We start from the raw sequence: 56,937 nt of genomic DNA on the forward strand, positions 1-56,937 counted from the left end.
ACCGCCACAGCAACTGACCGTGAAACCTGCTGCTCAACCTGCCTGATGAACTTGACATTTAAGATAATCGCTTCTGCTAACCGCCAAGCCGTGCGCTGCTCTGCTAACCCTGCCCCTACGACTGATCACCGTTGCGATGGGATTCACGCGCTAGAGGTAGCTGCACGGTTACAACCGTTCCGGCTGCCGATGACTCGATGTTGAACGTGCCGTCATGGGCTTCTATGATGCGCTTGACGATCGCCAAACCGAGCCCAGTGCCAGACGGTTTGGTGGAACAAAAGGGTTCCGCAAGCCTTGGCAGAAGCTCTGGTGGAATGGGAGCGCCACCATTGTGAATATGAATGTAGACCTGCGCTGGGTGGCTTTCATGCGTTAGCTCGCAGGTCACTGTGTCACCGCTCGCGATCGCCTCACAGGCATTGCGGAACAGATTAATAAACACCTGTTTCAGCTTGTTCACATCTCCCAAAATCTCAACTTCAAGCGAGGCATTCTTGAGTTCAATCGAGCGATCGGTGGCTTCTGGCAATTCGCGCATTTGTCCAAGCAGTGCACGCAAAAACTCACCTAGATTAACTTTGGTAAGCTGCAAAACCTGGGGTTTGGCATAGAGCAAAATTTCATTCAACAACTGCTGTAGACGATCCGCTTCGTCTAAAGAGAGGGCCAGACGATCGCGCGCCGATGCCTCTAAAAGCTGTTTCTGGGCATACTTTAAGCCCATGATCATCGTTGTCAGTGGGTTGCGCACCTCATGCACAATCATGGCAGCAAATTCGCCGATCGCAGCCAATCGTTCACGTTCGACCAGTCTTGCCTGCGCCACTCGTAGCTCCTCGGTGCGGTTTGCCACTTCGAGCTCCAAGAGTTCGTTGAATTTTTGCTGCTGTTGATAAAGACGGTAATTATCAATAGCAGTGGCGGCACGTTCAGCAAACAGTTCGACCGTACGAATTTCAGCTTCTGTAAACTGACGCGCCTGCCGGAAAAAGGAGCAAATAGTGCCACTGACTTCCCCGTGAACGGTGCGCAACGGCACACCCATATAGCCAAGATAGGCATCAGGTGGCTTGTACAGTCTCATTTCTTGTCGAATATCTTCAATAATGAGCGATCGTCCAGTTTCGGTAATTTCACTAATCAACGTGCCATGCACGGAAAAGCCATTGTCTCCTGCACCCAGCCCCAAGCTGCTCGCCACCACTTGCCCTGTTTCACCCTGGCAGACTGTGACAATTGACCAATCAGACTGGATTAAGCGGCTCACACCACAGGCAATTTCGTAGAGATACTGACCGAGATCGCCCGATCGATAGCTCAACGTTGCTAAAAACTCCAGAACGCGACGATCATGTTCATAGGGGTGAAGATCCTGCGCATCCATAGTTTAGTCTTCGGGAGCAGCGGTTCGATAACAGAGCAACAACAGCGATCCTCTAAAGCCCTGAAACCAAGTTGTTTTAAGAGTCTACGGGGATAGCATTAGAACCGCCATGATTGGAATCAAGTTCGGAGAATTCTTTACGAAGTGTGACTTTTCGTTTCCTTCGGTTAATCTTTTCATCCCTATGAAGCTGTTTCAGTGACCGAGAGAGGGCTTCTGGTGTCAAGCCCAGATCATCCGCAATCGCTTTGAGAGAACGATCGAAATTGACAGTGATACCATCCGACTGCACATTTAATTGCAAATAATGCAGCACGCGCTTTTGAGCGGAACGAATACTTCGCAATTCCAACAAGATCTTGCTTTCGTGTAAACGCTGAGCCAATTGCTCCATAAAGATTACAGCCAACGCTGTCGATGCCTTCAACGCGGTTAGAAAAGGCTGTTTGGGCAAGACCAAAACGCGAGAGGGTGCGATCGCGATCGCGGTACAGACATACTGTTCGTAGAACAAGGCGACCTCTGCAAAGCTTTCACCGACTCTCACGCTATAGTGATTGATTTGTTGCCCATCTTCGGTGTAGTTAAGCAGCTGGATGGATCCCGATGCCAGAATAAAAATGGCTTCCGCTGGCTCGTGTTGAGCAACCAACGTCTGTCCAACCGCCAGATCTACGAACGAAATCATCGCTTGTAGTTCGGCTGGAAGCTGATTGAGTTGTGAAAGCTTCATAGACAGGCCATTCGACTCCTGCTCGAATAGCTGCCTGGAAGTAAGGCGTTGAGCGTGTCGGCAAAACGTTGCTTAGAAACACTACCAATCACTCGTTCCATCACTTGCCCATCTTTAAACAAGAGCAGCGTTGGCACCGCCCGAATGTCGTAACGCATCGCCAACTGTTCTGACGCTGCAATATTCAACCGGCCGATCTTAATTTGCCCTGCAAACTCGATCGCTAGAGTCTCAATGATGGGATTCATCTGATGGAAAGAACCACACCAACTTGCCCAACAATCAACCAATACAGGAACTTGAGCTTCCAATACTTCAGACTGAAAGTTAGCATCGGTTAGCAGAATGCACTGAGTGGTCACTAACATAACTTTTACCTTTTCATAGACGTGTGGGTTAGGGCATTTAATCATTCAGTGAGCGCTTCCAAAGCGAGCTTCAGCTGGCATCAATGGGAAATGCGCTTACCTTCCCATTGTGAGAAGCCTAGTCAGGAACAGGCTGGGAAATAGTTAAGAATCAACTGAGAAACGTGTGAATCAAACGGGCGCATTTCTAGAGCTGACGATCGTAAAACGCCAGATACCTATGCACAGCAGCCAGACGTATGGCTATGGGCTGAGTTCTCATGCAGACCTCGTTCATTTTTAACCTTCTTCTCATGCAGGTTCCATAGGAGCGCTATAAGCTTCATTCCAACAGATACGATTGGCGTCTCAAAGCAACAAAGAGTATCGATCCATTGCATAGATTAAGGAGATTCCCCATGAAAAGCTTTGCTTACGGTGTTGGTGTGTTGTCTAGCCTGCTGATTCTAGCGACGACAGTACCTGTTGGAGCGACAACACCGACTGCCACGGTTGCCCAGTCCAACTCATCGTCGATCGAGCAAATGTTTCGAGAGCAGAAGGTTTTGACTGATGAGATAAAGACGTTAATGACGCAAATGAAAGCGATGATGGCAGAAATGAAAGCACTCACGTCGCTGCCAGAGGGACAGGCTCCAACAATGGCTGATTTATATAAACAGCAACAGGTGATACTGGCGCAAGTTCAGACGCTGAGTCAGTCGCGCTTTGATACTCTCCAGCCTAGAAAAAATACAGCGACAGTGCAAGAGGTTCACCAGCAGCAGGTGGCGATGATGGCTGAGATGAAGAGCATGATGGCTGAAATGAAGGCCATGATCGAAGCTTATCGTGGTCGGGCTAGCATTTATAAGCGCTGAAATCGTTTGCAGCAGAGAGTTTTAATGGTCAGTTGCTGCTAGGCAAAAAACGAAACTACTCTGCTGCAGGCATTGTTGAATCTGGGGCATATTTGAGCATCTCTGTCTCTGCTGTAGCGGAGAGCATCGGCAGATGAACGCTCACCGTGGTACCTGAGGAAGAAGATGTAATCTCCAATTCCCCATTGTGAGCGATCACAATTCCCTTAGAAATTGCCAACCCTAATCCAGTGCCAGAGGGCTTTGTAGAGCAGAATGGCGTCGCTAGATGTGGCAATAATTCTAGCGGAATCGGATGACCACCGTTATGGATCTGGATACAAACGCGATCGGGTGTCATCCCATCTGTGATTACACAACTGATGCTCTCGTGAGGAGCGATCGCTTCAAAAGCATTCCGCAACAGATCTTAAAAAACTTGTCTTAGCTTATCGCTATCTGCCATCACTTCAATGTCTGGGGAACCTTTGACATAGTTAATACGGCGTTCAGCGGCTTCGGGTAAGTCCTGAATCTGCATGATCAGATCATTGATAAATCCACTAATATCGAGTCTGATTAATTTTAATACTTGAGGCTTCGCATAGCAGAGAATCTCAGACAAGAGGTGATTGAGGCGATATGATTCGCTCAAGGCCAAGTCTAGACGCTGTTGGTCGGCGTCAGAATGCAACACTTTTTGAGCGTATCTTAAGCCCATCTGGATGGTTGTAAGTGGGTTGCGTACTTCATGGACAATCATGGCTGTAAATTCGCCAATGGCTGCCAACCGTTCGCGCTCAATCAGCTTTTCTTCGGACAGTTTTAGATCAATGGAGCAGGCAGCAACTTCTTGAGACAGTCTTTCGTTGAATTGTAACTGCTGTTGATAAAGCCAGAAATTCTCGATCGCGGTAGCCGCTCTTTCAGCAAATAATTCGACGATTTTGACTTCCGATTCGGTGAAGGGACGAGGCTCCCGCAGGAAAGAACAAATGGTACCAATGACCGCTCCGCTAGTGGTTCTTAAAGGGACTCCCAACCGGAGCGGTAACTCAGTGCCGTTGAGCATTCTAACGTTGGGTGACTGTGTGCATCGGGCATCGGGTCTACGGCACTCATAGGGGGATAGAACTGACCACGCATCATCAGTGATTTCAATTTGACTTGGATCAACGGCTCTCATAGCTCATCTTCATGACTGGCTTGTACAACTGCCGCCAAAAGCGTCTCTAAGCTTCGATCGTCGCTGTATTTCAAGCCATTGATGAAAAACGTTGGCGTTTTGATGACATTGCTTTGAAGCCCACTGGCAATATCTGCTTGTACCTTTGCCACATGACAGTCGGTTGACAATTTTTTCTCGCCACGCTTGGTTTCCTCGGTTTGTGTGGTTTGAGCCGCTTTCTAGAATGCTCTTCACTTTAATGCTCTTCACTTTATAGAGGATTGCTCTGTTCGTTACTATGCCAAACGATGATTCCTTTACCCGACTATAGTTGAGTCATTTTCCTACCCATTTGGGTGGGTTTAATCTGTTCGTTGCCAACCTGGTCACTGGTAGAGTCTTGGCATGGCAAAGACTCTATTCAATTTTGCGCTCTCTCTCAAGGCTTTCGAATAGACTTAATTCAAATCATCCCAATCAGCAGCAAGCCTTATGCCCCATGAAGCTGTTGTCAAAACAATTAACCTCATCATTGCCCCCGTGGTTATGCTCACTGCCTGCGGCATTATGCTGAATGGGCTCATGGTGCGTTATAGCTGGTTAAGCGATCGGGTGCGTTCAGTACATCAAGAACGGCTTAACCTGTTGGACTTGGATTGGAATCAGCATAAGTCAAAGGGCGAGCGGCTTGATCACCTCAATCATTTGCTCCCTGATTTATTACGTCATCACCATCAGGTGCATGATGTTTTGGTTTTAATTTATCTCTCCATTCTAGTTTTCATGCTAGATATGTTGGTCATCGCACTCGCCGTCTCTTACGATGTGAGATGGCTCCATCAGCTTGTCGTCATTGTTTTCTTGGTTGGCATTAGTATTTTGCTGGCAGGCATGGTGCTAATTGCTCACGAGCTTCGGACTTCCCATCATTCCATTCAGTTAGAAGTGGATCAAAATTGTCAGTTATGCAAAAAGCCGCGTCGAATGAGAAAATAGCTTTTGCAACGGAAGAACAGGCACCAAATCGTATCCATCAAAGGGAAATCACAGCTTGATAATATCTTGCTGAAGGGCATTGACAACGGCATGGGTACGATCAGTAAAACCGGGCGATCGCTTTGAGTGTAAGGTGGCACAACCAAGCCGCAAACCAGAGGCTTCAGGCAACCAGCCAACAGGCACATTAGCCAACGCGAAGGCAAAGCAAGCGGCCTCTGTAAAGCCGCTAAAGCAGCCCAAACAGCCTGAGGCGATTGCGGTCGCGATTGATCCAGAACGTAATGTGAACTGGCAACAGGTGTTTGCGTCAGCCTCCAGTCCTGTTACCAGCGCTAAGATGTCGCGATCGCCCCAGTCAAGCGCCCCAGCCACTAAAGCTTCCCCCACGCAGGCCCGCACTAATCTATCAACTGAGGCTGCCAAGGATCTCCACCAATTGGCAGAGTAGAGATGCTGGCAAGGGAAAAAATGCCTCACTGAGGAAACGCGTTGCTTAAAAAAAATCTGTGTAACCTCTTGCGTTGCCTCAAGAGCTATGCAATAGTCTTGATTAGAAATTCAACTGTATTCCTATTGACTCGCTGTAGTTTCTGAATTCCTGGAGACGCGTTCCCAGGGTTTAGATGTTTACTGCGAATTTTTGGCCGCTTAATTCACAAGCATTGTCTAATCTTATGAGCAACAACCGTCCTCAATCTACTTTGACAGCTAAGCTACAAGTAGCTACTACTAGAGTTTCTAGCCTGGTTGACCGTATTACCCAACCGCTGCACCAAGCATCCACGCAAGGTCGCGTGCTGTTAGTCGCTGCTGGGTTAAGCATGAGTGTTGTTGTACCGGCTTACGCGATCGGCACGGCGTTGCAAGAGCGTCCAGCTAATCCCAAGCACGGTGCAGGTGTTTCCAATCAAGCACAGCTCGTAAGCCAAAAGCAAACCGTCGAATTAACGCTGGTTTCCTACGCTGTCACCAAGGAAGCCTTCTCTAAAATCATCCCCCTCTTCCAGGAAACGTGGAAGCGCGAGAAAGGGCAGGAGGTGAAATTTAATGAGAGCTACGGCGGGTCTGGTACTCAAACCCGTGCTGTCATTGATGGTTTGGAAGCAGATGTGACCGTACTGGCCTTAGGGCTGGATACGGGCAGGTTGCAGAAGGCAGGCTTGGTCAACGCTGGGTGGGAGAAAGAGCTGCCAAATGAGTCTGTCGTAACTCGCTCTGTCGTTGCTCTTGTCACCCGTGCTGGCAATCCCAAAGGCATTAAAGGCTGGGAGGATTTGTTGAAACCCGGTGTGAGTGTCATCAACGCAAACCCCAAAACTTCTGGTGTGGCTCGCTGGAACTTCTTAGGGCTGTGGTCATCGGTGATTCAAACCGGTGGCGACGAAAGCAAGGCAAAAAATTATGTCACTCAGGTCTACAAAAATACGCCTGTCCTGGCGAAAGATGCACGGGAAGCTTCAGACTTCTTCTATAAGAAAGGTCAGGGCGATGTGCTGCTGAACTATGAGAATGAAGTGGTGCTGGCAGCGCAGAAAGGCGAAACAGGCTTTTTCACCGTCATTCCTCAGGTGAATATTTCGATCGACAGCCCGGTTGCAGTGGTGGATAAATATGTAGACAAGCACGGCACCCGCGAAATTTCTGAGGCTTTTGCTAAGTTTCTGTTTACGCCAGAAGCCCAGCGAGAGTTTGCCAAAGTTGGCTTTCGCCCTGTGGATAATACGGTAAAGCGCGAATTTGCTCGTAAGTTCTCACCTGTAAAAAGTCTGTATACAGTGAAGAACTACGGCGGCTGGGATACTGTCCAGGCAAAGTTCTTTGGTGATGGAGCGGTGTTTGATCAGATTTATGTTGCCAACCGCTAATTCCCACTGCTAGAAGCTCTGCGACTGTCTTCAAGCCTGGTAGTTGGTTGCCAACTGATAGCGGAGTGAATACAAAACTATGCACTCCGCTATCCCCTCTACAGACCTGCAATCCAACGGTAATAGGCTACTAGGTGTTTGCGATCGCCTCCCATTAAGTGACTCTCCTCTCTTCCTAGCACGTTTACCTCCTGTAACCTTGACTTCTCAACGTCCCGATTCCATGTCTCAAAAACCCTCAGAAGCATCTTCAGTCAGCGAAGCTACGTTGACTGAAGATGCTTTGCGGCGTTCTCGCGTTGCGTCTGAGGACTCGTTCCTCGACTCAGATGACTCACTGTCCCCCCTCTTTCCTCAAACTAAGCGGAAAGGGGGGCTGTCAAAGTGGGTTTGGTTCGGTGTGGCGGTATCCGTGGGGCTACATGGGCTGTTATTACTGCTTCCCACAGGCGATGAGCCCATGCCTGTACCGCCTAAAGATCCGGAAAAACAGGTACGCATCACCCAACTTCCCAAGTTGATCAAGGCTGCACCAAGCGTTAAAAAAGTGACAAAGCTGTTGGTCAAGCCCGTGGTGCGATCGACCACAGTCCCGCCAATACCACAGCCCAAGACGCCACTCAGGCGGGCAGCGGCTGGCAGTCCGGATGCAGGTGGATCAAGCGCCTGGGATGACTTTCCCATCTATCCAGGTGCCCAGCCTGGTTGCTTTAATTTGTCGTCCTGTCAGCAAACGGCTGATGGCGTCAAGTCGGTTGCCGACTATTATGCAAAGGCCTTGCCTGCAAAGAAATATACAGTCAAGCCGACGGTGCAACTGACCGATCGCGAGGTGTTTCAAATCTCGCGCAACCGTCAGATGCAGTTTTTGAGCATCATTCAAACAGAAAAAGGCAGTGTATATGTGCTGTCGGATGCGCCGCGATCGCTAGAAGATTTGAAAAAAGCGGTGGAAGTGCCGCCCGAAGTCTCCGAGATTCTGAGCAATCTAGAAGCGCAAAATGCTGACCCATCCAACTTTGAGCAGCCAAAGTTTTTCTACACTGAAGCAACTGGCAAGGGCATCAGCGCTGGCGCACTGGTAACTAAACCAGGCATTCGCAACATTAGTTTGATTGCGGGTTACTCGTTTGACACGATGATGGATGAGTTTTTTCGCAACAACCTCCAGCAAAATGACTTTGAAGTTTCCGATCCCTTACCCGATTTCGGTGGTGGGAAGGTCTATGAAGTGACACGGGCGAGAGACAAGCTGAAACTCTATCTCAATCTGGTGCCTACAAAAGATAAGGCCGGTGCGCTCATCGTGACCTGGAAAGACCCACCGAAGTAAGGCAAGTTCTGAACCTTAGTTTTCTATTGCCTTAACGCACGACCTTTCCCATTCTTTCTTCCTTCTCTGATCCATGTCTAATCTGCTGAGTCTGCTTGCCAAAGGAGGGCCCGTAATGATCCCAATGTTGGGATTATCGGTAGCCACGATCGCCACAGGCGTTGAACGAGCCATTTTCTGGGCTTAACTTATTGCGGAAAGAAGATCAGATCGCCCATGACGTGCTAACAGCTGCTCAGTACGATTTGGACGAAGCTGCAGCGATCTCGTCTCGCTGGCGGTTGAACAATAACGGCGGCAAAAACTGAATTTCAGGTGCAGTATTCGACGAATCACTCAGTCAATATGATTCGCGAACACTACCTCCTGATCAAAACTGGATGATTTAACCTGGGCTCAACGCTAACTGGCCATGCCCGCAAGCGCCGTACTGGGTGCAACCGATCGTCCCCAAGCAGTCTGGGGCACTGATGTTGCATGCGGCGACTTTGCCGTTTTAGGTAACTTTAACGAATAGACCATAAAGGCTACAGCCAGATAAGCAAAGAAAAAGTATTCCACTACGGTCGCAGTAAGAGTCAAGAAGTCTTGCAGAGTCTCCATGTTGCGTTACCTCAAGCTTTACTCTTACTGTTCCATCAATCGATCACGTTGTCTGTTGCAGGCAACACCTGAGCCGCGATCGTTGCCAATGACTGTCAAACCAAAGGTCTGGCTGCACTGTCAAACGGGTGGTGCATGAATCCAGATTAAGTGGCTTGGTTATAGACGCTTGTCATCGTTTACTACAGCAAGGCGTTCGACCAGAATCAGCCGTCAGCCGTGATTTGCGCAATCAGCTCGGCCAGTGTTACTTCTGCTTGATCGTTGTCAACCTGGCAGGTGCCAGCGTTGGCATGCCCACCACCGCCATACTTCAGCATCAACTCACCAATATTCGTTGCGGATGAGCGATTGAAAATTGACTTGCCTGTAGCAAAAACGGTATTTTGCTGCTGTCGTCCCCACATTAGATGAATAGAGATATTGCACTGTGGAAAGAGTGCATACACCATAAAGCGATTGCCAGCATAGATGACCGCTTCATTTTTCAGATCAAGGACAATCAGGTTCTGATGGACGGTTGCACAGGCTTGAATTTGCGCCTTGAACCGTGACTCCTGCTCAAAGTACAGGTCAACGCGTTCTTGTACGTCAGGTAGCGCAAGAATGGTGTTGATCGACTGAGTTTTGCAGCAGTCAATTAACTGCATCATCAAGTTATAGTTTGAGACTCGGAACTCTTTGAAGCGTCCCAACCCTGTCCGGGCATCCATCAAGAAATTGAGCAACGTCCAACCTGTAGGGTTGAGCACTTCTACCGCAGAAAATTGAGCTGAGTCGGCTTTGTCAACGGCAGTCATCATCTCAAGAGAGAGGTTAGGAAAACGCTCCTGACCGCCAAAGTATTCATAAACGACCCTAGCGGCTGAGGGTGCCTCTGGATTAATAATGTAATTCTCTTTTAGCCCTTGATTTCTAATCGTTTCACTAGAGTGATGATCGAAGACTAAATAGGCGCTTTCGATGTAAGGAAGATTGGTTGTAATGTCATTTGCCGTAATCTCAACCTTACCATCCTGCATATCTTTGGGATGGACAAATTTGATGTCATCAATCATGTCCAGTTCTTTTAGTAGAACGGCGCAGACGAGCCCATCAAAATCACTTCTAGTCACCAATCGATACTTTGTCCTGGCTGCTATCATGTGTATCCCCCGTTTTCAGCGCTAGTCTGCCTTTAAGGTTCCCAGAACGGATCGGGTTTACACATGCCGAAAAAGCGGTTAGGCGGCTGTTGGTTGAGCCACCTTGTAGGAACATCGCAATGTCGTGTCCTGACGCTAGAAATCTCCTTATTTAATCTGTGTTCCTAAGGTTCTCTGATTTGCTGACGCAATTGCTCAAGGTCTCTTTCGGTTTCGGCATCTGGAGCTGTTTGGCTGGGAGGCAATTGGGCAGATTGTGAGTCGCCAGTAATCTGGTTTTTCATGGCAGCCAGTTCAGCTTCAACGTCATCGGCCTCGCCGAGGGCAGCAATGCGCTTCTCAAGATCGTCTGTCCCCAATTCCGCGACGGCTTCAGATTGCGCTTCTAGCTGCAAGACTTTTTCTTCCATGCGCTCGAAGGCTGCGATCGCGCCACCTGTTCCTACCCGTCCCATCATGTCGTTGATCTGCTGGGAGGCTTTTGCCGATCGTGCCCTCGCAATATATAGATCTTTCTTGGTTTTGGCTTCGGAGATTTTGCTCTCCAGCTTCATCATGTTCTGCTTCAGCTGTGTCACGATCGTGGACTGTTGTGCAATCTGCGATCGCATAGCTTCTGCCGTGTCCTGGTAAGATTTGCGCCGTGTCAATGCCTCTCGTGCCAGGGTTTCGTCTCCTTTCTGGAGCGCCAGTTGGGCACGACGATACCATTCGTCGGCAGTGGTTTGTGCTTGAGAGCATTGACGCTCGGTACGCTTTTGAGTGGCAATGGCCTGGGCGACCGCTTGCCGCAGTTGGATCAGATCCTCCTGCATATCCAGCACAGCTTGTTCCAGGATTTTCTCCGGGTCTTCGGCGCTGCTCACCAAGCTATTCAGATTGGCGCGAATCACCCGCATGATTCGGTCGAAAAGTCCCATGCTGATCTCCGGATGCGACAGGTTTAAGTTTTGAACTGTGAATTTCGAGCACCTAGGCTGTATGACCTCACTCAGAACTCAGAACCGTAAACTCACAACTTCTCTCAATCCTACCGTACCTTTTCTGTTCGTACCCCTCACCGTTTGTAGACTTCAGCAGAAGAAAGCCCTTGATTGTGTAGTCCCTGAATGTTTGCTTTTACTTCAGTTTCGCTACGGGCGGCACCTAACTGCACGATCGTTCTGCCATCAGGCAATGTGCGAACAAACGCATCTGGTACTACTTTTCTGGCATTCTCTAGAGTCTGGTCATTTTCAAACGGAACTCCCACTTTGTATAGGTAGGAATCAGCGCCTCCAGAACTCCGTCCACTAACGTTTGGCGCGGGTGCCATCGGTACAGGTCGTGCAGGTATTTTGACCGGAGCCGGACGAATGAGTGCTGCTTGGGGTGGAGCGATCGTACGCGCAGCATAGGGACGACTGGAACCTGATGTTGCCGCTGGCATTGGGGTTTGTGTGGATGCGGCAGGTGACTGGCTACTGGATTGAGAACCTTCTGCTTTCGCTGTCGTGGTGGCTGACTGATTGTTAAGTGTCGCAGCCGTTTTCGAACCTGGAACCGACGAAGTTTTGGGTGGAATGCCAGGACCTACATTCAAAGTGCCTAAGTTGCTTAAATTCAGCTCTGGCAGCTCACGCTTAGCAAGATCGGGTTGTGGCGGTGGTAATGCTTGTCCTGGAGTTTGCCCTGGAGGCGCATCATTAGAGTGGCCATTTTGCTTCACCGCCAGCCAACCTAAGCTCGACGGGTTCATAATGACATACCCAAACATTGCGCTAGAGAGTAGCAGCAGCAGCATAGAACCGAGCCCCAGCGGCGTAAGCAGGCTCTGCATGAAATTCCGCTCTGCCCGCACTTCGGCTTTTTCGTCGGCAAGGCTGCGTAGTAGCTCCTCGGAGGATTCTAGATAATCGTCCAAGTTTGGATTGGCTGCATGGGCAAGGGCATGAGCGTCGTCTCCTGCTAGGGGAGGTTGCTGCCTGCTGTCGTCCTGGGTCAGCGATTTCGCCGGCGTTCTGAGGGCGATCGCGGCTTCAAATGGTTGCGCGTTGGCGGTAAAGGCAGGAATGGGCTTATAGGCATCGGGCGCGCTCGCTGGTTCAGCAATACCCGTCAGACGTTCGTCCAATGCAGGTGTTAACTGTGCGGCAACAGCAGCATTATCTTGACCACTGGTCGTTCGCTCACTGGTTGCTCGAACATTGGTGGCAGCGACAGCAATCAGATCAAGCTGATGAGACGCCTGCTTCCGATTGGCTGGAGGTGCAGCTCGCCCAGCGGTCGTCCGCTGCCGCCTGTAGCGTGCCAATTCATCCTCTAGCTGAACATCTAAATTTGCCAGAGCAAGGCTGAGCACTGGATGCAGTGCGATCGCTGAAGTTGGTTGGTTAGATGGTTCTACTTTAGAATTTTGACGCATTACGCAGTTCCTACCAGGACGCTTAATAAGGTTAGTGTTTGAAGCGAATCATCACCCGATCGATGGGCTGATTTGTATCAATAGTCTACAAGATTGACCTTTTGTCATAGTCTAGAGGGACTGTAACATTTTAGACTGAGCTGACCCAATAGGTTTTCAACTGACCCTGACGATATGGTAGACCCACTTGATAGAGATGCTGCCGTCTAGTATTACTGATCGCCAGCCATTTGAGTAAAGACGTTGAGCTAACGTTATACACTTTTTTACGCGCTCTCGCACCCCTTTCATGGTTTCGTTGCCGCTATGTCCTTTAAGTCTATCGATCACGTTTTAGGTCAATTGGGCGATCGCTATCGTGCGTACGATCAGCAGCGCTCTCAACGACTTGTGCGAGCTTGGGTTGAAGCGGTTGGACCGGTGGTAGCAGTACAAACACGACCGCTTGCCATTCATAACGATGTGTTGCGAGTAGCCACTTCAAGTTCTGCCTGGGCACAGAATTTAGTCTTCGAACGCCAACGCATCTTGGTGAAGCTCAACGCAAGCCTCTCGCTGTCTCTTGTCGATATTCGGTTCTCTAGCGCTCAATGGCAGGAACAGCCTCGATCGGCACTCAATGCGTCACTACAGGCACAACTTTGGCAGCAACATCCTAGTCGCATGACAGAGGTCGTGCGGGCGGTTGGCACACAGCGGCCGGAGACGCTGACCGACCCGTTGCAAGCCTTTCAGCATTGGGGCAACCTCATGCGATCACGCACCCAAAACATGCCCTTTTGCCCTCGCTGCCAATGCCCAACACCACTGGGTGAGTTGAAACGTTGGTCGCTATGCTCTCTTTGCGCTGCGAAACAATGGTAGGAGTAGCGACTCATTGGCGTCGCAATCATTGCAGGCTTCACTTTGCTGCAGACTGTGACAACAAGACTCAGTCAGTAGGCTGATTAAAAGTTACCTTTTTATCTCAGAATCTGCGCGATATCACCCTTGCATTGGCTACAGGCGCTTGGAGTCGGCGGTAAGTTCCTCAGATATACGGTTTTTGCTGAACTGTGTTGAGGGCTATTTTGTTTGTGACAGCAGTATTCTCTGTTCAAAAATAGAATTTGTTTGACTTGATCCCTCCAACTTTTATGCCAAAACAAGACCTTTCATAACGATTTTGCAGCGATCCCACTATCAAAAATGTTGCTCTTGATTTCGTGAAAGTGAAGACAATCTAAAAGGCTTTTTGCCACAAGAACGGCTTAGACAGCGGCAGCGGCATGCTCCTGACGTTTTGCTGACTGAATCTGAGGAAACGGCTGACTTCAGAATGAAGTTAATAACACCGATCACGCTTTCAAAGATTCTTTAATAATATGGAAACCTCGCATTCTCAGACGTCTGCTTGTCGGCGCTGTCGGTATTATGAGCCAGAAGGACGACGAGGAGGGCATTGCAACCAGCTGAATGTGAATGTTCAGGGTGCCTGGTCTGCTTGTACACTGGCGATCCCGCTGTTCTCCCCAGCATGGGAGAATTTTGAAGACATTATGTTGTGGCAGCAAAAAACACTTGCTGCCATAGAGGAATCTGCATTTGTAGAGCCGTTAGAACCCGCTTTGTGCTTTGATGGAACGTCGGAAGGTTCACACATCTCATACACCGAGGGCGATCGTTTGTCTTCGAAACAGAGCTTCAGCAATACTGCTTCTACTCGCATGGTACAGCCACGTTCAACCGAGTCAAAGCAGACAATGGGCATCAAAGCACTGTGGATGTAATGTCTTCGATCGTTAATTCATGCCTCTAAGCATCACTAACGATCGCTTTTCTGACTAGAATCACCGTGCAGTCACAATTACGGGTGATCTTCTCAGGGATATTTCCTTGAATGGCTTGCTGGAGCAGTCCTTCTCGACTGGCACCGACCACAATCACATCGCACTGATCTTTCTGAGCCATATCAATGACGGCATCAGAAACCGAATTCGCGCAGACGGGCAACGTGATGACGCTGGTTTGGAGGCGTTGCTTCAGAAAATTGGCATCTTCTTCTAACAGGATCTGGCTTTGGGTCTCGTCAGAGGGGTGAAAGACTTGACACAACCGAATCTCAGGGTTCTGGCTGAGAGTGACCAGGGCAGGCAAGAGTTTGAGCGCATGCTGCGAATTGGGACCGCCTGCGATCGGCAGTAGCCAACGGTTCCAGTTAACGGCAGGTTGGGTGTGATCGTTGGCTGCTGCTGGATCGGATGCCGCTAGCAGTGGTGTACCAGCGGTTTCACCGAGCTTCACCAGCACAACATCGCAGCTTGCCTGCCGAATAATGGTATCGACGACATCACCAAAAATGCGGCCCGGTGTGGAGGTGCTGCCTTTCCAGCCCATGAGCAGCAGGTCAATGTGGCGCTCAGTAATGGTTTCTAAGATGGCCTGATCAATACTTTGTGACGCTCGAATCTGCGTGTGTACCGGGATGTGTTTAGCATTGCCTTGCCTCACAGCTTGTTTTAACAGACGACGGCTCAAGGTTGTGCTAACGTCTGTTTCCGCTGGCGACGTATGCCGGGGTACTGGGATCACCTGCAAGCATTCGACTTCGTAATGGCGCTCTTGGGCAATCGCAAACGCTAGCTGGAGCATCCTGTTAGCTGTTTGGGGGTTACTGAGTGGTAAGAGTAGTCGACCGCGACCGATGGCAGGGGCTTGCGTCTGATAGACAACGTAGGACGGTGCGGCTCTTTGTCCTGGACGATCGACCCCGCCACGTAACTGATCAGACTCGACCTGCAAAATGTCGCTACGGGTGATAATGCCAACAAGCTTGCGATGGTCTGTCACCGGCAGACGAGACAGCTTGTAACGAGACAGCAGATAGAGGACATGACTCAGCGTATCGGGTGGACTGACAGTGATTGGCTGGGGTGTCATGATGTCTTTCAGTACAGCCGTGCCTGGCAGCTGTCGCTGGGCCACTTTGTCCAGATCGGTGAGCGTCACGATACCTACCAGGCGACTGTCGTCTACGACTGGAAAGCCACGATGATGCGATCGCGAAAAGGCCTGTATCACCTCATCTAATGTCATTTGGCTGCTCAGCGTTTCGACTTTCTGCTGCATCACATCCGCGGCGGTGAGTCTTGCCCAAAGACCGTCCTGTACGACGGCCGGTTCAATATTAATCCCCTTCAGCTCCAGCAGGTGCGTGTAGATGGAGCCTGGAAACAGACGCTCTGCAACAAGGTAGGCCGTCACTGCGCTAATCATCAGCGGCAGTACCAGATTAAAGTTGGTGGTGATTTCAAAAACAATGACGATCGCCGTAATCGGCACTCTGGCAGACGCTCCCAGGAAGGCTCCCATTCCTGCTAAGGCATAAAGCACAGGTTCACCGCCTAGCAGCGCTCGATCAGCCAAGCCTACTAGATTCCCTAACGATGCCCCTAAAATCATACTAGGGACAAATAATCCCCCTGGCACTTCTACGCTGCAGGCAACCAGCGTTAAGCCAAACTGCACCAGGAACGCAAAGATTGCCATACGCCAGTCTGCCTGACCACTGGTGAGAAAAACCTCCAGGGTATAGCTATCGCGAAAGGGCACCGGGAGAAAGGCGATCACTGTACCAGAAACAAGCCCTGCTAAGCCGATTCGCCACATGGGGCTCATCCGCAGCGTCCGACGGCTCCAACGAATGCTGTAAAGAATGCCGTGATTAAACACCGTGGACAGTACGCCTGTCAGCACACCCAAAACCAAAAAAAAAGGAATTTCTGCTGGCGAAAAATTGGTGTGATAGCTCAACGGGTTCACACCCAAATGCAGGTTAGGTCCTGCTAAAATGCGGGATGTCACACCACCAATGAAGGAGGCCAGGATGGCTGTACCCAGCGTCAGATTAGAGAAGTCTTGAAGTAGCTCCTCAAGCACGAACATGACGCCTGCGATCGGTGCATCGAAACTGGCAGCTAACCCTGCTGCCGCGCCTGCCGCAATCAACTGACGTCGATGCTCTGGTGAAGACGGTAGCCAGCGACTTAGCTGTGCTGCTAGGGCGGCTCCAATCTGAATGGTCGGCCCTTCCCGCCCCAGCGCGAACCCAGAACCGAGGGCAAGGGTCGTGCTGACCAGCTTGACCACTGCCACACGTAAATTGAGCGGAATGGGCACGTAGGCCAACGCTGCTTTGACTTGAGGTACACCGCTCCCTAAAGCCTCTGGTGCAACACGCTCAACCAGCAACCCCACTAAAAGCCCACCACCCAGGCCGAGAGTAGGTATCAACAGCCAGATGGGCAAAATGAGCGCTTCTTTGAGCCGCCAACTGCCCAACCAATGGATACTTTCCTTCAGTAGTACCGCTGCCAGTGCAGCGACAAGACCAATCAGAATCGCCTCAAGGATGGCTAACCGTTTGGGGGTAAGCAACTGGGCGATCGCTTTGAAGGTAGCTGAAAACCGCATTAGACAGTGCTCATAATGATCGCTGAGATTGCCTCTGCTCCACGCTTGGCAGCCGCATCGCTAGGTGAGCCCATTGTTGTGCCACTGTAACTAACGGCGTCGTTAGTAAGCGCCGTTATCTTTTGGGAAGAGAATTACACCAATGGTTCGAGAGACAATCCACAAGTCCATGAGAAAGCCGCGAAAATTGACGTAATAGATATCAATTTGGACTCGCCTGGGATACGGAATGTCATTCCGCCCAGAGACTTGCCACAACCCAGTAATACCGGGACGAATGCTGAAAACCCGATCGGCATAATTGCCGTAGCGTTCTAGCTCTTCAGTGACGACTGGACGCGGCCCCACAACGCTCATATCGCCTTTCAGCACATTTAAGAATTGAGGAAACTCGTCTAAGCTGGTGATTCGCAGGAAGCGACCAATACGCGTGATGCGTGGATCACGTCGCAGCTTAAAATTGCTTTTAAATTCCTGACGCAGACCGGGTGAGGTCTCCATCATTTCCATCAGTACCTCATCCGCATTTCGCACCATCGTTCTGAATTTTATGCAGCCAAAGGGTTTGTAATTCCTACCGACGCGCTCTTGAACGTAAAAAATGGGACCACGAGAACTAAGCGCAATCAAAACAATCAGCAGCAGGTAAACCGGGGCAAAAACAATCAGAACCGTCAGGGAAAATGCAACATCAAACAGCCGTTTGGCAAACGCTCCGTTTAAAGCATGCTCAAAAAGCGGTGCGAAACCACGCTTTAAGAATGCACGAATTGTCTTGCCAGAGATTAATTGGCTTTCGGCAGTCATTTTACTCCTTCACACATCCACACCACACAGTCATTATCATAAAGCCACTAACCGGATCTACATAGTTTTTGGTGCCAATTCAGGTGAAAAACCAAGATGATCACGCCAGTATACGGTTGTCTTCAGGGTGAAATGTGCTGCTGAAATTCCCCATAACAGCGCTCCAGGAAGGCTTGATAGCGATCTTGAAAGATGCTGGGACTGAAGGATAGTGCGTGCGATCGCACGATGTCTGGATTTAGTGCTGACTGATACTGTTCAAACGCCTTCACAGCATCGACGATCGCGGCTTCAGTCTGTTCATAAAACAGTAATCCCGTGCCCATCTCACCATATTGTTTGACATCGCGCACCGTCTCTAAAGTTCCCCCCAAGCCATAGGCAATGACGGGTGTACCACAGGCCTGCGCCTCTACTGGAGCAATGCCAAAATCTTCAAAGGCAGCATAAACAAACGCTTTTGCCTGCGCCATGTATTGCTCAACAACGGTATCGGGTTGCCAGCCCAAGATCTGCACATTCGGTTGCGCCAGTTGCTGGATTTGTTTGAGTTCGGGGCCGCCACCAATGACTACCAGCGGTTTTCCTAACTGGTTGAAGGCTTTGACAATCAACGCGATTTTTTTGTAGCTAACCAGACGCGAAACGGTGACATAAAAGTCCTGCTTTTGCGCCTGAAAGTGGAATCGATCGGTCGCTACAGGGGGATAAATGACTTCTGCCGGACGACGATAGCAACGCCAGATCCGCCGTGCCGTATGGTGTGAATTTGCAATGAAATAATCGACTCGATTGGCTGATAGCACGTCCCATTGCCGCAGACGGTGCAGCAGGTAGCGCGTGAGCCAGCCCGGTACGCCTTGACCGGCCGTACTGTTTTGCAAGTAGTCGAAGGTCATATCCCACGCATAGCGCATGGGTGCGTGACAGTAACACACGTGCAGTTGGTTCGGTCCTGTGAGCACGCCCTTGGCGACGGCATGGGAGGACGAGAGGATCACGTCATAACCGCGGAGGTCAAGCTGTTCGATCGCCAGCGGGAGGAACGGCAAATATTTTTGTACACCACTGCGAGCTAACGGGAAGTGCTGTAAAAATGTGGTGCCGATCGTGCGCTTAAACAGATAGCTCTCAGGGTTCGTCGATTCAAAATCAATCAGCGCATAGACATCTGCGTCTATGTGCTTGAGAATTTCCTGCACGACCAGCTCGGAACCGCCTGTCGCTTTGGGCGTTAACCATTCATGCACTAGCGCATACTTCAATGCCACAGCAGCGTTTACTATCCCTTAGACCGTTTGCTCTGGTGCAACTATAAACCACCAGAGAAACCACTGGAGCGATCGGCATCCTCCCTAAAAGTCCTGTTCTATAAAAAAAGACCAGCGCAAAGGCTGGTCGGACAAAAGAATACGTTGCTCTCTCGAAATGGAAGAAACCAATCTGTGCGTTCCCAAACGTACAGCGGACTACTACTTTTTAGTATTCCCTTGGCTCGGTCTTATTGTAGCAAGATACACATACTCTTTTTCATAAAAATTTACGCTTTTTGGTTTTAAATCATCCTGATGGCAGACGTCCCTCGCTGCAAAGCTCCCTTGGCCTTCTGCTTTTGGCGTTCTGCCTTCAACGTCCAGTCTTTACCTACACACCGCTTACCTCTCACTCTTCACCCCTTGCTGCCGCACAATCCCCTCACCCCGTTGCGGCTGCGCCCAAAGCGTGCGCTCGTGTTTATAAACGGTCATCCCTGGTTTCGCGCCCTTTGGCTTGTAAACATGCTTCGGCTCTGTGTAGACAACGGAGACTTGCTCGCTCTGCCGTGCTCGACTGTAGTAGGCCGCCAGGTTCGCAGCAAAATGCAGGTCAGCCGTATCCGGCGCTGTTCCCGGCGTTAAGCGTAGCAGGACGTGGCTACCGGGAATTTCTTGAGTGTGGAACCAGAGATCATAGTCTCCTGCTGTTCGAAACGTGAGTTGATCGTTTTGGCGATTGTTCCGTCCCACGAGTACTTCAAGACCGCTTGGCGTGATGTAGTGATGGGGATGGCTTTGTGAGTCTTTCTGGGTCAAATTAGCGTTGCGATACTCTGGGTCGTTCAAATAGTGCTGTTGAATCAGCTCGTCACGAATTTCATCCAGGGTATTCAGGTCTTCAGCCGTCTGATACGTCTCCAGTTCTGCGATCGCCGCTTCGACTTGTTCCAGGTAGTTAATTTCGGCTTTAACTTCTGCCAATAGGGGTTCGATCGCATTGCGAGCACGCTTCAGTTTTTGCTGCTGCTTGTAAAATGCCTGCGCATTTTGCACTGCATTTCTTTCGGGATTGAGCGGGATTGTGATCGGCTCCTCGGTCGTGAAGTCAGGCAGCGTGATAGCAGACATCCCTAGCTGCCAATGCTGCAAATTTGCCATGAGCAGATCGGCTTGCTCGCGGTAGCGATCGGCGACATCAGATTGCTGGAGGCGCGTTTGAAAGACGCTTGCCTTGAGACGCAACTTTTCGAGACTGGTATGCAGCTTTTGGGTCAGTTGGTGACGCAGTTGAACAAATTCCTGCTGATCAATTTGGCTGGTGTAGTAGCGATCAACGACTGTTTGTATGCGATCGACGGCTTGCGTCATGCCCCAACCGAGCACGGTGTAACCCTCGGCTGTCCATCCCGGCTGAAAGGTTTCATGCTCCAGCGCTTGCAGCCACTCTTGCCAGCGCTCAAACAAACGCTGCCAATCGTCTGTACTGAGACTCTCAGTGGATTGGTCGGGGGTGAGTCCTGCGGCGTGAATCAACGAGAGGGTCAGCGCAGAACTGAGCCCCCGATAGTTTTTTTGCAAATTGCGTCGCAGTGCGCCAGGCACCAGGCTGACTCGCTCCTGCCAGCGATCGAGCGCTTCCGTTAACTTGGGTGTTGGATCAGTCAACGGTGGCGGTAAGGTATACACTTCCCCTGTCTGGATGGGACGCACGCTGGATTGCTGAGCACTCACCTGGTGTGCCGCTGTGACGATCACGTTGTCTTGATTGGCAAGCACCACGTTGCTGTACTTGCCCATGATTTCTACATAAAGATGCCAGAGCGCAGGCTCTCCAGGACGTTGGGTAAATTGAAGATCAAGAACGCGCTCCCACGGCGAGATCGGGACAATTGCATCCAATGCCAAACTTCCTAGTTGGTGTTTGAGCTGTTGGCTAAAGGTAAAAGTATCGGGAGTACGGGGTGGCGCCTCGCTAACGCAGAGACGCGCTGCTTGCGGATGCCAGGAAAGCAGCAGCCAACCACGCTGGTTGAGGGTACGTAAGCCTAAGTAAACGGTATAACGATCGCGCTGGTAGACCTGCTCTAGACGGGCGGGCAACCATTCGGCTCGTAGTTCTGCGCCGATCGCGGTGAGGGTGGTAAAGTCAACAGGTTGCAAAGGAGATGAAGAGTGAGGGGTGACGAAGACCTGGCTGCACCGGATGCTCGTACCAGTCTTTTTTTTGGCTGTTCGACCTGGTTCCACAATTTTCTTGTGAACTACGATAGAAGCCTACGGTTTGTTTGGTTGCGTACCCACCCTTGCCCTGAGTCCATATGGACATGAAGCTGATCAATATCGGTTTTGGTAATATCGTCTCTGCAAACAGGGTGATCGCTATCGTGAGCCCAGAATCTGCTCCCATCAAGCGTATCATCACTGATGCGCGAGATAGCAAGCAGTTAATTGATGCAACGTATGGTCGTCGCACACGGGCAGTGATCATTACTGACTCCGGACATGTTATTCTGTCAGCCATTCAACCGGAAACAGTGGCGAATCGATTCGTTATCAGCAAAGACGGACAGAGTGATGCGTAAGCAGCTTTAAGCGCTGACTAAGCAGCTGTCTTTGCTCAAACTTGTTGGTTGTGTTGCCAGAAGGGGCTTCCTTAGTTAAAGATGAAGAATAAGGTAAAGAATTATTAATACCGCGTTGTTGTAACACAGCTTTATTGTTGAGCATCGTCATTATTACTGAGAGTAGGAAGCGGACATGGGCGCATTAATTGTTTTAACGGGGCCAAGCGGAGTCGGAAAAGGCACACTGCTGCGATCGCTGATTCAGCGCCATTCAGAGCTTTACCTTTCGATATCAGTGACAACGCGATCGCCTCGACCGGGAGAGGTAGATGGCAAAAACTACTATTTTGTCTCCCGTAGTGCCTTTGAACGTATGGTTGCGAACGGTGAATTGTTGGAGTGGGCAGAGTTCGCCGGAAACCTCTATGGTACGCCCCGCCAAGCGGTTGAAGAGCACATCCGCGATGGCAGACGCATCATTTTAGAAATTGAGTTGCAAGGGGCACGCCAAATTCGCAAAAATTTCCCCGATGCCCTCCAGATCTTTATCTTGCCGCCATCTCTCCTTGAACTGGAATACCGCATACGGAGTCGAGCACAGGATAGCGAGGAAGCGATTACACGTCGCTTGCAACGCGCACGCACCGAAATCGCTGCTGCCGATGAATTCGATATTTGCATTGTCAACGATGACTTTGCCAAAGCGCTAGACCGGATCGAAACAACCCTCTTTGCCGCCGCCGCTTGTTAGCCTTACTGAGGATGTCGATGACGTCAGCGCCAACAACTTTCCTACGCGCTGCTCAAAGATTGCTGCTGGAATCGCTCCAGCGGTCATCTATGCATTGATCAGGTCATTGATCAGGTCACTGCACTAAAGGCTAAAGATCAGCAGTAAAACGGCTGCAAAAACTGCACCAGCCGTACCGCCGAATAGAAAGCCGCGAGCAAGTTCTTGCCAACCGTGAGGTGTACTTAAGTCAGTTGGTGGGTGCGGTGTTGTTAAGGTTGCGATCGGGGGTGGCGGTGCGCTGAGAGCATAGGCTAAGAGCGCAAGCGTCGCAATTACGACTACGCCGATCGCGGCAAGCAGACCTGCAAGGAGGGCTAGAGACGTATCGCGTAGGGGACCCAGCGCCACAAACGGCCCGACCAACCAAAAGCCGTGGGAGAGACCCACTTGCAGCCCTCTTTGAAAGGAAGAGACCCCCGGACGATAGGCAGGCAACTGATTGATAAACCACCGGGTCAGTTGCGAACTATTAATGGGAGTGGCTAAATTGCCTTCCTGTGGGTCGCCAGCCGCATAGGCAAATTTGGGCGCTATTGATGGTAGTGCCGTTTGTTTGGGTTTGTCTGCGGCTGGGCTCTGACTCATTTGGCTTTGTACTCCCTTGCCAGATGGATGATTAGACTCGCTGACTGCCATAAAGCTCCTACCTGCATGATTGAATCCTCCACGATTTGGCTGCTAAACACCTTCAACATAGACGTTGATGCGTGGCACTCTCTTCGAATTCCAGACAAATTCTAGTCCAAAGCCGATCGACTATGTGTGCCTGTAAAGCATTTTCTGCGCTGTTTAAGGTGGTCGGTCTACCTGTAAAAAGCTCGCTGGATTCGTCAGGTAAGACCGATTGACGCCTCAAGGGTCATCAAGACAAGCTAACAACGACAGAGGGGTGCGATCGCTGACGATCGTACCCCTCTGTCGTTGTGAATTTCATTTAAGGCGCAATCGCCTGATCCAACTGACTTAAGGCATTGGATGAAATAACAAATCGGGAAAAAAGCGATTGAACTCAATGAGAATACCGGCTGTAAATACCAACCAAGCGGTCAGGATTACAGGAGCAGTCGAAAGATACTTGAGGAAATACGTCATAAAGTGTTCTCCTGAAAAGACTGAATTGACCTTAGGTTTTGGACGATCGCTCAATTAAAGCGACTAGCGCCAAAGAGTTTAAACGACTAGCGCCAAAGAGGAAATGCGTTGGCGTGCATAGCCCAGAAGCGCCAGTCCAAAGTCCAAAGCCCAAACCGCGAACCCAAGCTATAGAAACAAGGGACTACTAACGAACCGAAACAGTAATTTCGTCATCTTTTGCTGTCAGTTCACCAGTGGTGAACTCTTTGATCGCCGCTAGGGGCCAAGCAAAGCCAGAAAGCGCAAACTTGAGCGCCAAGGGGACGTTAATGATGATCTCATCTTGTTCAGGATTCGATCCCTTCTTAATTGCCTGAAGGTAAGCACGGCCAACCCAGCCGATCCAACCCGCAATGTAGAGGAAAAGAATACTTGGAATCGCAAACTCGCCAGCGTGAGCCGCTGTTGGGTCAACAACCAGGTGAGGAAGACCTTCTTCACCGCACAGAACGCCAGAATTGGCATAGAAGTCAAAACGTTGCTTGGCCGTCGCGCTGATCGAGTCTTTCGCTCGCTGCGCAAAGGCGGCTGAATCTTTACAAGGTGTTAGGTTGGAGGCACTGGCTGGAGGGATGGAGACAAACCCGAACCAGAGCATAACGACGAGCACTAGAGCAAACAACCGTTGCATGGAATTGTTTCCCTTTTTTTTAATTACAAAACACAGGAGGCAAAAGGCAAAAATTTTCGTACAAACCGCTTAGTCAAACAGTTTAGAGGTCTTGCAACGGTCGGTTCACTAAATTAGCATCGTACCGTTTGAAACGACCCCTGTTGCAGTCTAAGGTACAAGAGGCAGTTCATACCTTCAAAAAGGTACCAGCAAATGGCGACGGTTTTGGCAGTTGAAACAAGTTGTGACGAAACAGCGGTGGCGATCGTAAATAATCGTCAAGTTTTGAGTAGCATTGTTGCGTCACAGATTGCGGTTCACAAATCTTATGGTGGGATTGTGCCAGAGGTGGCATCGCGTCAGCATGTGGAGTATGTGAATCTTGCGATCGCGCAGGCACTCCAGGACGCAAAACTTGACTGGAAAAGCATTGATGGGATCGGCGTCACATGTGCTCCCGGTTTGGTCGGTGCACTGTTGGTCGGTTTAACCGCAGCCAAAACGCTGTCCCTGCTCTATCAAAAACCGCTCATTGGCGTGCACCACCTAGAAGGGCACATCTATGCGTCTTACCTGACGGCTGCTGATCTGCAACCGCCGTTTCTATGCCTGTTGGTATCTGGTGGTCACACCAGCTTGATTTACGTCAAAGATTGCGGTCACTACGAAACGTTGGGGCACACTCGCGATGACGCAGCTGGCGAAGCGTTTGATAAAGTGGCGCGGTTGATGCATCTGGGCTATCCAGGTGGCCCTGTGATCGATCGCTTGGCACAGCAAGGCAACCCCAAAGCCTTTGCCTTACCTGAAGGGCAAGTATCGTTACCAACCGGTGGCTTTCACCGCTACGACTCCAGCTTTAGTGGCTTAAAAACAGCCGTTCTACGTCTAACCCAAAAGCTCCAGGAGGAAACCGGGACGCTGCCTGTAGAAGATCTAGCCGCCAGCTTTCAGGAAGCCGTTGCTAAAGCGTTGACCAAACGCGCGATCGCCTGCGCGCTTGATTACGGGCTGAATACAATTGTTGTGGGTGGTGGCGTTGCTGCTAACAGTGGGTTACGGCAACACCTCCAAACCGCTGCGCAAGCTCATAACCTGCGCGTCCTCTTTCCCCCGCTCAAATTTTGCACTGACAACGCTGCCATGATTGCCTGTGCCGCTGCCGACCATCTCGATCGCGGTCACACCTCACCGTTAACGCTGGGAGCCCAATCACGTATGCCCATCAGCGATGTCATGCAGCTCTACACCCACGCTTGATAGGAGTCAGGAGCCAGGAAAGTTTTGAGTTTTGAGTTGATTGAGCGGTCAGCTATCAGCGGTCAGCTTTCTTCTGACAAGGGGCTTGGCATTCGGGTAAAAGCGCTTACCGTAGCCGAAGGCAACCCTGCCGAATGCTAAGCCCTTACCGTGAGGATGACCGATGTTATTTAATCCACGCTCCTAATAACCAACAACCCCTTTAGCCTTTAGCCTTTCTGCCCTCATCCCTCCAGGTAGGGAAATCCGCATCTGCAAGTAAGACAAACCTCTCAGTACAATCAAAAACAACTAGCTACTTCTCATTGGCTTCGCTCTACGTCTGCCATCAACCTGTTGAGATCAATCTGCTGAGATATTTGGAGTATTACCATGACGACCGTTCTCGAAAAGGGCAATATCAGTATTCATACTGAGAATATTTTCCCCATCATTAAGAAATGGCTTTACTCAGACCACGAAATCTTTCTAAGAGAGCTGGTCTCTAACGCCGTTGATGCGATTCAAAAGCTCAAAATGGTGTCCTATTCGGGTGAGCTTTCTGGAGAGATTGGCGATCCTGAAATTGTGATCACGATCGACAAGGCACAGAAAACCTTGGCAATCACTGATACAGGCATCGGCATGACGGCTGATGAAGTGAAGCAATATATCAACCAGGTTGCTTTCTCTAGTGCCGAAGAGTTTGTCGAAAAATATAAAGCTGCCGGAGACCAGCAAATCATTGGTCACTTTGGGTTGGGCTTTTACTCGTCTTTTATGGTGGCGCAGCGGGTGTATATTGACACCCTTTCTTATAAGTCAGAAGCCAAACCCGTTCATTGGTCATGTGATGGTTCTACCGAATTTGAACTGAGTGAATCGACCCGTAGCGATCGCGGTACCACCGTGACCCTCCTTCTTCAGGACGAAGAACAGGAATATCTGGAGCCTTACCGCATTCGGCAGTTGATCAAGACCTACTGCGACTTCCTACCTGTACCGATCAAGCTAGAAGTCAAAGAAGCGGCCCCGGAAGCCACTGCTCCAGAAGCCACAACAGAAGCGGTTTCTGACGCGACCACCGAAGCTCCAGCAGAAACCAAAGTTCCCGAAATTAAAGCGCCTGAACAGATCAACCGCCAGAAAGCGCCCTGGAAAGAAGCGCCTAGCTCGTTGTCGTCCGAAGACTATCTGGAGTTCTATCGCTATCTCTATCCGTACCAGGAAGAGCCGCTATTGTGGGTACACCTCAACACCGACTATCCGTTCGTTGTCAACGGCATTCTCTACTTCCCGAAGCTTAAGCCCGACGTTGACACCACCAAAGGTCAAATCAAACTCTTCTGTAACCAGGTCTTTGTCAGCGATAACTGCGAAGAAGTCATTCCCAAGTTTCTGCTGCCGTTGCGCGGCGTGATTGACAGCGTGGATATTCCGCTGAACGTCTCCCGCAGCTTTTTGCAGAACGATCGCACCGTGCGTCGCATCGCGGACTACATTGCCAAAAAAGTGGGCGATCGGCTCAAAGAGCTTTACCGCGACAACCGCGATGAGTACGTTCGTTGCTGGCAAGACCTTGGCACCTTTGTCAAATTTGGCTCCATCAACGACGACAAGTTCAAGAAGCAGGTAGAGGATATTCTTATCTACCGCACGACCGCAAAGTTGAGTGAGGTGAGAGGTGAGAGGCGTGAGGTGAGTGAGCCGAAAATTGAGGTTCAATCTGCTGATGGTGATGCGTGGCAAGACGTTAATGCTCCCACTGCTGACTCCATATCTGACCCCTCACCTCTTACCCCTCTCTCCTCACCTCCTTACACCACGCTCAAAGAATATCTGGAGCGCAACAAGGAGCATCATCCTAATCGCGTCTTTTACTGTACCGACGAAGTGGCTCAAACAACCTATGTGGAGCTTCACAAGCAGCAAGGTTTAGAAGTCCTGTTTATGGACTCTTTCATCGATAGTCACTTTGTCAGCTTCCTAGAGCGTGAACATCCGGATGTGAAGTTTTCGCGGGTCGATGCTGATCTGGACGACACGTTGATCGACAAAGACAAACCGGCTGACATTGTTGACCCCGCTACGAATCAAACCCGTAGCGATCGCATCAAAGAGTTGTTCCAGAAAGCGCTCAACAAGCCCAAGCTGACCATCCGCACAGAAGCACTGAAGTCCAGCGATGCGAAGGGCGTGCCGCCAGCCATGGTGCTACTGCCAGAGCATTTACGACGGATGCAAGAGATGACCGCGCTCATGCAACAGCAGGCCGTACAGTTTCCCGAAGAACACATTCTTTTGGTCAACACCTCGCACCCGCTCATCCAAAATCTGGTGAGCCTCAGCCAGGGAGCCATCATTCAAAGTGAAGGACAATCCCCTTCGGCTGAACTTGCCAATATGATTTGTCATCACGTTTATGACCTGGCGCTGATGGCACAAAAAGGCTTTGACGCTGAAGGGATGCAAGCCTTTGTCGAGCGATCGAACGCAGTGTTAACCCGGTTAACCGATCGCGCATCATGAGCGATGGCATTTGAGGGCTGAGGGATGACGTTCTGAGTTCATTGCGTCTGATTCTTGACGCCTCACCCCCTCACTTGAAAATTCTCCTACAACTACCGATTTTTCAGGTAGTTGTATACAATAGTATGCTGGTTACATATTGCGCAGGCGCACACCCCGGAGATTGCTATGGCTCGTCGATGTCAACTCACTGGCAAAAAGGCAAATAATGCCTTTGCCATTTCTCACTCCCACCGTCGGACGAAGAAACTGCAAGAAGTCAATTTGCAGTGGAAGCGCGTCTGGTGGGCTGAAGGCAACCGCTGGGTCAAGCTGCGGCTTTCTACGAAAGCGATCAAAACCCTTGAGCATAAGAGCCTTGCTGTCTTTGCAAAAGAAGCAGGCATCAATCTGAATCATTTCTAGGATTCAGTGGGCTATCTACAATGAGCACTGTTCGTCAAGAACATGTAAAAAGTATCGGGCGATCTCCGTGGGTCGCCCGATTGTTGCTTTTATAAAATCTTCTCAAAGAATAATTGGATTGATCGGAATCTTGATTGGTGATCAAAAAGCGGTCAAAAAATGTTTGGCCGGCATGATCGCTTCAAGGGGGCAGATGGGTACTATTGATACATCTCTTCGTGCTGAGTCGGTGAAGTTTTCGTGAAGCGGCAACGTACAACACACCTCCTGCAAGGCTCCATCCCTTACTGTGACAGACAGAAAATGTGGCTCGCAAAATTGATCTCCTTGCTTCAGTACACTTGCTTTACCGCTCCGTTAATTTGCTGACTTTGTCATCTCTCCTCGTTTTCTCGAACTCGTGTCTTCCCGGTTGATTACAGACTCTTTGAACTGTTACATAGTGAACATCTGCATCAGAAATTTGTGAGTGTTTAACAAAGAAATTGTCATTACCCTTGCAGAGCGCCCTTGCTTTGCCTTGTGTAGTGCCCGTTTGATCACTCTGTGAGTTCAGTCCAATCTCTCGCGTAGTCGCAGGAAGCAGCTATCATGTCAGACCGTAAACTAGCCAAGGCTGTCCAATCCCTTTTTAGGCAGGTTGCCCGTCTCTCCCGCAATCTGAGTCGGGCACTCGTTGGGTGGCTGCTGCGAACTGCCTTGATTGCCAACCGTAGAACTCGATCGACGTCAGGCTTTGTGTTGCCAACCACCGTGTTGCTCATCCTAATTGTGTCGTTGACCGCGGGTGCCCTGAGTTATCGCGCCTTTAACACCAGCACGCGCACGATTAATGAAACGCAAAACCGCGTGATTTACAATGCGGCAACCCCTGCGATCGATCGTGCCCGTGCCAAAATTGAGTTCCTCTTCGACTCCACGAAAGACACCCGTTTCCCTGGTGGTGTGCCGTCGTCAGATTTTCTAGTGTCGATGCTGCTCAATGACGGCACTACAACAATTAATGGTCAAAAAGCAGGGCAACTGCTTCTTGGCGGTAACGACCCCTACACGTTGCCCGATGAGAAGACGTGGGGGGCAGCTAATGGTTCTGCGACCGGACGGCTCGATAGCAATGGTGACACCAAGCCTGATAACGCCTGGGGTTTTCGGGCGGATACCGATGGCGATGGCAGCGATGATGCCACGATCGTCTACTCGATCGCCTTCTCAATTCCACCCAACACGGGCACTGGTAGTAACATTACGCAGGGTTGGCAGCGGCTGGTTGCCCTCAGTGATTCCGATAAGGCAAAAGGTATTGCTGGCAGTGACCCGCGATCGCCTGTTCCTTTCGCCCGTACGGGGCCACTGAGCAATTCTCCTAGTGCGGCTGGGTGCCGAGGCTCTAGCAGCGGTGGTTCTAGCGTGGAGCAAGGCTGGTATCAAGACACCAGCAACACCGCCGTTTTGCGTCGAAACTTCCAGGTGGATGCGTTTGTACTGCCTGACAGTGCGACCAAAGCTGGCAGTACGACTAATCTTGCCACTCTGGAGTTTCAGCAAGACCGGGTGTTGAACCGGGGCAACAAGTGGGGAGCCTGGTTCCGCAACGACTTGGAGATCTTCCCGGGCCCGCCCTTCCAGTGGAATGGGGCAATGCATACTGAGGGCAACCTGATTGTTGGTAACAACAGCTTCAGTGCTTACCTGATCAGTTCGCCGTACTCTTGCTTGTGGTACGAGTCCTCATCCGAGATTACAGTCACTGATGTCACCCCTACTGTCAACAACGGGCAAGATTTTCAGGGGCAGGTGATTAGCGGCTTGGTCGGTGCCAATAGCTATGGCGGCAGCAGCCTGGTTTACATCTGGAACCAGAACTTTAATCCAGCGACTAATCAGCAAACGCTCAATTCTGGTAGTGATTCGGTTAATGGCAGTAGCGCTCCGTTTGACCTTTCTATTGACCCGTTGGGGATTCAAACGAACAACAGCTATAAGCCAAGAGTGGGTACGAACAACCGCAATGCTCGTCGGGCTGCTTACGATACCAGCACGCTGAAAAGCCGGATCTTTAACCGCCCAGAGTCTGCGCCTTATGTTGATGACACGTATCGAGCAGACGATCGCTATGGGCCTAAGCAGAAGTATAGCGACCAGGTACAGATTCCCAGCGGTAAGAAAATCGGTGACCTGATTGCCGCTACTGATAACGTTTCGACTACGGCCACAACGACTATTCCAGCTGATCCTGCTTTAACAGCGCAGGATGACCCGAATGCTAAGGCGGGTGACACGCCCAATCTGGGTCTGGATGGTTATTGGGAACGGCGCGCTCGCTTCCAGGGGCTGCGCGTACTGGTGGGTCAGCGGTTGGAATTGGGCAATACTTATGGCTGGGTTACACCTCAAGATCGACCAGCGGCAGTTACCACTGACACTGCGGAACAGACATATCTTCAGACGACAGCACCTGCACCCACAGTCGTTAATGGCACTACGACGATCGGTGATGGTATCTACACCCAACTGCGTAATAGCACGTACGCCACTTCTACAGACCCCAACTTAATTGATCCGGATAAGAGCGACAATGAAGGCGATCCACTATACCCGCCTCATTCTGCCACCATTACCCATGAAGCCCGTCAGCGTCGGGCGCTCCGTGATAACCTGGCAGCGGTTCAAAGCACGGCTGTGTACCACGCTGCGGTTGATAAAGACTACCCGGTTGCCTGCATGGCGAGCGTGGTGCATCCTGGATCGCCGTTGACGCTACAGCAGTCACTGAACTTCGTGCCGACGGTGTTTGTCGATAGCACGGCAACGGGTACGAACCCTGCGAATAACGCCAGTCCGAGCACGATCGATACTGCGCTCTTGACAGACTTCTTCAACGGCCGTGGCACCGATGGCTGGGAGTTTGATTCTCCAGGTGGCAATAAGTCAGATTTTATTCGTGATATTGCCGATGCCACCAGCCCGCTACGGATTGGGCTGCAAAACCTGGCTCAGTTCGCAGGTGACCACGTTAGTGATGCTAAAACGGGAGCCTTTCCGCCTACGCAAGAAGCAGGCCAAATTCATCCCGACCCAGAGTTTGCCATGTGGGGGAACTTCTCCAACCTGCGGCGGACGCTGGCACAGCTCAACGCGGTTGGCTACGACAAACTCAGCATTGCTGACAAAACCTATTTACATACAGCAGGCTGCACGCTGGGCATGCTGGCATACAACATCGATACCGTCCAGAAATTTGACCCCACTAACTTCAAAAACGATATTGTCCGTCCTGGTCAAGGTTCGCCGATCGTCACCACGTTGGTGGGCGACCTGTACAAGCTGATGGATGGCACCGTCGATGAAGCGGCTGGCAACTTTGAAGTCTTGCCGAAGGGACGACTGGCAACCTATGGCTACAACCCAAGTGCGACGACAGTTGATCCGGCTTCTTATGATGCACGCGACTACGATCGTGTGCCAGCAGAAGCCTATCTCGGCAAACTGCGAGAGTACATTGCAGCTACTAACTCCAGTATCAACCCGAATAACGACCCCCGTTACCGTCTAGCAGAGCAGATTTTCACCTATTTTCAGATCCGACGCGATCGCACCTTTGGCTTCCGCCCGTCTCCTGCTGCCAACACCTGGAACTATAACCCTTACGTTGCGCTGATCCAGGGCAAAGTTAATCTGTGGTCGTCTGCTTGTGACCCCAACGTTTTTGCCATCAATGATCCGGTTGGTAAGCTGACGGGTGAAGCAGGCGTGTTTGCCTACGCTGCACCTATTACTGCAGGCTCAACTACTTCCAAGTTCGAAGTTGACCCAACCGTCAGCATTTCGAGGCTAGCGCTATCTCGGCTCTGTGGCACAGTGATCTCTCCGGGCGCCGTGCGAGACTATCCTGGCGATCAAGGTTTTCCAGCACGCAATGGTGACTCTACTACGCCAAACTCTCCAGCCGCAGTTACGAAGTTCGTTCCTAAGAACTCAACGAACACCTATTCTCAAAGCACCCCGACTACTACTGGATCGACCGCGTTTGCACTTCAAGCCCCAGGAACAGGCCTTAATGATCCTGCAAAACCCTACACGGCTTCTTCATCGAACGACAATGGTTATCCATATTTAGCTGCATCAGTAGCGCCAAAGTGGCCGTCCTTGTACTACCTCTTTCCAGAAGTGCAACACAGTCATCTGGGCGCTGTTGAAGACTTTGGCTCGGTGACTCCTGGTGTAGGGGGGTTGCCAGGCACCATCGTTCCTGCTGATGGGGTTGGCCTTGCTAACAAGCGAGACAACAACGGTACTACAGGCTTCAACTGGGAGGATGATGTTGACCATCGTCAGCCAACAGGACAGCTTCCCTATCCGCTGGTTGGTTCTACCGACCCAACCCCCGTCGCCGCAAATGCTAGCAACATCTTACCAGCTGCCTTTCAACCGTGGGCAGAGCCCTACATCACTGACGCTTATATAAGCACCGTTAATGCATCAGTCATTTACAAGCCTGTTGATACGCTCACGGCTCCTGCTATTCCGGCTGGCAGGGATATTGGTTATGTGGTGAAAGATATTGATATCACAGCTAGTGGCGACCAGCCTATTAGCTTCAAAGATCCCAAATCAACTGCGACCCTAAGTTACTCCTACAAGACGTTTGGCAATCCGCTTGCTGACACCTCGGTAACAAGGCTTGCTCTTAAGCCCCGAAAACTGCCGACGGGCTTTAACAATCCCTTCTCAATTACGAATAACAACACCTGGCAACTGCCTGTCTCGCTTCTATCGAGCGTTTCGGTCGTCGCGCAAAATACGCCGCCGAACCGGATTACGGCACCCAACGCTACGGCTGTGACAGGCGTGACGGCGGTGATTCCGTTCCTCGACCGGGCGTTGTTCAACGGGCGAGAATGGATGCCTGCACGGGTCACAGATGTTGACCTGGGTATGTTGCGTCGTACGAAAGTCAACGCTACGGTAAACCTTTCGTCATTGCCTGTGACGGATGCCAGCGATGTCTGGTTGCCCCTTAGCGGCATTGTGTATGCCTTCCGTGAAGACGCAGTGCGAGAAGATGCCATCAATCGCCCGGCAGCTGGTACCTTTACCAATACCACCAACCCCGCTTCACAAACTGATCCAGCGGTCATTGCCAATACGCTCATCTCAGTGAAGCAAGTTGATGGTGTGCCTGACCCCGATCGTCGTCCATACGGCTTCCGCTTACGGAATGGTTCGCAGCTCAAACGTCATGCCGGCACCAACGTTCCAGCTCAAGATAATATTCGGGGGCTCTCCTTCTTCACGGATAACCCGCTCTACATCATGGGGAACTTTAATCTCCATCAGGATGGCTCAGACGACACGGTTGGTAATCGGCTAGAAGAGTTTAAGGAGCAGTTGCCAAACGGCAACTACAACGAGACCGAGTTCTACGGTCGGCAAAATCGTGAAAATAACTTCGCCGATCGTGATGGCGATCGCTGGAGACCTTCTGAAATCCTGGCAGACGCCATTTCAATTATTTCCGACACATTCTGCGACGGTAGTGCGCTCGACACATTTATGACGGCGGGCACTTCGAGCAATGCGACGCTTGGCACTGCTACCTACGAGGGTCGCACCAGAACTGATTCCGGCGTTAACTTTCCTGCAGGTTTCTTTCCCTATCGGGCAAGTGCAGGTAACAGTGGCGGTGCTAGCGTTTACACCACTACTAACAGCGCTCTCTATGGACGAGGCTGTACCAATAATGGTGTCACCAGCTTCCTGAACCAGAATCGTCCCAGTGTCGATCTCCCCGGTGGTGGAGCTGGTAACTGGGGCTGGCTGCGGGAGAATCCCTACGATATCTTCTCGCCCATCAAAGTTTCGCGTAATGGGGATGGGCTGGCGTTGCAATCGCAGGTGAACGCACGAGCGGCAAATACAGGAGAAGGTCTGCTCAAGCAGAAGCCCCTGGCGCCCATTCCATACTCCAGTGCTCCTGTTAACGGCACTTATTACAACATCGCCAATGACACTCGGACTAGACAGGTTGCCGAAAACACTCGTGTCAACACGATTGTGATCAGTGGGTTGATTCCTTCAAAGAATGGGCAGTCCTACGGTGGGTTGCACAATTTCCCTCGTTTTCTGGAAGACTGGGATCGCCTCTGGTTTGCGGGTTCCTTCTTGCAGCTTAGCTTTAGCAACTATGCCACTTCACCGTTTGACCAGCAGGTTTGGGAGCCTGGCTCGACACCAACCGCCGGGAATGAGCGGATTACGTACTACAGTCCACCTGCTCGGCTTTGGGGCTATGATGTCGCCTTGCAGAAGTCTCCAGCGGGGCCAGCAGCGGCACGCTTTGTCACCGCAACGAAGGATCGCAACGAGTTCTATCAGGAACCCGCCGCGAATGATCCTTACATTCGGAACCTTTGCATTGCATTGCCTGATAGTCTCTTCCCTGATGCGAAGTGCCCATCCTAATTCCGTCGTCTACCCTTCTTGGAGCATCGTGCCATGAGAGTAAGTTCAACCCGGTCTGCCAGTGAGCCTACTGAGCGATCGCTACCAAAAATGGCACCCAAATGGGCGTTGTCGCTTTTGCTTGCTGATCGCAAACGGCTAACAACAGGTGGCCTCCGTCGATCGCGGCAATCAGAATACGGTCTCACGATTATTGAATGTCTGGTGGCGATCGTGGTCATTTCGCTGACGGTGGTCGCGATCACACCACCCATCATGCTTGCTACTGCCAGTCGCATCCAGTCTCGTAAGGTCGAAAAGGCAAACCAGGTAGCCCAAGGCGAGATCGATCGGGTTCGCCTACTGGTTGAACGAGGCTCGTATCAGCTTTCCGACTTGCCTGGGACAGCGGGCGCTATTAATGGGGCGACCACGATTAGTTCGTTTGGTGCGGCCACAGGTAGCCCAACTGGTGGTCCACTGTATTCTACGGCTTCCTGTTCTACTTATCCAACTGTGGCGGCATCGGTGACGACCCTTATTCGCGTCGATGTCGATGGCGATTGTAAACCAGAGTATGTGATGCAGGTTTTTCGGACACCAGGCTACGCTCCTACTAGCCCTGCCATTACAGCAACGACAGTACCCTTTTCCTTTGAGATGGGGGTAAGAGTTTACGCTTATTACGAAGGGCAGACCTTCATCCCATTGGACACCACCAAAGCATCCATGCGGATGGGCACGGGGCCACTGGATCTGGCTGGCGGCAAGCGACGGCCGATGGCAGTTCTCTACTCTAAAATGGCGCGTAACGATTCCAGCCGATCCCTTGGTCAGCTTTGCATCCAGAATGCGGGCACAACTGGGCAAACTTGTAATTATTGATTTTCATCAGGCTTGATCCATTTGCTAAACGGTAAGAATCATGGCTAGACCCCGCATTATCGCTCGTTTGAAACGGCTCTGGGCTACGTACCAAAAGCGGCGGCTCGCTGGTTTTACGTTGATTGAGCTGCTGGTGGCGATGCTGGTAGGAGGCATTATCACTGTGAGCTTGCTGGCTCTGGTCATACAGTTGGTGGATGTTAACCAACGGGATGCATCTCGTAGCGAAACCCAGCGAGACATGCAGGCCGCCATGAACTACATTGGCCAGGAACTGCGAGAAGCCGTGTTTGTCTATGACGGCGATTGCCTCCAGGGAACGGCAAGCACCCTTACTGCTACCAACTTTGCCACCGAGTGCCCCGGTTTAGTTAATTACATTCCGGCTGGTCTTACCACCGCTAGCGCTGGCAACACGCCAATCCCTGTCCTTGCCTTTTGGCGTACCGACCCTCTGCCTCAAGGGTTGATCGCTGCCTGTAAAACCAATTCAGATGCTTTGGATGACACAGCGTTACCAGCCGCAGTCGCAACCGTGCCCTGTCTTTCGGGTCGAAGCTACACCCTTGTGGTCTACCTCCTCGTTATTGATTCAAGCACCAGCGATACCTGGCAAGGTCGTGCACGGATCGTCCGTTACCAGTTAGCTCAGTTTTCGAGTGGCGCGACATCCGGCACGCAAACCAACCAGGGCTATGTCGATCCGCTGTCATCTCCGAGCTCTAGCTTCCAGCAGTGGCCCTTCCAGTTGGCTACTGTGAGTAATGTTTCTTCTGTCAGTAATGCTCAATCAGCTCGCCCAGCAGGAGCCGATTTGAATGCTGTGATTTTGACGGGTAATGCAGCCGTGTTGGTCGATTATATAGACGACGGTCTATTAGCTGCATCTTTGGGCAACCCGACACCGTCATGCCTTAATAGAGCAACAGCGTCTAATTTTTATGCGGCAACGCCTAGAAGTGATGCTTCGTTCAACCCAAGTAATATTCGGAGTTTCTATGCCTGTGTGCGCGGAAAAACCTATCAAGCGCCAGACACGGAACAGGGCGTTAACCAGGAAGTACAGGTCTTTTTAGTGGGTAACGTGCAGGGGCGACCAGGCTTCCCGCTGAGAACATCTTTGCCCACTGGCGCGATCGAAAGTCAGGCGTTCCCGCTATCAACAAGAGTGCTGACGCGAGGTATCGTCAACAAGAGTCCTAAAGCGTCCTAAAGAGCAGTCTGTCTAACTGGAGGAAAACGACGATGAAGCAACGAACGCGCTCAAAGCGCTCAATTGGCGGTTTTACCCTGATCGAGATGCTGGTGGTCATTATTGTCATTGGCGTGTTGTTTGCGATCGCGGCTCCCGGCTGGGACACCATTTTGAGCCGTCAGCGCGTTTCTGCTGCCCGCGAACAAATTGCTCAAACGATTCGCGTTGCGCAAAGTGATGCCAGACGCACTCGTTCACCGAGAGCGGTGGTGTTTGACATGAGCACAGCCAGTAAACCCAGAATTGCTAACGTTCCTTACATTCCGGATGACACCCAGGTGACGGCTAGCAAAAATACCGTACTCATTAGCAATACCAGTCCTGCCTGGGCGCTGTTGGGTAATGGTGATGTTGGTTCAGGTGCAATTAAACTCGCTGTGAACGGCACAACGACCAATGCCACGAACGGCTATCCTTTACTGATCTTTGACGGAAACGGTACGATCGCTCAAACGCCGCTTGTGCCAACGACGCAAACAATACCAAGCGTGATTACAGTCTCGCGGGGCAATACAACAGCTAGAGCCACCGATCGTTGCGTCGTCGTCGATACGCTCTTGGGAGCAATCCGAACGGAGGAAGGAGCCTTTAACAATAGTACTCAAAGGGGCTGTAAGCCTTAGTCAACACAAAGTAGGATGGGCAAGGAATGCGTGCTCATCCAGTCCGTCGAGAGCAATGGGCATGGGTAAAACCCTTTCCCCATCCTACGAGAAGGGTTTTGTTTGAGATCAATTGTTGGTCACCTTTAGTTCGTAAACATTCCAGAGCGAACCACGGGTATCTAAGCCAGAGAACTGCACGCCTTTGACTCGTTCGCGGATGGCGGAGAGTGCTATGGGTGTGACCAGATGAATCACTGGCAGTTGTTCCTGGACGATCCGTTGAAAGTCAGCGTAGATCTGTTTGCGTTTGTTCTCGTCGTACTCTCTGGCTCCCGCGACGAACAGGCGATCGATCTCTTTCTCCCAGTCTGAGACGACCCAGTTTTTGATGGGTGGCGAACCGACATTGGGACCCTGGTTAAAGTCATGCGAGGTGCCAACGCTCGTCCAGTAATTCGCGCCTTCATTAGGTTCTACGCCACCTGTGTAGCTGATGAAGTAGCATTCCCAGTTTCGTTGACCCATACTCTCGACCATCACGTTAAAGTCAACCGGATTCAGATCTAGCTGGATGCCAATGCGCTTTAAGTCTTGCTGCATTTGTGCGGCGAACTGCTGCCCGGTACGGCTACCTGCAGGCAAGATCATCGTAAACCGAACGCGATTGCCCTCTGCATCAAACAGTTGACCTTTAGGGTCGTACTTGAACCCGGCATCAGTTAAGAGTGCCTTTGCTTTCTGAGGATTATGCTCATACACCTTCAACCCTTGCTGCGGTGACAGGAAGTAAGGGCTTTGCACAGAGACGGGTGAATTTTGTAACTCGCCAATGCCACGAAAGAGGTTGTTGATAATGCTCTGGCGATCGAGCGCATAGGCAACTGCCTGCCGAAACGCTTTGTTGCTGAACCAGCGCGTTTTGATGGGGTCAACGAAGGGTTTGCCATTGGCATTCGTCGCACGATTTTGGTTGAACGCAATAAAGGTCGTGCCTGAAGCGGCTCCACCGTTGCGGATCTCAAACTTACCGCGACGCTCCTCTCGCTTCAGTAGAGAGAAATCTTCGGGGCGTAACCCAGCCATGTCTAAATCGCCAGACCGAAAGCGCAACATCCGACCATCACTATTTTCAACAACTTGCCAGATGATGCGATCGATATACGGCAACGTTTCACCCTGAGCGCCCTTTCGCCAGTAATGAGGATTGCGGCGATAAACGACCCGCTGGCTACTGCTATAGCTCTCGATTGTGTAAGGCCCATTCGTGACAATCTCAGTCGGTTTGGTATCAGTGCCCCAGGTAGACAAAAAGCGAGGATTGCCGTCTGAGCCTTTAGTAAACACTGTTTGGCGGAGGCTGTGAGCAGGCAGAATCTTGGCGGTCATTGCCCGTATAAAGGGTGAAGAGGGTTCCGGCAGAATGAACTCCACCCGTCGATCGTCTAACTTTTTAACCTCTGGCAAACGCTTTTTCTCACCAATCCGCAGCCCGTCTCGTACATCAGTGGGAATGGTTTCATTCAGATAAATGTCTTTGTAACTGAACAGCACGTCATCTGCCGTCAAGGGCTGCCCATCTGACCATTTCATGCCTTCTCGCAAGGTGAATGTGATGTGCTTTTTATCTTCAGAGATTTGCCAAGACTCTGCCAGAGCCGGAACCACTTCTGCTGTAATGCCGTGCTCATCCACCAGCCCATCGAAGGTGAAAGAGAAGACGTTGGGAACGGAGTTGTTGAGCGCTGCATTAAAGGTTTTGGGGTCTGTTGTTGTGCTGATCACCAGTTGCGGGATGCGTTCTGCCTGGCTCTTAAGCTGCTGTGGCTGACAGGCAGCAAGGGCGATCGCGACGATCGTTACACTCGCTAAAAGCCAGTAACGCCATCGTTGAATGTATGCAAACAGCTTGTACACAGACACCGTGCTGATCTCCTGACTCGTGAGGTTAACTGGGACAAACTGTAGTGATGATGAGGGGCGACAGGCGATCGTCTGTGGTGCGATCGTCTATTAGTTTAAAGTCTAGAGCCTAGCTTCGCCCTGTGACCGATAGTCCCTCAACAATCAGGGATGGCGTAAAACAAGAACCGTTCCAATCGGCATCGCCACCCAGTTCAATCAACTGCTTTAGCGCGGTATACACATTGCCCGACACCATCGTATCTTTGACTCGCCCGATCACCTCACCGTTTTGGACACGATAGCCCAGATCAACATTGATTGAGAACTCGCCCGAAATCCCTGCGCCACCACCCAGCATCTGGTCAATAATGAGTCCCTCATCAAGCGTCGCAATCAGTTCTTGGAGCGATTTGCCAGTGGATGCACTGCCCTCAGGCTGAATGATGATGTTAAACAGTCCAGGTGTAGGGTAGCTACCCAAACCGGGTCGAAAGCCATTGCCTGTCGTGCCACTACCCAGAACGCGTCCCGTCGTGAAATCGGTGTAGAACAGCTGTAGCACACCACGATCGATAAAAGTAATGGGACGAGTTGGGATGCCTTCGTCATCAAATGGGCAGCTAAAGGGGCCAATGTTGGGCTGTTGAGACAGCGTTAGGCCTTCAGAAATCACCAGTTCATTGAGGCGATCGCTCCAGGGTGATGCCCCTTCAAGGACTTGTTTGCCACTTAACGCCGATTGCACCGTGCCCCACAGCATATCGGCGGCCTTGGAGGTGAAGAGAATGGGCACCCGCCCAGTAAGGGGATGAGTATTGTCTCTTGCCCACTCCAGGCGCTGCAAAATCTGGTGAGCCAACTCGATCGGGTCGAGGCTGCCTCGCTGCGTTTGCCCATCCGAAACGCACAGAAAATCATCACCGCGCACCCATTCTGCGGAGAGGTAACAACCGAGAGTTGTGTCAGTGTAGCCGCAGTCTAAGCCATTGGAATTAATCAGGCGCGTAGTTTCTGCTTCACATTCCCATTCGGCGGTGCAGATCAGGTCTGGATTTGCCTCGCGGATGATCGCGATCGCCTCTCTCCCCCAGGCAACTAATTGATCAACGGGTACGGCTGTGCCCAAGTCTGGGTATTGGTTTTTGGCAGTGCCTGCAAGCTCGATCGTCTCTGGCTCATTGAGTTGGCTCAATGCGATCGCTCGATCCACTAAGGCTTGTGGTTCTACAGGCCCGTAAGCAACCGCCAAACCAGGACACCCATTCCGCCATAGCCGCAGTGCTGTTCCTTCTGCCTGAGCGCTTTCTAGCTGCTTGAGTCGATTGGCTTCGAAAAAGACGGGGTATGCTAGCGATCGCGACTGTAAGACTTCTGCCGCTTCTGCCCCTGACTTGGCAGCCAATTCCAGCAGTTGATCTGCTAAGGTTTCGTGTTGCAAGTCGTCGGAACCCATAGTGTGTGAGCGAACGGGACGGAGCAAGGGCGATTAGCTTTCAGCTTTCAGCGGTCAGCGTTTAGAGCAGGCTCTCATGCCAACGGCTGTTTGACCGCTAAAGATCACTTTACGCTAAGTTGACCGTCTGCAATAGCCAAAATCCAGCGAAGGCTTCTGCTTCAGGATTGGCCTGAATGGCAAGAAAATGAACGCCGCGAACCTGCTGTTTGGCTGTTTCAAAGTTTTTTGCTTCGGTCTGCATTTGCGGTTTGGCGAGGCTGGCAAGATTCCAGCGATCGTTCAACCCTGTTTCTAGCAACAAGCGTGTGGGATACTCACTGTCAAACCTGACGCCTGCCACCTCTAGCCCCGACATCCACGCAGCTAATGGAGTTGCCCGTGTGGAAAAGATTAGCAGTCCCGGAATTTGGGCGTCTGGCGGTAGCCCCGCGAGCCCCAGAGGAAAGGCTTCGCCAAAGTCGATCGCCCACTCGTTCATTTCGGCAAGAGCGCTTGCTGACAAAGTGACGAACTGCCACTTCTCTCCCAGTAAGGCATCTGGCAGCGTCTGTGGCGGTGTCTTGGCAAAGCTAACGGATGGATTGGTGCCTGGCTGAAATCCTGGCAGTGCTGGATAGACCTCTTGAAGACGCTGCTGCAGCCACTGGTTGAGCACAAACGTCCGTTGGCTAAGCTGAGCCGGAATGCCTAACTCCTGGCAAGCTTTGGCAATCATGTTGTTCATGGCCTGCCGAAAGAAGCGAATCTTGTCAGGAGGGCTGGGAGCCTGAGCGATCGCGGCCTCAATCACATCCTTTAGCCGCACTGAATTGACTTCCGCACTGGAGCAGAACTCAGAGTAGCGAAAGAGCGAGTCAGGTTCGCGATCGACACTCAGCGGGCTTTCGCAAACCAGCACTTCCCAAATTTTTTTCTTGTTCTCATCCAGAAGTGGACGGGAGTAGAAGTCGAGTTCCCAGACGGTGAGCATGGAGGTGAGGTGAGAGGGGTGAGGTGAGAGGGGTGAGGTGAGAGGGGTGAGGAAGTGTTTTTTGTTTTTGGAGGAGGACTTTGCGTAGACCGATGAGCATGCGATCGATGGTGGCTAGTTTTGTATCAAGTGCTGTGTATCGGTCACTCGATAAGTAGCTAAGCCGATGGCAGATTTCTAGTTGAGTATCCAATTCGCTGGTGGAGCCAATGGCGATTCGTATAAACTGGGCAAATTCTACTGTTCCCCTCGCTGCACCTTCAGACAGATTACTAGGAATTGACACAGCAGCGCGTCGCATCTGCGAAATCAGACCAAACCGCTCATCAGCCGGAAAGCCGCTTGTCACTCCATAAATCTCAGTCGCAAACTCAATACTCTTCTGCCACACCTCCAAGCGTCTATGCGGCTTCTCCACTCTTTCCACTTTCCACTTCCACATCCCTCCTTACCCCTCTCACCTCTCACCTTACTCCCCAAGAATTGTCTTCCTTGCTCGTTCCTGCCGCGACTCGGCTTCTGCCATCACGTCGGCTGGTTTTTCCAGCATTTCGCCGGGGTAGTTTTCGAGCACTTTCGTTGAAAGTGAAATTCTGCCTCTGCCTTCATCAAGGTCAGCAATGATTGCTTTGATGGATTGCCCAACCTGAAACAGGCCTGCCAGGGATTGGACGTAGTTTTTGCTGATCTGGTTGATGTGGAGCAAGCCCGTGGTACCGCCAAATTCGACAAACACGCCAAAGGGTTTAATGCTGGCAACTTTGCCGTCTACCAGTTGCCCAATTTCGAGCTGGCTAAAGCTGGCAGTGCGAGTAGCGAGACGGTTGGAAAGCACGAGTTTGTCGCGCTCCTGGTCGAGTTCCAGAATACTCGCGCTCAGCGTAGTGCCTTTGAGCGCTTCCAGGTCTTCACGTTCTACCAGGTGCGATCGCGGAATGAAGCCTCGTAGCCCTTGAATATCGACGGTGACGCCGCCTTTGTTAGCGCCTGTCACTCTTACCTGATAGCTCTGATTACTGTCCTGGGTCTCTGCCAGCCGATCCCAGACTTGCTTGATTTCTAACTGCTTGAGCGACAGCGTTACCTGACCGTCGCCATCTTGCTCGCGGATAATCAGATACTCGCGTTCTTCGTTGAGGGGCACGATCGCAGAGGGATCGGTGACACCCCGCAGGCTAGCTTCGTTGGCAGGTAGAAAGGCAAGAGATTTGGCACCAATGTCAACGTAAATTCCATCAATTTCGTAGTTGACAGCTTTACCTGTAATGATCTGTCCTTGCTTAAATTGATAGTTGTGTTGTTCAAGCGCCTTCTCAAAGTCCTCCATTGAAAAGGACTCACTGGCTGAACGAGTTGATTTAGCTTCCATGAGACAAGCGAAACATAGTCGGCTTTCCTACTATAGTCCGGTATGTAAGAGAGTTTTGAGTTTTGAATTTTGAGTTTTGAGTTTTGAACTACTCCCCACACCCCATTCCCTACTCCCCCTTCAACACTCGTCCAAACAACTCTTTCACCTTCTCCCAGGCATCAGCAGCGTCGTTGGGGTTATAGTCGGGGCGTTGGTCGCAGAAGAAGCCGTGCCCAGAGGGATAGCGGAAAAAGCGATGGTCGATATGATGCTGTTTGAGGGCGGCTTCAATCTGATCGATTTGCTCGACTGGAATGAGGGGATCGGTGGTGCCGAAGAAGGCGTAAAGGGTGCCTTCGATATCTGGGGTGCGAGTGATTGTGGGCGCACCACCGCCGGGAGTCATGGTCGCAATGCCGCCACCGTAGAAGGATGCTGTGGCTTTGATATCGGGCAAGGTGGCTGCTAGATAGACGATGTGACCACCAAAGCAGAAGCCGATCGCGCCGATCGCATCCTTTTTAACCGTGGGCAAGGTTCTGAGATAGGCGATCGCAGCTTGAACGTCACTCAGCAACTCATCGGCTTTTGTCGCGTCTTTGTATTTGCGCCCCAGAACCGTACTGTCTGCATCGTAATTGCCCTCAAACCCAGGAGCAGCACGCTGGAAGATGGCAGGGGCGATCGCTACGTAGCCCTCTCTCGCAAGGCGCTCGGTCACGTCACGAATGTGGGCATTGACGCCCCAGATTTCTTGAACGACCACAATGCCCGGAAAGCTGCCGCCTGTTGGTTCTGCAAGATAGGCCTCGATCGACAATTCTCCGTTGGGAAGATGAACGCTGCTTGTCTGAATGGTTTGATTGGGCATTTTTTGGTTGGTCACCTTTAGTTTCTGATCCAGTTTCTTATCCACGATCGCGGTTAATCTTCGCTTGACGTAATTTCCCTTGACGTAGCTTTTAGCCCGCCTATAATTCAAAAGGTTAATTTCCCTCTCAGAAGTTGCCACAGATTCCTGAACATCGCAAGTGCGTACGAATGATGTTGTGAGATCAATAACATCGTGGTTCCCAGCCCTCTACCTTTCAGCGTGATATTTAGTTGAACGAAGATTTTTTGGTATTGGGAGACTATTGGTTTATCAAGGATTGAAGACAACACCGTATCAGGGATTGCTGCATCTAAGATGGAGTAGAAGATGTGTGTCCCAACGACTGTGTTGCACCGTTAAACGCTTCCTTTAGAGCGCGTGGAGGCTCTTGCATGGTTCAGTTTCATATTCAGACGGAGAGTGACATTCCGGCATCGACACAGCTTTATAACCAGATTCTGTTTGCGATCGCGTCTCGACAGTATCCACCTGGACATCGGTTGCCCAGCACGCGCCAGTTGGCAATGCAAACGGGGCTACACCGTAACACCATCAGCAAAGTCTATCGCCAGTTAGAAGAGGCAGGCGTGGTGGATGCCCAGGCAGGTTCGGGTATCTATGTGCGTGATCAGACGCATGAAGATGTTGCCAAAGTGCGATCGCCCATTCTCGACCAGCATCCTGAAGCGTACAAGGTGGTGCAGAACAGTCTGGACGATCTGCTGAAGCGAGGCTGCTCTTTGAACCAGGCGCGGGAGCTGTTTCTGGCAGAGATCGATTGGCGGCTGCGCTGTAGCGCGCAGGTGTTGGTGACGGCTCCGACGCACGATATTGGTGCCGGAGAAGTGATTGTGCGTGAGCTGGAGCGAGCGCTGAATATTCCTGTGCAGCTAGTGCCGATCGAAGAGCTAGATCAAATTCTGGATCAAACCCGGTCTGGCACGGTGGTCACGAGTCGCTACTTCATTGCTCAGGCAGAAGCGATCGCGGCTCCCAAGTCGGTGCGCGTCATCCCGGTGGATATTTATGACTTTGATTCGGAAATTAAGTTGATCAAGCGTCTACCCAAAGGCACCTGCATTGGAGCTGTGAGTCTTAGCTCTGGGACGGTTGGGGTGGCGGAAGTCATCATTCATAGCCTGCGGGGCGACGAACTGCTGGTGATGACCGCTCAGGTGGGTGATAGCTACAAATTAGGGGCGATCGTGCGCAGTGCCCAAACGATTATTAGCGATCGTGCCAGTTGTGCTACTGTGAAAGCCGCCATTTCTGCCGCCAGGGAAGATCTGATCCGTCCACCACAACTTATTTGTTGCGAAAATTTTATCGTCACGAAGTCGATCGAATTGCTGAAGCGAGAGTTGGGGTTGGAGTGAGGCAGGGTGAAAGGCTTAAAGGCTAAGTGAGAGGTGAGAGGTGAGAGGGGTCAGAATCAACTCAAACCTTGAAACTTGAAGTTACTCCTTTGGAGTCGCTACGCGTTTCTTGAATGCCGGAGACTATACAAAGCTTAGTCTTCAAATCCTGGCTCCTGACTCCTCACTCCTGACTCCTCACCCCTCTCCTCCTAACCGATCAGTTGACGGCTGAAAGTTCACTATTTTTAGGGACGGGCTTCTTGTTGAAGGTCAGCGCCTCATCAACGAGGTCAATCAGTATGGTGTCGCCTTCGGTGAAGGTGTTTTCGAGAATCTTAGTGGCGATCGGGTTTTGCAGTTGGCGCTGAATGGCTCGCTTCAGCGGACGAGCACCGTAGGCGGGATCATAGCCGGATGCTGCAATAAAGTTTTGCGCCTTGGTGGTCAGTTCCAGGGTGAGTTTCTGGTCTGCTAGCAAAGACTGAATGCGATTGAGCTGGAGGCGCACAATCTGGCTGAGTTCACTGCGGGTCAGCGTATGGAAGAGGATGATGTCATCCACACGGTTTAGAAACTCGGGGCGGAAGTGTGCCCTTAACGCATCGGTCACGCGCTCCTGCATTTCGTCGTAGCGGGTATCATCGCCTGACAAATCGAGAATGTGGTCGCTACCAATGTTGCTGGTCATCACAATAACCGTGTTGCAAAAGTCCGTGGTGCGTCCCTGCCCATCGGTAATGCGTCCGTCGTCCAGCACTTGCAGCAAGATGTTGAAGACGTCGGGATGGGCTTTTTCGACTTCATCCAGCAGTACGACTGCGTACGGCTTGCGACGCACCGATTCGGTCAGTTGTCCCCCTTCTTCGTAGCCGATATAGCCCGGAGGCGCACCGATGACGCGCATGACGGAGCTTTTGTCCATGTATTCCGACATGTCGAGGCGAATCATGGCATCGTCGGCATCAAAGAGCGACTGCGCCAGCGCACGAGCGAGTTCGGTTTTACCCACGCCTGTGGGTCCCATGAAGAGGAAGGAGCCGATCGGCCGTCCGGGATCTTTCATCCCAGCGCGGGCACGACGAATGGCCGCCGACACCGCTTCGACTGCTTCGGTTTGACCGACCACACGCTGATGCAGGTGGCTTTCTAGCTGAAGCAACTTTTGTCGTTCAGTTTCCAGCAGGCGATTGACGGGAATGCCTGTCCAATTAGCGACGATTTCGGCAATATCGGACTCGGTGACTTGTTCGCGCAGCAGGGCACCGCCATCGGACTGAATGACACGGAGTTGAGCTTCGTAAGCGCCGCGTTCATCCCGAATGCGGGGCAGAACCGCATGGAACAGTTCGCCTGCTTTCTTAAGTTTGTTGTTGCGCTCGTATTCTTCGCTGGCTTTGGCGAGGTCGGCTTCTCGCTTAAGCTGCTGAATTTGGAGTTCGATTTGCTCTTCTTCTTCTTTCTTGGCGTTGATGCCGTCTAGTAAACGTTTTTCGTTCTGCCAATGAGAGTTAAGCTGCTCTTGCTTTTCGAGGAGCGAATCCATCTCTTGCTGAATGCGATCGAGCCGATCTTGCGCCGATCGCCCCGCGCCAAACACATTGCCGGGGCTTTGCTTTTCGGTTTCTAACGACAGCTTCTCCATTTCAAGCTGCATGATGCGCCGATCGTACATCTCCAGTTCGGCGGGCTTGGAGGTGATTTCCATCTTCAGATTGGCAGCGGCTTCGTCGACCAGGTCGATCGCTTTGTCGGGCAAGAAGCGATCGGCGATGTAGCGGGACGATAGCGTGGCAGCCGCGACCAGAGCCGAATCGGTAATCTTCACGCCATGATGCACTTCGTAGCGTTCTTTGAGCCCCCGCAGAATGGAGATGGCATCTTCTACGCTGGGCTGATCGACAAAGACCTGCTGAAAGCGACGTTCCAGAGCCGCATCTTTTTCGATGTATTTACGGTATTCATCAATGGTGGTGGCACCGATACAGCGCAGTTCGCCGCGTGCCAGCAAGGGTTTGAGCAGATTGCCCGCATCCATTGCACCCTGCGTGGCACCGGCACCGACCACCTGATGGATTTCATCAATGAACAGTACAATTTGCCCATCGGAGTGGATGACTTCTTTGAGGATCGATCGCAGCCGCTCTTCAAAATCACCGCGATACTTGGCACCTGCCAGCAGTGAACCCATATCCAGTGAGATCAACCGCCGATTTTTGAGGGATTCTGGAACATCGCCGTTCACGATGCGTTGGGCAAGGGCTTCAACGATCGCTGTTTTACCCACTCCCGGCTCCCCAATCAACACCGGATTATTCTTTGCCCGGCGAGACAGCACTCGCACCACCCGTCGAATTTCTTCATCCCGACCAATGACGGGATCAGTCTTCCCTGCTCTCGCCTTTTCGGTCAGATCTTGCCCGTACTTTTCCAGCGCTGCATAGCGATTTTCGGGATTCTGATCTGTCACCTTCTGGCTGCCCCGCACCTCGCGGATGACGGCTTCTAGCTGCTTGACATCGAGATTGAAGCCCCGCATCAAGCGTAGACCCAGCCGTGAATCGGTCGCAAAGCCCAGCAGCAAATGCTCAACCGAAATAAACTCATCCTCCCAGTCTTCTCGTGCTTCGTCAGCGCGATCGAGCATGATATCCAGGTTGCGCCCCAGATAGAGCTGCTCATTGCTAGGCACTTTGGGCTGTCGCCGCACAAAGTCCTCAATTTGCTGCCACAGACGCGTGGTGTCCACACCTGCCTTGGTCAACACTTTCGTCGCTAGCCCGTCCTTTTGCTCCAGCAGGGTAATGATCAGGTGCTCTACTTCCAGTTGCTGTTGCTTGTAGCGGCGAACAACATCCTGCGCCTGTACGATCGCTTCCCATGCTTTGTCAGTGAACTTATTCGGGTCGGTGGGCTGCATGTTTGAGTCTTAAGATTACGAGTAAAAATACGGTGTGTCAGCGTTTTCAGTATAGCGAGATTGGTCGGGAGCTAGCGGCTGTCAGCGTTCAGCTTTCAGCCAGGCTGACTATCAATCATAGGGCAACTGATTCATAGAGCAACAGCAGAAAATGGCAGGCAAGCGATCAACTCTGTTCTAAGCTGACCGCTGATCACTGATCACTGACTGCTGACCGCTGATCGCTGACCGCTGATTACTGATTGCTAATTCTGACCGCTTCTTCAAAACGAATACACCAGACGTAGCAACCATTCAAAGATAGTACCGCGATCGCGATTGTTGGGATTGCTGACAACGGTGAGTGCGGGGGTGACGCTGATGTTGTCGTTGAGTAGAAAGCTGTAAAACGCTTCGATGTTGGTTTGCGTAGCATTACCGAGGTCTTTTTCGACAAAGGGCTGCCCGATCGCCAGACCAGCAGTAGAGCCAGGCACGAACAACCGCCGTGCGACAAAACCGATCGACCAGCTTTTGGGATTTAGGTCGAGATCCTGGTTTAGCAGTGGGTTGAAGCCTTTGTAGCTGCCGATCGCGAAGCGACCAAAGACTGCGAAATCGCGATTGAGTGCCCATTCCGCATTAAGGCCGCCCGCAAAAATATCGACGTTATTGACAGTGGCTTTGGTGAATTGCAGTCGGGCAACGATGTCTTTGCTGAAGTCATACTCGACTTCCAGACTGCCCTGGTGGCGATCGCCAAACAAGCCGCCTTTAGTGATGCCACTGTTAGGGCGTTCGGCATCGGCTGCGACATACAGTGCTCGTACGGTGAGCGGCAAGGTTGCAGCTTTCCAGCTGAGGGCAGCTCCTGCCCCGCCGGGGCGATCGATCTGGTTTTGGACAATCAGTGGGTTGTTGGTGAAAAAGCTGGAAGAGAAATTTTGGGTAGAGTCGTTTGCAAAACGGTTACCGTCAATAAAGTCTCGTGGCGAGAGGCGTGCGCCCACGGTTAACTCCAATCCATCGGTAGGCTGAAAGGTGTAGTACAGCTTGCTCAGGCGTACTGCGTTGTCTACCCTGACATAGTCTAAACCACCGCCATCTGCCAGTAGACCCACTGTGCCCAGCAGGTTTTGCGCCTGTTCGTGAACCCGCCCGATCGCGTCGTTGCCATTGTTGCCAGCTTCTAGCTGCGTGCGGAGCAGGGTATTGGGCGCAAAGCTGGTCTTCAAATCTAAACGGGTGCGAGACAGGATGGTGCTGCGGCTGTTGGAGCCGTTTGTCAGCCCGAAAACGGTTTGTCCAACCAGTTTGGTCGTGGTGGAAAAGCGTTGCTGCTCAAGCTTGGTGATTTGTGGTTCAAGTTGATCGGTGCGATCGCGCAAGTCCTTGGCGATCGTGGCGTAGGATGCCTGAAGCCGTTTCAGCGTCGCAAAATCTTCTTGCAGCTGCGCGATATTGCCCTGACCAAGCACAAACTGCTGTGAGATAACATCCAGCACTTTTGCCAACGTGGCTGCAAACTCGTTTCGTGTCAACGCTTGGTTTCCGCGAAAGGTGCCATCTGGGTAGCCGATCGCCACACCGTACCGTTCGGAGAGCGCTTGCAAGGTCTGGTAAGCCCAATCTGTAGGACGCACATCGCTGAGCTCGCTAACCGATCGCACCTGCGCTATCGAGTCGTCAGGTGCCCATTCGCAAGCCGACTCAAGGATATCGGGCTGAATCGGTTGCGGTATGGCAGCACAATGCGATGAGGGGCGATTGTCCAGAGGCGCGGCTGCTGGCGTTTCTGTAACGTTGATGGACGACTCTTGCTGGATCGGTGTTGCCCACCCAGGCGATGTGGCGTTAAGCATCCCGAAACTGCCCAATCCTCCAACCAACCAGACTCTTTTTTTCACACTCACACTGCTACTCCTCACACGGTTTTTCAGGTCTGCCCATCCACAAAGACAGTCCCGGCTAAACCCTATCAGGAGTTTACACGGTCAATTCAGTAATCAGAAGAGGGGTAGGACATTTAACTATCAGCAGTCAGCGATCAGCGGTCAGCTTTTTCTTGATGCCTAATGCCTGGGTTTTGAGTAGTGCTTTGTGCCGCTGAGCCCGTTGGACACGCTTCGCGTTTCTTGGATGCCAGAGGCTCTACGCTAGAGAATTTTGAGTTTTGAGTTCGACCCCACTCTCTACTCCCTGCTGACTGCTGACTCATCGTCAGAACGCATCTAAACATTCGCTGTTTGAACCTGAGTGGCTTCCTGTGCTGCCGTTTGACCGCTCAGTTGAATCAGCTCAACTTTGTAGCCGTTGGGATCTTCGACAAAAGCGATCACAGTCGAACCGTGCTTCATGGGGCCTGGTTCGCGGGTGACTTTGCCACCCCGATCGCGGATCGCTTCACAGGTAGCGTAGATGTCGTCAACGCCGATCGCGATGTGGCCGTAGCCATCGCCCACATTGTAGGTGTCGGTGCCCCAGTTGTGGGTGAGTTCTAGAACGGTATGGTCGGCTTCGTCGCCGTAGCCAACAAAAGCGAGTGTAAATTCGCCACCGGGATAGTCTTTGCGACGCAGGAGCGTCATGCCGAGAACATCGCAATAGAACTTGAGGGATTCGTCCAGGTTGCTAACGCGCAGCATCGTGTGGAGTAGTCGCATCGCTAAATTCTCAACGTGATTTACTGCTTCTATGGTAAACACTCAAGGACGCATGAAGCGCGATCGACCCTTTTTGCAAGACCGATCGCGGCGTTCTACGCATTATCCTTGGCATGCTTAACTGTGGCTTTGGCACTGTCAGCGGCATTTTTTACGGTATCAACAACACGTTCGACTGCTTTTCCAGCCGAAGCTTGAGTGCCTTTTGCTTTCGCTTTCAACACGGTTGCAGCATCGACAACGTCTGTATCAGCTTCATCCAGCGCAGCATACACGGCACCAGCAACATTTTTGAGCGCACCCGCTGCTTCTTTGATAGTGTGCCGCACGGTATCAAGCCGATCGCTCTCTGCTCCTTTTTCAGCCATTTTAGCGATCGTGGCTTGTGCACCTTCAGCCGTAACGGCTCCAACTAATGCTGTTCCGAGAGACGCTGCATTTTTGCCAAGCTTGCCCAAGCGACTACTACCGACTTTCTGCTTCTTCTGCTTATCTTTTTTGTCTTGCTTATCTTTCTTTTTCTTACTCATCGGTTAAAGAATGGATGACACCATTGCAAACGTCTGCCCTTAAGGCTGCCTTAACTAGCCCACAAATCCATCTGCTTTAAGTAAGAGGGCATCGAGTTTGGCGTTGAGCTTGAAGAGTTGGCTGGTCGGCTCATGGAAGTATGCGTTGTAGAGCTTGGTGATGCCTAGTGGTTCTTCAAGCTTTGACCTGAACACTAAAGGATTGGCACTACGGTGACCGAGCCAAACTGTCTGAAGTGGTGGTCAAAGGCAAAGGCTTCTTTGCAGTTAAGTTTTTCGAGTATGGTTTTGCTGGAGCAATCGGTGAAGCTCCATTGTTTATCGGCAAATTGCCGAAAGTTTTGCCAGATTACCTGAATATCGGCTTGGGTCAAATAGTAAATTTGGGTCAATGTACCTGAAAAGAACGCTTCGCCCAAGACGATCGCGCGTTGGCATTCTCCTCTGGCTCGGAGGAGCGTTAAAGTTTCATCAATCACATAGTCGGTGGTCAGCAAGGATGGCTGGTTTTGTTGCATCCAGGCTCTGGCTGTTGGATAGTTGGGGTCGGATGGTACGGTAATCGCAAACCATGCACCTGTATCAACAAAAATCATGTGCCTTCGCTCATCACAATCATTGGGGATAGAGCACTTGATCGTGGTCTTGCCAAGAGAAGGCATTCGTTTTGCCCTCCAGAGGCAGGTCGGCGATCGCGTCTAGAATTTGGGCGGCAGAGGGTTTTTGAGGTGCTTTTGCATGTTGGCGCTGTCGCAGAAAGAGGCAGAAATCGAGGATTTCTTCGATGAGAACATCAGGGGTTTGATCGAGTTCCTTCAATAATTGATCTCGCGCAGTCATCGTTGCTTTCTCCTTATGCAAGAAGGGTTACTGGTTAGAGTCATTCGGTGCCCAGGGACTGACGACGGGTTCGCCTCGCTTTTCTTTCTCTGCTAATTCTAAGTTTAACGTCAGGAGCTTTTCGAGCAGGTCATTGTTGGGGTTGAAGCCATAGGCTTGCAGGACAAGGGCATCAAGTTTGGCGTGGAGCTTGAAGAGTTGGCTGGTCGGCTCGTGGAAGTATGCGTTGTAGAGTTTGGTGATGCCGCTCTGCTTTATTGTCTCTGTCTGGATTATTAGTTATAGATATTGCCTCTATAGTTAATGTCGTAAATGAAAATCTCATTTGTTTCTCTACGAATTTGAAAAATAACGCGAATTTTGCCGACGCGAATTCTAGAAAATCCTGACAGAGTGCCTTTCAGCTTTTTAATATCAAGTTCTTCGGGGGGATAGATTTTTTGAGTCTCTAGACAGGCTTTTAGAGTGCCGATTTTTGCGATGACGGCTTGTTGACTGCTGCGATCGAGCTTTTGCAGAAACTTATCAGCTGCTTTACTGAGCTTGATTTTCATGGTCAAACCAGTTTGTGATGTCAACGAAGTCAGCCTCCGAATGGTCAGCCGGGGAGAATGAGGCTTCGATCGCCGCTTGCTCTTCGTTGTCTACGTAGGGAGTCAGCAGGTCGAAGAATTTGAACCACTCTTCGCGCATGACTTCACGAACGCTTTCTTTGATGAGGGCTTTGAGGGCTTGTGCATCAAGCGAGATCGTAGGTTCCATGACGGTTACTCCGGGTGTGCTTTAACGAAACCAGTCGTTCACTCAGTTTATTGTGCTGGTGCCCAGGGACCAACGACTGCCTCCCCGCGCGTTTCTTTCTCGGCTAATTCTAAGTTTAACGCCAGCAGTTTTTCGAGGAGGTCATCGTCTGGATGGAAGCCGTATGCCTGCAGGACAAGGGCATCGAGTTTGGCGTGGAGTTTGTAGAGTTGGCTAGTGGGTTCGTGGAAGTATTCGTTGTAGAGTTTGGTGATGCCCCACTGTTTTTTCTCCATTTGGGTGGAGCGGTAGGCGTGGAGGACTATGCAGTTATTTTCCAGCCTCTACACCTAGAGTTTTTACCATATTTAACGCTTCACTTGCACCGACCTGGTTGTGCAGCCTCAAGAATGCCTTCAGACATTCCTGAGACAAAGCGGAACTAGAAAGCTTTACCCCTTCATTCGCTAGGTCAAGCAATATCTGATCAATCTGTGTAATGTCTGCTGTTTTGACTTTTTTGCTAGCGAGCCAATCTTGCATTTTTGCATCAGTTTCAATAGCTGCTAGCTCAGGATTAGTAATGAGTTGAGTCACTATTTCTTTAACTAATTTCAGCATTTCAACGACCATACTATTATCGACAACGCTACTTCTTCCGTGAGCGATAGCAGAACGTTTATCATAGATCTTCGTAATTCGGTTTTTTCTTATTTCTACCTTTTGAGGTTCAGATTCAAGCACGTAAGCTGAAAATTCAGCCAATTGCTTCGTAACAGCATCTTTACCAATGGTGAATAAGGCTTCAAGCGCAAAGGCGTATTGGACTAATGAACGGCTTAAGTCCTTATCACGAATGCCGCGCCCAATCCATTCAATAGCAGTAAGTACTCTTTTTTGACGCTCATTTAGGTCAGAACGAGTAAGGGCTTGCCAGATCCACTCATGTCCTGAATCGATCCAGTATTGCGCCTGCTCTGTTGGAAAAACGCCGTTGGTGAAGAAAGGAAGCGCAAGGTCATAGGGAATAGCGTTCTGATCTCGGTTCTTTGGTCCATTAGTAAAAAAGATGTTGTCCTTGGTCAGAAGCAGAACCTGATGAAAATCGTCGAGGTTAAAGAAATTGAAGATTTCAGCGTATTTGGTTTTGGTGTCTGCCAGCATGTAGCTGACAACATTTTCAAATTGATAGAAGCGTTCATCCGCTAACTCTATGGCTCTTGTTTTGTCTCGCGCTTCGACCTCAACACTAATAATCAGATTGTCCAAATTTTCTAGCAGCGGATTGGATGAAGGTTGATCACCGTTTATCTGGTCATGGGCTAAGTTGTCTTGAAGACAATCCGCTAACCAACTAGCATGGTTAGCTACCACCGCTTGATATGTATCCCATGTATGAATCGTGTATGGTCCGAGCGTTATCCTGTCAGCTGATAGAATAATCCCATACAAGGGGCGAAACACTTGCCAATACTGCTTTTGCGCTGATTTGAGCTGTATAAAAAGGCTTCTGATGCTGCTTGTATCAAGGCTATTAGGATTTTGACGGTGCTGCCCAATCAAATCGAAAACGTCTGCCTCAATTGTTTTTCTTGAAACTGTTTGGGTTACTTCTTTATCAGCGAGCCAAAACTGCTCAACAAGCTCCGCTATGTTATTGAGATCCTGCTCAAGGAGTTCTAGGCGTTCAGTGTTGCCGCAGCCTATTGATGTCCGTCTATAGTTATAGCTAGATAACGGAACCCGCCTTTTCAATCGCTGCTCCTCCTTCCCCTTTAAGCTTTCGGCTACAGACTTCAATCTTTTTAGCAGAGCTTTTGCTTTGTTCTTCTCAATCATGAATCTAGAGGTCGTTACTACCAACGTTGGAGAGTGTGCATACAGAATAAATGCTCGACACTGGTAGCAGAGGCAACAGTGCCATGTTGAAGAAGCTAAGTCGCTGAAGTGCGCTCATAAACTGTATTTCGGGTTAGCGCTTAGTGTTCCTACCTTACCTAAACGCGAATGCTCCCACTCGATCGGGCAACCGTTCCAGCGCCACCTTCTCGATCGGTTCCTCGGACTGTTTGCGAAAGTCGTAGATCCAGAACTCATCAAAGTTGCACAGCATCACATAGGTGGGGCACTGCAACTGCATCCAGTACGTCACCGCTTGCGCGTAATGCTTGTTGAGGTCTTCGCCGCGCTTCTTCATCTCAATCAGCAAATGGGGCTTCCATGCCAGATCCGCAAAGCCCGTATTGCCTTTTTTGCTGCCCTTTTTCACCCGTTGCTCCAGCGTCGCCCCGGCTTCTTGCACGCCTTCATGCCCAAACGCCTGAAAAAAGCGATCGAGAAAGTTCTGCGACTCTCCTTTCTCATCGCCTTTAAGATGCTGCTGGCAGTACTGGACAAATTTCTGGAGGCTTGCGGGTGTAGCTGGCATAGAAGGCTTTTTGCGCAGAGACTAGCGTGAGGCGCGATCGATGAACACAGGGTTAACAACCAATGTTCCCACCTTAACCTCCAACCTACAGGCTCTAAACCCGGAGGGTCGAGCCGTTTGCACCGTGACTCTGCCTTGAAACCTGGAGTGCCGAGCTTTTTGCCCGAACATTACAGTTCCGAACTTGGACGATCGAGCTTAGAACTCGGAAGGTCGAGCCTTTTACTCGAATCTTGCAGTTCAGAACTCGAAACGCCGAGCTTAGAACTCGGAACGTCGAGCCTTTTACTCGAATCTTGCAGTTCAGAACTCGAAACGCCGAGCTTAGAACTCGGAACGTCGAGGTTTTTACTTGAACCATCAAGCGTCAAAGCGTAGAGCTTGTCCGCGCACGTTTGCGTTAATGGTGCCGCGATCGACATCGAAATGCCAGCGGTGATTGTTACGGTGGAGCGATCGACATCTCTAGAAAAGAGGTCACACTACCCTTCGCACAGGCACAGCTCGCCGTGAACAGATCTTCCTTATATTCCAGCCCCGGTTCGCGAAAGTGCACCTGGGGGGCAATCACTCCCGGCAACAAAGTCAAGCCGCTTGCGTCAAGCTCAATAGTGTCATCAGCTGTCGCTGTGGGCGGCAAGGTCTCCGCTACCTGGGCGATCGTGCCGCCAAACAGCTGCACATCCCCAGTCATCCAGGTGCCGTCAGGCAAAAGGATGTGGGCATGACGGATGATCAAAGCAGAGTTGGCTACCATAGCTGATACGAATAAAGTATCTAGTGCAGAGCCACAGTTTAATTTTAGGGTGACTTACTTTGAGAAAGCTTGCTATGTAGGGATTTCAGAGATTGCCAACCCTAATTCTTAGTCTTGACGCTGCACTAGGGCCTGTCTGAGCTTTCTAGTAAACAAAAGATCCGTGGAGACGGGTTGAGCAATGAGGTTAGCGGCAAAATCTAAAGACTTTGGCAAAAACTGCCCCTAACCAACGGTAATTTTTTGTTTGGAAATCACTTAAGTAAGACTTATAGAAGTTACGCATTGACAGAGAGCAGGAAATGTGATGACTCTAGATTAGTCTCCTAGCCCTTGGAAATCCGTCGTG

52 protein-coding genes and 1 pseudogene are annotated in these 56,937 nt (G+C 51.1%); 18 read left to right on the forward strand and 35 right to left on the reverse strand.

Annotation, left to right across the window (positions count from 1 at the left end; all coding sequences use genetic code 11):
* Positions 1-115 precede the first annotated feature (115 nt).
* The 3 genes from C7B82_RS27335 to C7B82_RS27345 form a co-directional block, all read right to left on the reverse strand.
* The gene (locus C7B82_RS27335) at positions 116-1,387 is read right to left on the reverse strand and encodes a GAF domain-containing sensor histidine kinase (RefSeq protein WP_106260048.1); all 1,272 of its coding nucleotides are present in this window, start codon (positions 1,385-1,387) and stop codon (positions 116-118) included.
* 76 nt (positions 1,388-1,463) lie between these two features.
* Positions 1,464-2,120, reverse strand: a complete 657-nt coding sequence (locus C7B82_RS27340; protein ID WP_106260049.1) for a Crp/Fnr family transcriptional regulator — start codon at positions 2,118-2,120, stop codon at positions 1,464-1,466.
* Positions 2,117-2,488 carry a thioredoxin family protein gene (locus tag C7B82_RS27345; RefSeq protein ID WP_106260051.1) on the reverse strand — a complete coding sequence of 124 codons (372 nt, stop codon included), beginning with the start codon at positions 2,486-2,488 and terminating at the stop codon, positions 2,117-2,119. Before C7B82_RS27345 ends, C7B82_RS27340 begins: the two co-directional genes overlap by 4 nt.
* A 398-nt stretch (positions 2,489-2,886) precedes the next feature.
* Here C7B82_RS27345 and C7B82_RS27350 point away from each other — a divergent pair, with 398 nt between their 5' ends.
* Positions 2,887-3,348: a hypothetical protein gene (locus C7B82_RS27350; protein ID WP_106260052.1), complete on the forward strand. Its 462-nt coding sequence runs from the start codon at positions 2,887-2,889 to the stop codon at positions 3,346-3,348.
* Between the two features lie 55 nt (positions 3,349-3,403).
* Here the strand turns inward: C7B82_RS27350 and C7B82_RS34010 are convergent, their stop codons facing one another.
* The 3 genes and pseudogenes from C7B82_RS34010 to C7B82_RS31690 form a co-directional block, all read right to left on the reverse strand.
* Positions 3,404-3,751, reverse strand: a complete 348-nt coding sequence (locus C7B82_RS34010; protein WP_245940121.1) for an ATP-binding protein — start codon at positions 3,749-3,751, stop codon at positions 3,404-3,406.
* A 6-nt stretch (positions 3,752-3,757) separates the two neighbouring features.
* Entirely contained in the window at positions 3,758-4,513 is a 756-nt protein-coding gene (locus C7B82_RS27355; protein ID WP_245940122.1) for a GAF domain-containing protein, read from the reverse strand.
* Positions 4,510-4,704 (reverse strand): annotated as a pseudogene (locus tag C7B82_RS31690) (DsbA family protein); the annotation flags it as partial. The gene C7B82_RS27355 and the pseudogene C7B82_RS31690, both read right to left, overlap by 4 nt.
* Positions 4,705-4,987: 283 nt before the next feature.
* Here C7B82_RS31690 and C7B82_RS27360 point away from each other — a divergent pair.
* The 4 genes from C7B82_RS27360 (at position 4,988) to C7B82_RS27375 (ending at position 8,692) form a co-directional block, all read left to right on the forward strand.
* A complete protein-coding gene (locus tag C7B82_RS27360) occupies positions 4,988-5,491 on the forward strand; it encodes a DUF2721 domain-containing protein (RefSeq protein WP_106260054.1) in 504 nt (167 codons plus the stop codon).
* A gap of 133 nt (positions 5,492-5,624) precedes the next feature.
* On the forward strand, positions 5,625-5,942 hold the full coding sequence (locus C7B82_RS31695; RefSeq protein WP_146141286.1) for a hypothetical protein: 318 nt from the start codon (positions 5,625-5,627) through the stop codon (positions 5,940-5,942).
* A 226-nt stretch (positions 5,943-6,168) separates the two neighbouring features.
* Complete coding sequence (locus tag C7B82_RS27370) at positions 6,169-7,359, forward strand: sulfate ABC transporter substrate-binding protein (RefSeq protein WP_245940123.1); 1,191 nt, start codon at positions 6,169-6,171, stop codon at positions 7,357-7,359.
* A gap of 223 nt (positions 7,360-7,582) precedes the next feature.
* Positions 7,583-8,692, forward strand: coding sequence for a hypothetical protein (locus tag C7B82_RS27375; RefSeq protein WP_106260058.1), 1,110 nt, complete (start codon positions 7,583-7,585; stop codon positions 8,690-8,692).
* Positions 8,693-9,094: 402 nt separating this feature from the next.
* Here the strand turns inward: C7B82_RS27375 and C7B82_RS27385 are convergent, their stop codons facing one another.
* From C7B82_RS27385 to C7B82_RS27400, 4 genes are all read right to left on the reverse strand, one after another.
* A complete protein-coding gene (locus tag C7B82_RS27385) occupies positions 9,095-9,295 on the reverse strand; it encodes a hypothetical protein (RefSeq protein WP_106260060.1) in 201 nt (66 codons plus the stop codon).
* 206 nt (positions 9,296-9,501) lie between these two features.
* A complete protein-coding gene (locus C7B82_RS27390) occupies positions 9,502-10,353 on the reverse strand; it encodes an exopolyphosphatase (RefSeq protein WP_281259054.1) in 852 nt (283 codons plus the stop codon).
* 251 nt (positions 10,354-10,604) lie between these two features.
* Positions 10,605-11,360, reverse strand: a complete 756-nt coding sequence (locus tag C7B82_RS27395; protein ID WP_106260064.1) for a PspA/IM30 family protein — start codon at positions 11,358-11,360, stop codon at positions 10,605-10,607.
* A 137-nt stretch (positions 11,361-11,497) separates the two neighbouring features.
* On the reverse strand, positions 11,498-12,844 hold the full coding sequence (locus C7B82_RS27400; protein ID WP_106260066.1) for a hypothetical protein: 1,347 nt from the start codon (positions 12,842-12,844) through the stop codon (positions 11,498-11,500).
* A 306-nt stretch (positions 12,845-13,150) separates the two neighbouring features.
* Here C7B82_RS27400 and C7B82_RS27405 point away from each other — a divergent pair, with 306 nt between their 5' ends.
* Positions 13,151-13,708, forward strand: a complete 558-nt coding sequence (locus C7B82_RS27405; protein ID WP_106260067.1) for a DciA family protein — start codon at positions 13,151-13,153, stop codon at positions 13,706-13,708.
* A 500-nt stretch (positions 13,709-14,208) separates the two neighbouring features.
* Positions 14,209-14,613, forward strand: a complete 405-nt coding sequence (locus tag C7B82_RS32755) for a hypothetical protein (protein ID WP_181357722.1) — start codon at positions 14,209-14,211, stop codon at positions 14,611-14,613.
* Positions 14,614-14,638: 25 nt separating this feature from the next.
* Here the strand turns inward: C7B82_RS32755 and C7B82_RS27415 are convergent, their stop codons facing one another.
* From C7B82_RS27415 to C7B82_RS27430, 4 genes are all read right to left on the reverse strand, one after another.
* Positions 14,639-17,296 carry a chloride channel protein gene (locus tag C7B82_RS27415; RefSeq protein ID WP_106260069.1) on the reverse strand — a complete coding sequence of 886 codons (2,658 nt, stop codon included), beginning with the start codon at positions 17,294-17,296 and terminating at the stop codon, positions 14,639-14,641.
* A gap of 102 nt (positions 17,297-17,398) precedes the next feature.
* Complete coding sequence (locus C7B82_RS27420; RefSeq protein ID WP_106260070.1) at positions 17,399-18,103, reverse strand: undecaprenyl-phosphate galactose phosphotransferase family protein; 705 nt, start codon at positions 18,101-18,103, stop codon at positions 17,399-17,401.
* Positions 18,104-18,225: 122 nt separating this feature from the next.
* On the reverse strand, positions 18,226-19,374 hold the full coding sequence (locus C7B82_RS27425; protein ID WP_106260072.1) for a glycosyltransferase: 1,149 nt from the start codon (positions 19,372-19,374) through the stop codon (positions 18,226-18,228).
* Positions 19,375-19,758: 384 nt separating this feature from the next.
* Positions 19,759-21,519, reverse strand: a complete 1,761-nt coding sequence (locus tag C7B82_RS27430) for an Rqc2 family fibronectin-binding protein (protein WP_106260128.1) — start codon at positions 21,517-21,519, stop codon at positions 19,759-19,761.
* Positions 21,520-21,683: 164 nt separating this feature from the next.
* Between C7B82_RS27430 and remA the strand changes: the two genes are divergently transcribed.
* Both remA and gmk read left to right on the forward strand, forming a co-directional pair.
* Complete coding sequence (gene remA, locus C7B82_RS27435; RefSeq protein ID WP_425443675.1) at positions 21,684-21,941, forward strand: extracellular matrix/biofilm regulator RemA; 258 nt, start codon at positions 21,684-21,686, stop codon at positions 21,939-21,941.
* Positions 21,942-22,116: 175 nt separating this feature from the next.
* Entirely contained in the window at positions 22,117-22,674 is a 558-nt protein-coding gene (gene gmk, locus C7B82_RS27440; RefSeq protein ID WP_106260076.1) for a guanylate kinase, read from the forward strand.
* 123 nt (positions 22,675-22,797) lie between these two features.
* On the opposite strand, the gene C7B82_RS27445 is transcribed toward gmk, so the two are convergent.
* From C7B82_RS27445 to C7B82_RS27455, 3 genes are all read right to left on the reverse strand, one after another.
* Positions 22,798-23,352: a photosystem I reaction center subunit XI gene (locus tag C7B82_RS27445; protein ID WP_245940124.1), complete on the reverse strand. Its 555-nt coding sequence runs from the start codon at positions 23,350-23,352 to the stop codon at positions 22,798-22,800.
* Positions 23,353-23,679: 327 nt separating this feature from the next.
* Positions 23,680-23,808 (reverse strand): photosystem I reaction center subunit IX, encoded by a 129-nt coding sequence (gene psaJ, locus C7B82_RS27450; RefSeq protein ID WP_106260079.1) that lies wholly within the window; start codon positions 23,806-23,808, stop codon positions 23,680-23,682.
* Between the two features lie 187 nt (positions 23,809-23,995).
* Positions 23,996-24,481 (reverse strand): Photosystem I reaction center subunit III, encoded by a 486-nt coding sequence (locus C7B82_RS27455; protein WP_106260081.1) that lies wholly within the window; start codon positions 24,479-24,481, stop codon positions 23,996-23,998.
* Between the two features lie 195 nt (positions 24,482-24,676).
* On the opposite strand from C7B82_RS27455, the gene tsaD reads away from it, so the two are divergent.
* The 8 genes from tsaD to C7B82_RS27490 all read left to right on the forward strand — a co-directional run bounded on the left by tsaD (position 24,677) and on the right by C7B82_RS27490 (position 37,840).
* Positions 24,677-25,723 carry a tRNA (adenosine(37)-N6)-threonylcarbamoyltransferase complex transferase subunit TsaD gene (gene tsaD, locus C7B82_RS27460; protein ID WP_106260083.1) on the forward strand — a complete coding sequence of 349 codons (1,047 nt, stop codon included), beginning with the start codon at positions 24,677-24,679 and terminating at the stop codon, positions 25,721-25,723.
* 372 nt (positions 25,724-26,095) lie between these two features.
* On the forward strand, positions 26,096-28,231 hold the full coding sequence (gene htpG / locus C7B82_RS27465) for a molecular chaperone HtpG (protein WP_106260085.1): 2,136 nt from the start codon (positions 26,096-26,098) through the stop codon (positions 28,229-28,231).
* Positions 28,232-28,399: 168 nt separating this feature from the next.
* Positions 28,400-28,636, forward strand: a complete 237-nt coding sequence (rpmB, locus tag C7B82_RS27470) for a 50S ribosomal protein L28 (protein ID WP_106260086.1) — start codon at positions 28,400-28,402, stop codon at positions 28,634-28,636.
* 67 nt (positions 28,637-28,703) lie between these two features.
* Positions 28,704-28,880: a hypothetical protein gene (locus C7B82_RS33410; protein WP_219904728.1), complete on the forward strand. Its 177-nt coding sequence runs from the start codon at positions 28,704-28,706 to the stop codon at positions 28,878-28,880.
* 347 nt (positions 28,881-29,227) lie between these two features.
* Positions 29,228-35,098, forward strand: coding sequence for a hormogonium polysaccharide biosynthesis protein HpsA (hpsA, locus tag C7B82_RS27475; protein WP_106260088.1), 5,871 nt, complete (start codon positions 29,228-29,230; stop codon positions 35,096-35,098).
* A gap of 33 nt (positions 35,099-35,131) precedes the next feature.
* Positions 35,132-35,962 (forward strand): type IV pilus modification PilV family protein, encoded by an 831-nt coding sequence (locus C7B82_RS27480; protein ID WP_146141288.1) that lies wholly within the window; start codon positions 35,132-35,134, stop codon positions 35,960-35,962.
* A gap of 40 nt (positions 35,963-36,002) precedes the next feature.
* Positions 36,003-37,175 carry a prepilin-type N-terminal cleavage/methylation domain-containing protein gene (locus C7B82_RS27485; protein WP_106260092.1) on the forward strand — a complete coding sequence of 391 codons (1,173 nt, stop codon included), beginning with the start codon at positions 36,003-36,005 and terminating at the stop codon, positions 37,173-37,175.
* Between the two features lie 32 nt (positions 37,176-37,207).
* Entirely contained in the window at positions 37,208-37,840 is a 633-nt protein-coding gene (locus C7B82_RS27490) for a pilus assembly FimT family protein (protein WP_106260094.1), read from the forward strand.
* A gap of 108 nt (positions 37,841-37,948) precedes the next feature.
* On the opposite strand, the gene C7B82_RS27495 is transcribed toward C7B82_RS27490, so the two are convergent.
* The 6 genes from C7B82_RS27495 to C7B82_RS27520 form a co-directional block, all read right to left on the reverse strand.
* Positions 37,949-39,742: an ABC transporter substrate-binding protein gene (locus C7B82_RS27495; protein ID WP_106260096.1), complete on the reverse strand. Its 1,794-nt coding sequence runs from the start codon at positions 39,740-39,742 to the stop codon at positions 37,949-37,951.
* A gap of 109 nt (positions 39,743-39,851) precedes the next feature.
* Positions 39,852-41,177, reverse strand: coding sequence for a TldD/PmbA family protein (locus tag C7B82_RS27500; RefSeq protein WP_106260098.1), 1,326 nt, complete (start codon positions 41,175-41,177; stop codon positions 39,852-39,854).
* A gap of 109 nt (positions 41,178-41,286) precedes the next feature.
* Complete coding sequence (locus C7B82_RS27505; protein WP_106260099.1) at positions 41,287-42,150, reverse strand: Tab2/Atab2 family RNA-binding protein; 864 nt, start codon at positions 42,148-42,150, stop codon at positions 41,287-41,289.
* Positions 42,101-42,592: a four helix bundle protein gene (locus C7B82_RS27510; RefSeq protein ID WP_106260101.1), complete on the reverse strand. Its 492-nt coding sequence runs from the start codon at positions 42,590-42,592 to the stop codon at positions 42,101-42,103. Before C7B82_RS27510 ends, C7B82_RS27505 begins: the two co-directional genes overlap by 50 nt.
* A 27-nt stretch (positions 42,593-42,619) precedes the next feature.
* Positions 42,620-43,519, reverse strand: coding sequence for a S1 RNA-binding domain-containing protein (locus C7B82_RS27515; protein WP_106260103.1), 900 nt, complete (start codon positions 43,517-43,519; stop codon positions 42,620-42,622).
* A 109-nt stretch (positions 43,520-43,628) separates the two neighbouring features.
* On the reverse strand, positions 43,629-44,387 hold the full coding sequence (locus C7B82_RS27520; protein ID WP_425443676.1) for a dienelactone hydrolase family protein: 759 nt from the start codon (positions 44,385-44,387) through the stop codon (positions 43,629-43,631).
* Positions 44,388-44,767: 380 nt separating this feature from the next.
* Between C7B82_RS27520 and C7B82_RS27525 the strand changes: the two genes are divergently transcribed.
* The gene (locus C7B82_RS27525) at positions 44,768-45,751 is read left to right on the forward strand and encodes a GntR family transcriptional regulator (protein ID WP_106260105.1); all 984 of its coding nucleotides are present in this window, start codon (positions 44,768-44,770) and stop codon (positions 45,749-45,751) included.
* 199 nt (positions 45,752-45,950) lie between these two features.
* On the opposite strand, the gene clpB is transcribed toward C7B82_RS27525, so the two are convergent.
* The 12 genes from clpB to C7B82_RS27590 all read right to left on the reverse strand — a co-directional run bounded on the left by clpB (position 45,951) and on the right by C7B82_RS27590 (position 56,588).
* Positions 45,951-48,650: an ATP-dependent chaperone ClpB gene (clpB, locus tag C7B82_RS27530; RefSeq protein WP_106260107.1), complete on the reverse strand. Its 2,700-nt coding sequence runs from the start codon at positions 48,648-48,650 to the stop codon at positions 45,951-45,953.
* A gap of 263 nt (positions 48,651-48,913) precedes the next feature.
* A complete protein-coding gene (locus tag C7B82_RS27535; protein ID WP_245940125.1) occupies positions 48,914-50,542 on the reverse strand; it encodes an iron uptake porin in 1,629 nt (542 codons plus the stop codon).
* Between the two features lie 318 nt (positions 50,543-50,860).
* Positions 50,861-51,292, reverse strand: coding sequence for a lactoylglutathione lyase (gene gloA, locus C7B82_RS27540; protein ID WP_106260111.1), 432 nt, complete (start codon positions 51,290-51,292; stop codon positions 50,861-50,863).
* Positions 51,293-51,387: 95 nt separating this feature from the next.
* Entirely contained in the window at positions 51,388-51,822 is a 435-nt protein-coding gene (locus tag C7B82_RS27545) for a hypothetical protein (protein ID WP_106260113.1), read from the reverse strand.
* A 194-nt stretch (positions 51,823-52,016) separates the two neighbouring features.
* On the reverse strand, positions 52,017-52,418 hold the full coding sequence (locus C7B82_RS32760) for a type II toxin-antitoxin system VapC family toxin (protein ID WP_181357724.1): 402 nt from the start codon (positions 52,416-52,418) through the stop codon (positions 52,017-52,019).
* Positions 52,419-52,437: 19 nt separating this feature from the next.
* The gene (locus tag C7B82_RS27555; RefSeq protein ID WP_106260115.1) at positions 52,438-52,662 is read right to left on the reverse strand and encodes a hypothetical protein; all 225 of its coding nucleotides are present in this window, start codon (positions 52,660-52,662) and stop codon (positions 52,438-52,440) included.
* Positions 52,663-52,937: 275 nt separating this feature from the next.
* Positions 52,938-53,216: a type II toxin-antitoxin system RelE family toxin gene (locus tag C7B82_RS27565; protein WP_106260117.1), complete on the reverse strand. Its 279-nt coding sequence runs from the start codon at positions 53,214-53,216 to the stop codon at positions 52,938-52,940.
* Complete coding sequence (locus C7B82_RS27570; protein WP_106260119.1) at positions 53,197-53,424, reverse strand: hypothetical protein; 228 nt, start codon at positions 53,422-53,424, stop codon at positions 53,197-53,199. Before C7B82_RS27570 ends, C7B82_RS27565 begins: the two co-directional genes overlap by 20 nt.
* Before the next feature lie 47 nt (positions 53,425-53,471).
* Positions 53,472-53,699, reverse strand: coding sequence for a hypothetical protein (locus C7B82_RS27575; RefSeq protein WP_106260121.1), 228 nt, complete (start codon positions 53,697-53,699; stop codon positions 53,472-53,474).
* A gap of 34 nt (positions 53,700-53,733) precedes the next feature.
* Positions 53,734-55,242, reverse strand: a complete 1,509-nt coding sequence (locus C7B82_RS27580; RefSeq protein ID WP_106260123.1) for a HEPN domain-containing protein — start codon at positions 55,240-55,242, stop codon at positions 53,734-53,736.
* A 154-nt stretch (positions 55,243-55,396) separates the two neighbouring features.
* Entirely contained in the window at positions 55,397-55,831 is a 435-nt protein-coding gene (locus C7B82_RS27585) for a type IIL restriction-modification enzyme MmeI (RefSeq protein WP_106260125.1), read from the reverse strand.
* Positions 55,832-56,273: 442 nt separating this feature from the next.
* Positions 56,274-56,588 carry an amidohydrolase family protein gene (locus tag C7B82_RS27590; protein ID WP_181357726.1) on the reverse strand — a complete coding sequence of 105 codons (315 nt, stop codon included), beginning with the start codon at positions 56,586-56,588 and terminating at the stop codon, positions 56,274-56,276.
* Between the last annotated feature and the right edge of the window lie 349 nt (positions 56,589-56,937).

Source organism: Stenomitos frigidus ULC18 (assembly GCF_003003795.1).
GTDB lineage: Bacteria > Cyanobacteriota > Cyanobacteriia > Leptolyngbyales > Leptolyngbyaceae > Stenomitos > Stenomitos frigidus_A.

Bases quoted from the DNA above. Each gene is read 5' to 3' on its own strand.
- C7B82_RS27335 (WP_106260048.1), bottom strand. From the start codon at position 1,387: ATGGATGCGCAGGATCTTCACCCCTATGAACATGATCGTCGCGTTCTG.
- C7B82_RS27340 (WP_106260049.1), bottom strand. From the start codon at position 2,120: ATGAAGCTTTCACAACTCAATCAGCTTCCAGCCGAACTACAAGCGATG.
- C7B82_RS27345 (WP_106260051.1), bottom strand. From the start codon at position 2,488: ATGTTAGTGACCACTCAGTGCATTCTGCTAACCGATGCTAACTTTCAG.
- C7B82_RS27350 (WP_106260052.1), top strand. From the start codon at position 2,887: ATGAAAAGCTTTGCTTACGGTGTTGGTGTGTTGTCTAGCCTGCTGATT.
- C7B82_RS27355 (WP_245940122.1), bottom strand. From the start codon at position 4,513: ATGAGAGCCGTTGATCCAAGTCAAATTGAAATCACTGATGATGCGTGG.
- C7B82_RS27360 (WP_106260054.1), top strand. From the start codon at position 4,988: ATGCCCCATGAAGCTGTTGTCAAAACAATTAACCTCATCATTGCCCCC.
- C7B82_RS27370 (WP_245940123.1), top strand. From the start codon at position 6,169: ATGAGCAACAACCGTCCTCAATCTACTTTGACAGCTAAGCTACAAGTA.
- C7B82_RS27375 (WP_106260058.1), top strand. From the start codon at position 7,583: ATGTCTCAAAAACCCTCAGAAGCATCTTCAGTCAGCGAAGCTACGTTG.
- C7B82_RS27385 (WP_106260060.1), bottom strand. From the start codon at position 9,295: ATGGAGACTCTGCAAGACTTCTTGACTCTTACTGCGACCGTAGTGGAA.
- C7B82_RS27390 (WP_281259054.1), bottom strand. From the start codon at position 10,353: ATGATTGATGACATCAAATTTGTCCATCCCAAAGATATGCAGGATGGT.
- C7B82_RS27395 (WP_106260064.1), bottom strand. From the start codon at position 11,360: ATGGGACTTTTCGACCGAATCATGCGGGTGATTCGCGCCAATCTGAAT.
- C7B82_RS27400 (WP_106260066.1), bottom strand. From the start codon at position 12,844: ATGCGTCAAAATTCTAAAGTAGAACCATCTAACCAACCAACTTCAGCG.
- C7B82_RS27405 (WP_106260067.1), top strand. From the start codon at position 13,151: ATGTCCTTTAAGTCTATCGATCACGTTTTAGGTCAATTGGGCGATCGC.
- C7B82_RS32755 (WP_181357722.1), top strand. From the start codon at position 14,209: ATGGAAACCTCGCATTCTCAGACGTCTGCTTGTCGGCGCTGTCGGTAT.
- C7B82_RS27415 (WP_106260069.1), bottom strand. From the start codon at position 17,296: ATGCGGTTTTCAGCTACCTTCAAAGCGATCGCCCAGTTGCTTACCCCC.
- C7B82_RS27420 (WP_106260070.1), bottom strand. From the start codon at position 18,103: ATGACTGCCGAAAGCCAATTAATCTCTGGCAAGACAATTCGTGCATTC.
- remA (WP_425443675.1), top strand. From the start codon at position 21,684: ATGAAGCTGATCAATATCGGTTTTGGTAATATCGTCTCTGCAAACAGG.
- gmk (WP_106260076.1), top strand. From the start codon at position 22,117: ATGGGCGCATTAATTGTTTTAACGGGGCCAAGCGGAGTCGGAAAAGGC.
- C7B82_RS27445 (WP_245940124.1), bottom strand. From the start codon at position 23,352: ATGGCAGTCAGCGAGTCTAATCATCCATCTGGCAAGGGAGTACAAAGC.
- psaJ (WP_106260079.1), bottom strand. From the start codon at position 23,808: ATGACGTATTTCCTCAAGTATCTTTCGACTGCTCCTGTAATCCTGACC.
- C7B82_RS27455 (WP_106260081.1), bottom strand. From the start codon at position 24,481: ATGCAACGGTTGTTTGCTCTAGTGCTCGTCGTTATGCTCTGGTTCGGG.
- tsaD (WP_106260083.1), top strand. From the start codon at position 24,677: ATGGCGACGGTTTTGGCAGTTGAAACAAGTTGTGACGAAACAGCGGTG.
- htpG (WP_106260085.1), top strand. From the start codon at position 26,096: ATGACGACCGTTCTCGAAAAGGGCAATATCAGTATTCATACTGAGAAT.
- rpmB (WP_106260086.1), top strand. From the start codon at position 28,400: ATGGCTCGTCGATGTCAACTCACTGGCAAAAAGGCAAATAATGCCTTT.
- hpsA (WP_106260088.1), top strand. From the start codon at position 29,228: ATGTCAGACCGTAAACTAGCCAAGGCTGTCCAATCCCTTTTTAGGCAG.
- C7B82_RS27480 (WP_146141288.1), top strand. From the start codon at position 35,132: ATGAGAGTAAGTTCAACCCGGTCTGCCAGTGAGCCTACTGAGCGATCG.
- C7B82_RS27485 (WP_106260092.1), top strand. From the start codon at position 36,003: ATGGCTAGACCCCGCATTATCGCTCGTTTGAAACGGCTCTGGGCTACG.
- C7B82_RS27490 (WP_106260094.1), top strand. From the start codon at position 37,208: ATGAAGCAACGAACGCGCTCAAAGCGCTCAATTGGCGGTTTTACCCTG.
- C7B82_RS27500 (WP_106260098.1), bottom strand. From the start codon at position 41,177: ATGGGTTCCGACGACTTGCAACACGAAACCTTAGCAGATCAACTGCTG.
- C7B82_RS27505 (WP_106260099.1), bottom strand. From the start codon at position 42,150: ATGCTCACCGTCTGGGAACTCGACTTCTACTCCCGTCCACTTCTGGAT.
- C7B82_RS27510 (WP_106260101.1), bottom strand. From the start codon at position 42,592: ATGTGGAAGTGGAAAGTGGAAAGAGTGGAGAAGCCGCATAGACGCTTG.
- C7B82_RS27515 (WP_106260103.1), bottom strand. From the start codon at position 43,519: ATGGAAGCTAAATCAACTCGTTCAGCCAGTGAGTCCTTTTCAATGGAG.
- C7B82_RS27525 (WP_106260105.1), top strand. From the start codon at position 44,768: ATGGTTCAGTTTCATATTCAGACGGAGAGTGACATTCCGGCATCGACA.
- clpB (WP_106260107.1), bottom strand. From the start codon at position 48,650: ATGCAGCCCACCGACCCGAATAAGTTCACTGACAAAGCATGGGAAGCG.
- gloA (WP_106260111.1), bottom strand. From the start codon at position 51,292: ATGCGACTACTCCACACGATGCTGCGCGTTAGCAACCTGGACGAATCC.
- C7B82_RS27545 (WP_106260113.1), bottom strand. From the start codon at position 51,822: ATGAGTAAGAAAAAGAAAGATAAGCAAGACAAAAAAGATAAGCAGAAG.
- C7B82_RS32760 (WP_181357724.1), bottom strand. From the start codon at position 52,418: ATGATTTTTGTTGATACAGGTGCATGGTTTGCGATTACCGTACCATCC.
- C7B82_RS27555 (WP_106260115.1), bottom strand. From the start codon at position 52,662: ATGACTGCGCGAGATCAATTATTGAAGGAACTCGATCAAACCCCTGAT.
- C7B82_RS27565 (WP_106260117.1), bottom strand. From the start codon at position 53,216: ATGAAAATCAAGCTCAGTAAAGCAGCTGATAAGTTTCTGCAAAAGCTC.
- C7B82_RS27570 (WP_106260119.1), bottom strand. From the start codon at position 53,424: ATGGAACCTACGATCTCGCTTGATGCACAAGCCCTCAAAGCCCTCATC.
- C7B82_RS27575 (WP_106260121.1), bottom strand. From the start codon at position 53,699: ATGGAGAAAAAACAGTGGGGCATCACCAAACTCTACAACGAATACTTC.
- C7B82_RS27580 (WP_106260123.1), bottom strand. From the start codon at position 55,242: ATGATTGAGAAGAACAAAGCAAAAGCTCTGCTAAAAAGATTGAAGTCT.
- C7B82_RS27585 (WP_106260125.1), bottom strand. From the start codon at position 55,831: ATGCCAGCTACACCCGCAAGCCTCCAGAAATTTGTCCAGTACTGCCAG.
- C7B82_RS27590 (WP_181357726.1), bottom strand. From the start codon at position 56,588: ATGGTAGCCAACTCTGCTTTGATCATCCGTCATGCCCACATCCTTTTG.